This is a genomic window from Pseudomonas sp. NPDC089392 (assembly GCF_044749595.1).
Lineage (GTDB): Bacteria > Pseudomonadota > Gammaproteobacteria > Pseudomonadales > Pseudomonadaceae > Aquipseudomonas.
The window spans coordinates 1-57,671 of the sequence record NZ_JBIVIF010000039.1 but is presented as its reverse complement, the minus strand read 5'-3'; the positions used below and the strand labels follow the sequence as shown (position 1 = coordinate 57,671).

At 65.6% G+C, this 57,671-nt stretch carries 40 protein-coding genes (1 of these 40 running past the window's edge); 33 read left to right on the top strand and 7 right to left on the bottom strand.

What is annotated here, in order from left to right; translation table 11 throughout:
- Both ACIP1G_RS25330 and ACIP1G_RS25325 read right to left on the bottom strand, forming a co-directional pair.
- Positions 1 to 237 carry the start of an Ig-like domain-containing protein gene (locus ACIP1G_RS25330; RefSeq protein WP_400741870.1) on the bottom strand. It extends 2,055 nt beyond the left edge of the window, so the window shows 237 of its 2,292 coding nt (coding positions 1–237); the start codon lies at positions 235 to 237; the stop codon falls past the left edge of the window.
- A 35-nt stretch (positions 238 to 272) separates the two neighbouring features.
- Positions 273 to 1,664, bottom strand: a complete 1,392-nt coding sequence (locus ACIP1G_RS25325; RefSeq protein WP_400741868.1) for a hypothetical protein — start codon at positions 1,662 to 1,664, stop codon at positions 273 to 275.
- A 671-nt stretch (positions 1,665 to 2,335) separates the two neighbouring features.
- Between ACIP1G_RS25325 and mnxG the strand changes: the two genes are divergently transcribed.
- Complete coding sequence (mnxG, locus tag ACIP1G_RS25320) at positions 2,336 to 8,158, top strand: manganese-oxidizing multicopper oxidase MnxG (RefSeq protein ID WP_400741865.1); 5,823 nt, start codon at positions 2,336 to 2,338, stop codon at positions 8,156 to 8,158.
- Here mnxG and ACIP1G_RS25315 read toward each other — a convergent pair.
- The 3 genes from ACIP1G_RS25315 to ACIP1G_RS25305 form a co-directional block, all read right to left on the bottom strand.
- The gene (locus tag ACIP1G_RS25315) at positions 8,124 to 8,954 is read right to left on the bottom strand and encodes a DUF2238 domain-containing protein (RefSeq protein ID WP_400741862.1); all 831 of its coding nucleotides are present in this window, start codon (positions 8,952 to 8,954) and stop codon (positions 8,124 to 8,126) included. The two genes, mnxG and ACIP1G_RS25315, sit on opposite strands and share 35 nt — an antisense overlap.
- A 1,067-nt stretch (positions 8,955 to 10,021) precedes the next feature.
- On the bottom strand, positions 10,022 to 11,356 hold the full coding sequence (locus ACIP1G_RS25310; protein WP_400741859.1) for a spinster family MFS transporter: 1,335 nt from the start codon (positions 11,354 to 11,356) through the stop codon (positions 10,022 to 10,024).
- Positions 11,353 to 12,336 carry a flavin reductase gene (locus ACIP1G_RS25305; protein WP_400741857.1) on the bottom strand — a complete coding sequence of 328 codons (984 nt, stop codon included), beginning with the start codon at positions 12,334 to 12,336 and terminating at the stop codon, positions 11,353 to 11,355. Before ACIP1G_RS25305 ends, ACIP1G_RS25310 begins: the two co-directional genes overlap by 4 nt.
- A 184-nt stretch (positions 12,337 to 12,520) precedes the next feature.
- Between ACIP1G_RS25305 and ACIP1G_RS25300 the strand changes: the two genes are divergently transcribed.
- The 5 genes from ACIP1G_RS25300 (at position 12,521) to ACIP1G_RS25280 (ending at position 19,869) form a co-directional block, all read left to right on the top strand.
- Positions 12,521 to 13,957: a coniferyl aldehyde dehydrogenase gene (locus ACIP1G_RS25300; RefSeq protein WP_400741855.1), complete on the top strand. Its 1,437-nt coding sequence runs from the start codon at positions 12,521 to 12,523 to the stop codon at positions 13,955 to 13,957.
- A gap of 32 nt (positions 13,958 to 13,989) precedes the next feature.
- On the top strand, positions 13,990 to 15,570 hold the full coding sequence (locus ACIP1G_RS25295; protein WP_400741852.1) for an amidase: 1,581 nt from the start codon (positions 13,990 to 13,992) through the stop codon (positions 15,568 to 15,570).
- Between the two features lie 140 nt (positions 15,571 to 15,710).
- A complete protein-coding gene (locus ACIP1G_RS25290) occupies positions 15,711 to 17,432 on the top strand; it encodes an FAD-binding protein (RefSeq protein ID WP_400741849.1) in 1,722 nt (573 codons plus the stop codon).
- Positions 17,429 to 19,105, top strand: coding sequence for an FAD-binding protein (locus tag ACIP1G_RS25285; protein WP_400741847.1), 1,677 nt, complete (start codon positions 17,429 to 17,431; stop codon positions 19,103 to 19,105). The genes ACIP1G_RS25290 and ACIP1G_RS25285 overlap by 4 nt, the downstream gene beginning before the upstream one ends.
- Positions 19,102 to 19,869 carry an SDR family oxidoreductase gene (locus ACIP1G_RS25280; RefSeq protein ID WP_400741845.1) on the top strand — a complete coding sequence of 256 codons (768 nt, stop codon included), beginning with the start codon at positions 19,102 to 19,104 and terminating at the stop codon, positions 19,867 to 19,869. Before ACIP1G_RS25285 ends, ACIP1G_RS25280 begins: the two co-directional genes overlap by 4 nt.
- A 378-nt stretch (positions 19,870 to 20,247) precedes the next feature.
- On the opposite strand, the gene ACIP1G_RS25275 is transcribed toward ACIP1G_RS25280, so the two are convergent.
- Positions 20,248 to 21,033, bottom strand: coding sequence for an enoyl-CoA hydratase (locus ACIP1G_RS25275; protein ID WP_400741843.1), 786 nt, complete (start codon positions 21,031 to 21,033; stop codon positions 20,248 to 20,250).
- A 138-nt stretch (positions 21,034 to 21,171) separates the two neighbouring features.
- Here ACIP1G_RS25275 and ACIP1G_RS25270 point away from each other — a divergent pair, with 138 nt between their 5' ends.
- The 10 genes from ACIP1G_RS25270 to ACIP1G_RS25225 all read left to right on the top strand — a co-directional run bounded on the left by ACIP1G_RS25270 (position 21,172) and on the right by ACIP1G_RS25225 (position 32,502).
- Complete coding sequence (locus tag ACIP1G_RS25270) at positions 21,172 to 21,945, top strand: SDR family oxidoreductase (RefSeq protein WP_400741840.1); 774 nt, start codon at positions 21,172 to 21,174, stop codon at positions 21,943 to 21,945.
- 57 nt (positions 21,946 to 22,002) lie between these two features.
- Positions 22,003 to 22,971, top strand: a complete 969-nt coding sequence (locus tag ACIP1G_RS25265; protein ID WP_400741837.1) for a bifunctional MaoC family dehydratase N-terminal/OB-fold nucleic acid binding domain-containing protein — start codon at positions 22,003 to 22,005, stop codon at positions 22,969 to 22,971.
- A 13-nt stretch (positions 22,972 to 22,984) separates the two neighbouring features.
- Entirely contained in the window at positions 22,985 to 24,118 is a 1,134-nt protein-coding gene (locus tag ACIP1G_RS25260) for an acyl-CoA dehydrogenase family protein (RefSeq protein ID WP_400741835.1), read from the top strand.
- Entirely contained in the window at positions 24,090 to 24,509 is a 420-nt protein-coding gene (locus tag ACIP1G_RS25255; protein ID WP_346643633.1) for a MaoC family dehydratase, read from the top strand. Before ACIP1G_RS25260 ends, ACIP1G_RS25255 begins: the two co-directional genes overlap by 29 nt.
- A gap of 14 nt (positions 24,510 to 24,523) precedes the next feature.
- The gene (locus ACIP1G_RS25250) at positions 24,524 to 25,702 is read left to right on the top strand and encodes a lipid-transfer protein (protein ID WP_400741833.1); all 1,179 of its coding nucleotides are present in this window, start codon (positions 24,524 to 24,526) and stop codon (positions 25,700 to 25,702) included.
- A 10-nt stretch (positions 25,703 to 25,712) separates the two neighbouring features.
- A complete protein-coding gene (locus tag ACIP1G_RS25245) occupies positions 25,713 to 26,882 on the top strand; it encodes an acyl-CoA dehydrogenase family protein (RefSeq protein ID WP_400741830.1) in 1,170 nt (389 codons plus the stop codon).
- An 85-nt stretch (positions 26,883 to 26,967) separates the two neighbouring features.
- Positions 26,968 to 28,173, top strand: coding sequence for an acyl-CoA dehydrogenase family protein (locus tag ACIP1G_RS25240; protein ID WP_400741827.1), 1,206 nt, complete (start codon positions 26,968 to 26,970; stop codon positions 28,171 to 28,173).
- Positions 28,170 to 29,324, top strand: coding sequence for an acyl-CoA dehydrogenase family protein (locus ACIP1G_RS25235; RefSeq protein ID WP_400741825.1), 1,155 nt, complete (start codon positions 28,170 to 28,172; stop codon positions 29,322 to 29,324). The genes ACIP1G_RS25240 and ACIP1G_RS25235 overlap by 4 nt, the downstream gene beginning before the upstream one ends.
- 22 nt (positions 29,325 to 29,346) lie before the next feature.
- On the top strand, positions 29,347 to 31,035 hold the full coding sequence (locus tag ACIP1G_RS25230; RefSeq protein WP_400741823.1) for a class I adenylate-forming enzyme family protein: 1,689 nt from the start codon (positions 29,347 to 29,349) through the stop codon (positions 31,033 to 31,035).
- Positions 31,036 to 31,122: 87 nt separating this feature from the next.
- Positions 31,123 to 32,502: a DUF1329 domain-containing protein gene (locus tag ACIP1G_RS25225; protein ID WP_400741821.1), complete on the top strand. Its 1,380-nt coding sequence runs from the start codon at positions 31,123 to 31,125 to the stop codon at positions 32,500 to 32,502.
- A gap of 1,010 nt (positions 32,503 to 33,512) precedes the next feature.
- On the opposite strand, the gene ACIP1G_RS25220 is transcribed toward ACIP1G_RS25225, so the two are convergent.
- Positions 33,513 to 34,838 (bottom strand): spinster family MFS transporter, encoded by a 1,326-nt coding sequence (locus ACIP1G_RS25220; protein ID WP_400741819.1) that lies wholly within the window; start codon positions 34,836 to 34,838, stop codon positions 33,513 to 33,515.
- A gap of 239 nt (positions 34,839 to 35,077) precedes the next feature.
- Here ACIP1G_RS25220 and ACIP1G_RS25215 point away from each other — a divergent pair, with 239 nt between their 5' ends.
- The 17 genes from ACIP1G_RS25215 to ACIP1G_RS25135 all read left to right on the top strand — a co-directional run bounded on the left by ACIP1G_RS25215 (position 35,078) and on the right by ACIP1G_RS25135 (position 57,499).
- Positions 35,078 to 36,160, top strand: coding sequence for an alkene reductase (locus ACIP1G_RS25215; RefSeq protein WP_400741817.1), 1,083 nt, complete (start codon positions 35,078 to 35,080; stop codon positions 36,158 to 36,160).
- On the top strand, positions 36,157 to 38,010 hold the full coding sequence (locus tag ACIP1G_RS25210) for a long-chain-acyl-CoA synthetase (RefSeq protein ID WP_400741815.1): 1,854 nt from the start codon (positions 36,157 to 36,159) through the stop codon (positions 38,008 to 38,010). Before ACIP1G_RS25215 ends, ACIP1G_RS25210 begins: the two co-directional genes overlap by 4 nt.
- Complete coding sequence (locus ACIP1G_RS25205; RefSeq protein WP_400741813.1) at positions 38,003 to 39,157, top strand: MBL fold metallo-hydrolase; 1,155 nt, start codon at positions 38,003 to 38,005, stop codon at positions 39,155 to 39,157. The genes ACIP1G_RS25210 and ACIP1G_RS25205 overlap by 8 nt, the downstream gene beginning before the upstream one ends.
- Positions 39,135 to 40,802, top strand: a complete 1,668-nt coding sequence (locus ACIP1G_RS25200; RefSeq protein WP_400741811.1) for a DUF1302 domain-containing protein — start codon at positions 39,135 to 39,137, stop codon at positions 40,800 to 40,802. The genes ACIP1G_RS25205 and ACIP1G_RS25200 overlap by 23 nt, the downstream gene beginning before the upstream one ends.
- Before the next feature lie 49 nt (positions 40,803 to 40,851).
- A complete protein-coding gene (locus ACIP1G_RS25195) occupies positions 40,852 to 42,063 on the top strand; it encodes a thiolase family protein (protein WP_400741808.1) in 1,212 nt (403 codons plus the stop codon).
- 5 nt (positions 42,064 to 42,068) lie between these two features.
- Complete coding sequence (locus ACIP1G_RS25190; protein WP_400741805.1) at positions 42,069 to 43,013, top strand: OB-fold domain-containing protein; 945 nt, start codon at positions 42,069 to 42,071, stop codon at positions 43,011 to 43,013.
- 409 nt (positions 43,014 to 43,422) lie between these two features.
- Positions 43,423 to 44,391: a WD40/YVTN/BNR-like repeat-containing protein gene (locus tag ACIP1G_RS25185; RefSeq protein ID WP_400741803.1), complete on the top strand. Its 969-nt coding sequence runs from the start codon at positions 43,423 to 43,425 to the stop codon at positions 44,389 to 44,391.
- A gap of 10 nt (positions 44,392 to 44,401) precedes the next feature.
- Positions 44,402 to 46,804, top strand: coding sequence for an RND family transporter (locus ACIP1G_RS25180; protein ID WP_400741800.1), 2,403 nt, complete (start codon positions 44,402 to 44,404; stop codon positions 46,802 to 46,804).
- Between the two features lie 156 nt (positions 46,805 to 46,960).
- Positions 46,961 to 48,196, top strand: a complete 1,236-nt coding sequence (locus ACIP1G_RS25175) for a helix-turn-helix transcriptional regulator (protein WP_400741798.1) — start codon at positions 46,961 to 46,963, stop codon at positions 48,194 to 48,196.
- A gap of 93 nt (positions 48,197 to 48,289) precedes the next feature.
- On the top strand, positions 48,290 to 49,057 hold the full coding sequence (locus tag ACIP1G_RS25170; RefSeq protein ID WP_400741796.1) for an SDR family oxidoreductase: 768 nt from the start codon (positions 48,290 to 48,292) through the stop codon (positions 49,055 to 49,057).
- 12 nt (positions 49,058 to 49,069) lie between these two features.
- Positions 49,070 to 49,903, top strand: coding sequence for an SDR family NAD(P)-dependent oxidoreductase (locus ACIP1G_RS25165; protein ID WP_400741794.1), 834 nt, complete (start codon positions 49,070 to 49,072; stop codon positions 49,901 to 49,903).
- A gap of 188 nt (positions 49,904 to 50,091) precedes the next feature.
- Entirely contained in the window at positions 50,092 to 51,087 is a 996-nt protein-coding gene (locus tag ACIP1G_RS25160) for a WD40/YVTN/BNR-like repeat-containing protein (protein WP_400741791.1), read from the top strand.
- Positions 51,084 to 53,450 (top strand): RND family transporter, encoded by a 2,367-nt coding sequence (locus ACIP1G_RS25155; protein ID WP_400741788.1) that lies wholly within the window; start codon positions 51,084 to 51,086, stop codon positions 53,448 to 53,450. The genes ACIP1G_RS25160 and ACIP1G_RS25155 overlap by 4 nt, the downstream gene beginning before the upstream one ends.
- On the top strand, positions 53,440 to 54,633 hold the full coding sequence (locus ACIP1G_RS25150) for a helix-turn-helix transcriptional regulator (RefSeq protein ID WP_400741785.1): 1,194 nt from the start codon (positions 53,440 to 53,442) through the stop codon (positions 54,631 to 54,633). The genes ACIP1G_RS25155 and ACIP1G_RS25150 overlap by 11 nt, the downstream gene beginning before the upstream one ends.
- Before the next feature lie 127 nt (positions 54,634 to 54,760).
- Positions 54,761 to 56,089 (top strand): DUF1329 domain-containing protein, encoded by a 1,329-nt coding sequence (locus ACIP1G_RS25145; RefSeq protein ID WP_400741872.1) that lies wholly within the window; start codon positions 54,761 to 54,763, stop codon positions 56,087 to 56,089.
- 139 nt (positions 56,090 to 56,228) lie between these two features.
- A complete protein-coding gene (locus ACIP1G_RS25140; RefSeq protein WP_400741783.1) occupies positions 56,229 to 57,269 on the top strand; it encodes a Rieske 2Fe-2S domain-containing protein in 1,041 nt (346 codons plus the stop codon).
- A 56-nt stretch (positions 57,270 to 57,325) separates the two neighbouring features.
- The gene (locus tag ACIP1G_RS25135) at positions 57,326 to 57,499 is read left to right on the top strand and encodes a hypothetical protein (RefSeq protein WP_400741780.1); all 174 of its coding nucleotides are present in this window, start codon (positions 57,326 to 57,328) and stop codon (positions 57,497 to 57,499) included.
- Positions 57,500 to 57,671 lie beyond the last annotated feature (172 nt).

Here is a 57,671-nt window from a genome sequence, read left to right as displayed (position 1 = left end):
GGGAATGGTGCACATGTAGCCGGGGGCGGCTGCAGTACCCGGCGCGCGGGAGCTGACGGTCTTGGACAGGCAGAGCTCCAGCTTTACATTGTTGAAGTCCTGATACCACATGGGGAACCGGCCGGTGGCGAGGGTGTAGGGCCCCGGGTCGAAACCCTGCAGCGCGGCGTTGGCACCGCCCACCATGGCGATGGACAGGCTCAGTGTATTGAATATGAAGCGTGGCCACTTGTTCATGTTACCTCCTGGCACTTGATCCGAATTCGGATGGGTCACTGGACGATGACCACTTCTTCAGTATCGCTACCGCCGTTTGCCGAAGTCACCCGGATGCTCGCCGGCGGGACGGTGCCGGCGTTAGGCGCCAGGGACTGGTCGGCGCCGCCGGCAAGTTCACCGATCAGTGCGCCGCTCCTCCCGGCGTAGGCGGTCAGTTTTGGCGGCGTAATACGGTCGCTGGTCGAGGCCTCGATGGTCAGTCGACCGGTGCTGCGGCTGTATTCGGCGCGGCGGATGGTGACCAGGTCGGTCAGTTGCACAGGCACGGTGGTTGGCGCATGCAGGGTAGGGATTGCCAGATGGTTGTCGACAGTCACTTGCAGGGTCGCCGGCAGCGACGGGTTGACGATCGACTGGCCATACCAGCTTCCGGTCGAATTGGCTTCGGTCATGGTCACGCCAGTGCCCGCGCTGTCCAGGAAGTTGGCGGTACCGGGCGGCGGAGGGGCCATGGTGAACACATCCTGATGCGCGACCACACCTGCGGCCGTGGTGCCCCGTGAGTAGGAGGCACGCTTGACCAATGCAGGGGCCGGTAGATCCACGGCGCTGAGCTTGCCGGAAACCGAGAATGTATCGCTGCGGACATCGATGCCGTTGGGGCCCTGGATACGCAGGTAGTTGGTATTGAAGGGGCTGCCAGTCACCTGCTCCTGCAAATTCGGGTCGCCGATGTAGCGCTCCTGCTGGCCGGTTTCCGGGTTGGTCTCGGTATAAGGGCCATTGAGGCTGCGCAGGAACGGCCCGATGTCTCCCTTCAGCGCGCCGTAATAATCGCCGGCTGGGCCGATGCCGATATCGCGGGTCATGTTGATTGCCCGGGTGCCGCCGGTGTCGGCGAAGGTTTCCGGCGTGACGTCGAACACGTCGACCCCATAGGGGTGGGTGACGGTGTAGACGCCGGCTACAGGCACATCCACCCGAATGCGAATACGGGCGAAGCTCAGTTGGTGGCCGTCAGCGACCTCGCCGTTGAACGCGGCTTCGATGGCCGCGCCGTAGTCCATGTCGATGCCCCTGGCGGCGTCGGTAATGGCGCCGTCGGCGGCGTACCAGAAGGTTTCGTCTGGATAGTTGGTAGGGAAGACGATGGGTTGGGTGTCATCAAACTCCCCAGGTGCGGGGTTGAGGATGCACATGTATGCCGGCGCGCCGGGCGTGGGGGCCGTGCGCGAACTGACGGCCTTGCTCAGGCACAGGTCAAGGGCCCGGCCATGGGTGTCCTGGTACCACGCGGCATAGCCCGTCTTGTTCCCGCTATCGAGGGGGTATGGGCGCTCTCCCGGGATGCCCGGGTCTACGGCGTAGAGGGCTGCCTGCGCCGTGCCGCCACTCAACGACGCAAGCAGGATCGAACGTGCCAGTAGGGTCAATCTGTTGTGCATGATTCAGTCCTCTGTAAATGACGCACGCTGGATGGTGCAGCTCGGTCAGAAAGGGTCTGAATCGGTATCAGCAACGTTCGTGCCTGTTTAATGCTCGACAAAGTTGTAGGCGCGATATCGCCAGCAAATTATTTGCGTCGAAATTAGTTGGGGTGATCACTGTTTGGGTAATGAATCCCACCGTGTTAGAGCGGCGCAGGTAGTTCAGCGATTACCGAGGTTGGCCAGTATTTCGTGCTGCGGTAGTGCAGTTCGAACCTCCGCTTCTAATTGTTTAAAAGTGTGTCCGGAAGGGGCGCATGGAACCTCATTCTTGTCGAAATGGCTACTAATGGGGGATTACACCCAGTGGTGGGGGGAGGTTATCCCGGACGCGGAGCGCTGCCTTCAAGGCGTGCGACTGTTTCGCCGGTGATACGGTAGGCGATGGCATTCCGATTTTTTGTAACGGATGACAATTCTGTGACAACTATTCGCGCGCGCGTGCATGCCGGTTTTTCATACATAGTTTGAAACAAGTTCGGGGTGGGGCGGGCAGGGGGTATTTATCTTTTCCCCCCATTGTGGGTGGCAACTTTGCAACTGGTTGAAATGCTGCTTATTTATTCTTGGCGCGATATTTGCGAGTTCCGAGGCCAGCCCTGTTTGTGCTGACTTGGAGGCCCGCCCAAATGACCCGCGAACACGCTCAAATCGATCTGAATCGCATACTTTGCTGGTTGAGGAGGCCGCAAGGCTTGGCTTTGCTCGCAGGCGTATGGTTCGCGGGTGGTGAGTTGGCCGAGGCGGCGGTGCAGTGCCAGCGCACCTTGGTGGCCAATGTGGTGGCCATGGACCAGCCGTTGATGTTCAACCGGCTCGGAGCGCATAACCCCAACGGCATGATGTATGCGCTACGCGGGGATGTGGTCGACACAAATGGCGTGTTGATCACCCAAGGCGGTAGCGCCACACCCGGTCAAGTCACCTTGCGCCCGGACAAGCGGCCGCGCCCACTGGTGCTGCGGGTGGCTGCCGGAGACTGTTTGACGGTCAACCTGCAGAACCTGCTGGCGTTCCAGGCCAACCCCAATGGCCAGGGTGGCGACCACGAGAATGCCGCCAACGGTGAGTTGCACGTCGACGCGCAAGTCGCCGACCGCCACGTGGGTTTCCAGGTCAACGGCTTGCAGGCATATGGATCGATCAACGATATTTCCGCCAACAGCGGGCGCGACGACAACACCTTGCTGGCGCCAGGGCAAAGCCGTACCTACACCCTCTACGCCGAGCGCGAAGGCACTTTCGCGGCGACCAGTTACGGCGCCACCTTTGGTAGCGAGGGCTCATCCGGCAACGTCGGCAATGGCCTGTTCGCCCAGGTTGTGGTGCTGCCCAAAGGCGGGCAGGCCTATCAAAACACCGTCAGCGAAGAAGAGATGCGCTTGGCCACGCGCGGGCGAACCCCGGCCGGCCAGCCAGTCATCGATTACCAGGCACGCTACCCGGTGCTTGAACCCTGGATTTCAGAAGGCAAGGCTGGCAAACCGATCCTGAGCATGGTCGACGGCAGCGAGATCATTGCCAGCAATGCAGACGCAGTGATCATGGGGCCCAATGCCGATGGCAGTTTTCCGCCCACAACCTACCCACTTGAAAGCCAGGGCAAGCGTAACCCCAGCCTACCCAATCGCCTGGAGCCATTCCGCGATTTCGCGGCGGTGTTCCATGACCAGTCTGCTGTTGTCCAGGCGTTTCCCGGGTTCTGGGGCGACCCCGTGTTCGGCCAGATGCTCGACCCCACTCGCGACGCCTTCATGGTCAACTACGGTTCCGGTGGCATGGGCGCCGAGGTCATCGCCAACCGAGTGGGTGTCGGGCCCATGCATGATTGCTTGTCCTGCGCCTATGAGGAATTTTTCCTCAGTGCACACACCACCGGTGATATCGCCATGCAGGTGGACGTGCCGGCCAACGTTGGGCTTGAGCAGCTGGCGCCCGGCCAGGTACCCCCCGCCGACAGTGTCGGTGTCAAGGCCAGCATGGCGCTGTATCCAGCCGAGCCTTCCAACGTCGCCCACAGCTACCTGGGCGATGCGGTGAAGTTCCGCAACATCAGCGTGGGTTACGAGCAACACGTTTACCACCTGCATGGTCACCAGTGGCTGTTCAACCCCAACGATGACAACTCCGACTACATGGATGCCCAGGGCGTCGGCCCAGGTTCCGGTTACACCTACGAGATCGCCCATGGTGGCTCCGGCAACCGCAATCGGGTGGTCGGCGATGCGATCTACCACTGCCATTTCTACCCGCATTTCGCCCAAGGCATGTGGGCCATGTGGCGCATTCATGATGTGTTCGAAGAGGGCACGCGCCTGGCGGTCACCCAGGCGGGCAGCAACGACTTTCACGCGCAGCCGTTTGCCCTGCGCAGTGGCTTGCCAGCCTCGGGCGCCCGGGCCTTGCCTGATGGCGAGATCGTCGCCGGCACGCCCATTCCGGCAGTGGTGCCCTTGCCGGGCAAGGCCTTGCCGCCGATGCCGGGCAAGGTGGTGGTGATCCCCAAGATGAGTGGTGCAACACTGGCCGAAGGCCAGGAACCGGGTGACGACAGCGAAACGCCAGCTGCGCAGAGAGCGGTCGGTTCGCTGGCCCTGGTCGATCGCAGTGAAGCCAACCGCAACGCCGATGGCAGCCTGAAAAACCCCGGCTACCCGTTCTGGATCGGCGGCCTGGAAAGCACCGTCGGCCAACGCCCGCCGACGCCACCGCTGGACATGCTCGATGCGCAAACGGCCACGGCCTTGAAGGGCAGCGGCAAGGCACTGTGGGCGGCGCTGGACCCGGCCCAGGCCGGTGGTTGGGATGGCGGCCTGCCTCGCCATGGCCTGGATGGCTGGTCGGCTGGCGGTGAGGCGCAGGTGACCACCAGCCTGCTGGACATGAGCAAGAGCCTGGAACGCGCCAAACCCGTGTATTTCCCCGAGGAGGGCACCGAGGTGGAACAGTCGGCGATGGCCTTCCACGCCAAGCCATCACATGCCAGTTTCGCCGTGCTGCCCAGTGGCCAACTGCTGTCGCGCGACTTTTTGACCAACGGCGGGCCTCCCGTGGCGGGTGCGCCGTTCTTCGAACCGTGCATGGACGACCGGCAAAAACGCCTGACCCGCAGTGCCGGCGCCGGCCATTTCAACAGTGGCGAGCGCCTCGACGCCCAGTCGTTCAGCGGCGCCTCGCCGTTCAGTGCCGACCACCCGCGCGTCTACAAAGGCGCCAATATCCAGTTCGACGCCGTGTTCAACAAGGTCGGCTATCACTTCCCACAAACCCGTATCCTCTCCCTGTGGGAGGATGCGTGGCCGGTGATCAACAAGCAGCGCCCACCTGAACCGTTGGTGATGCGCATGAACACCTTCGACTGCACCATGTACCAGCACACCAACCTGGTGCCTTCAGTCTACGAACTCGACGATTATCAGGTGCGTACGCCAACCGACGTCATCGGCCAGCACATCCACTTGCCCAAGTGGGACCTGACTGCCGCCGATGGCTCGGCCAATGGCTGGAACTACGAGGATGGCGTGCTCTCGCCGTCCACCGTGGTCGAGCGCATCCACGCCATTCGCCGGTTCAACAATTGCCTGGACAGCGACCCACGCGAAGGCACCGGGGATTGCCCCGTGGCCAAACAGCACCCTTACTTCGGGCGCTTCAACCGCGCGGACTGGCTGGGTGCGCGCACCACGCTGCAACGCTGGTTCGCCGACCCCGTGGTGAACGTGCACAACATCGACCGTGGCCTGGGCAATATCTTTACCCATGACCACCTTGGCCCTTCGACCCATCAGCAAGTGGGCATGTACGCCACCGTGCTGGCCGAGCCTGCCGGCTCCAAGTGGTACCACGCCGAAACCGGCGAGGCCTTGTATAACGGGGCTGGGCGCCAGGACGGCGGCCCGACTTCGTGGCAGGCCGTGATCGAGACCGGTGACCTTGACGGTGACAACAAGAACGACAGTTATCGCGAGTTCTTCCTTGAGTTCAGCGACTTCCAGCACGCCTATGAGGCCGGTGTCTACGTGGGCGCTGGCCCCGACGGTATTCCTGATGCGCAAGCCTTCCCGGCCACGGCAGACAGCTTCCGTTACGCCATCAACCCGCCTGCGCGCAAGGCAGCCGCCAACCTGCTGGAGTCGGTCTTGGAAGTTGCCAGTGGCCAACTGCTGACGTGCCCGTCGCGGCCGTGCCCGCAAGCTATCTCGGCTTCGGACCCTGGCATCTTCGTGGTCAACTACCGCCATGAGCCCCTGGGGTTGCGCATCTATGACCCAAACAAAGTGGCGCCAGATGGCAAGCGTGGCATGCAGGCCGATGGTTTGGCCGGTGACCTGGCCTATGCCCTGCAAAACCGTACCGACCGGGCGATCCCGGCGCTCAACCTGGCCCCCAGCGCGATCACCGCGGCAACCGGCCCCACCGGCGGGGTCACGTTATTGCCCAAACACATCAACCGGGGGGACCTGCCGGGCGATCCGTTCACGCCGCTGTTACGCACCTATACCGGCGACAACGTACGCCTGCGGGTGAATGCTGGCGGCCACGAAGAGGAGCACAACCTGACGTTGCACGGCGTGAAATGGCTGCATTCGGGCAGCGGCTTCGGCAACAGCTCCAACACCGGCTGGAAGGCGTCGCAAATGGTGGCGATTTCCGAGCAGCTAGGCTTCATGGCGCCTGTAGCGATGATGTCCAGTGCGGCCAGCGATACCGGCGACTACCTGTATTCCATGGATGCTTCCCTGGAGGGCTACTGGAGTGGCCTGTGGGGCATCATGCGCAACTATTCGCTAAGTCGCAGTGACCTGTTCCCGCTGCCCAACAACCCAAGGCCGGTGGCCGCGCGCAACACGGTCAATTTCAATGGCGTGTGTCCGCGTGTCAGTCCCAATCCAACTGGCGTCGGCAACCGGACGACGGTGCAGCGTAACTATGAGGTGGTTGCAGCGCTGGCCAACGATATCCTCGCCAACCCGTTGGGCCTGGCCATCGGCGACCCGGCAGGTGCCGGGCAGCATGTTGGCGGCCCGCTCAACACGCTCGGTGGCACCCTGGTATACAACCCAAGGCCGGTGACTGTGCCGCAGGTGACGGTATTCGACCCTGAAGATGGCGAGACTTTCACCATTGGCGGGCAGTCCGGCCCGTTGCACGACCCGACGGCCATCCTGTATGTGCGCAAGGCCGACCTGGACCCGGCCACTGGCAAGCTCAAGCCCGGGGTGCCCGTCGAGCCCCTGGTACTGCGCGCCGCCGCTGGCGATTGCATCAATATCACTCTGGAGAACCGCCTGCCGTTGGTGATGCCGGACCTGCCGAACCATGCGGTGATGCAAGGTACGGTCAAGCGTGACCGTGCCGGTGCGCAAGGCGCTACCACCTTCAACAACAACCTGATGCGGCCCTCCAGCCACATTGGCCTGCACGCCCAGTTGCTGACCTACGACGTGAGCAAGTCGGATGGCTTCAACGTCGGCGGCAACCCGCTGCAGACCGTGGCGCCACGGGCAGGCAGCACGGGTGCCTGGCCAAGCCGCACCTATCAGTACTATGCCGGGCACCTGGAGCGTGCCGGTCAGCCGGTGGGGTCTCAACTGGGGCGCAACGTCGACACGATCGAGGCAACCCCCATCGAGTTCGGTGGCCTCAACCTGATGCCGGCCGACCCGATCAAGCAACCGCAAAAAGGCCTGGTGGCGGCCATGTCGGTGATGCCGGCAGGCGCCACCTGGCAGGAGGATGCCGCTTCCCGAGCGTCGGCTACGGTGCAGGCGCCGGGGGCAAGCCCTTATCGCGACTTCATCATGGTCTGGCAGAAGTCCCTGAACATGCGTTGGGCCAACGGCTTGCCAGTGGAGAACATGTCGTCGGAAGGTCCGGGCATTCCCAACGACCCGAAAGACAACTCGGACATGGCCATCAACTACAAGAGCGAGCCCCTGTGGTACCGATTTGCCCGTGCGCCTGACGCACCGTTCGGCCAGGCGGGTGGCAATGGTTTGGGCGCAGTCCCGAACGCCCACATGGCCTACAGCAACACCCTGGTGGGTGGCGACCCGGTAACACCGATACTGCGGGTCAAGCCGGGGCAGCCGTTCCGCACCCATGTGCTAATGCCTTCGGGCGGGAGCCGTGGCGCGACCTTCCAGCTCGACGGGCATGTCTGGGCGTTCAACCCGTTCCAGGCTCAACGCGTCGACTTGTGGGGCTACCCGATGAAAGACGCGGGTATCGGTTCGGTGCGCTTTGGCTACAACCCCATGGCCATGTACATCGGCGCTCAGGAAAGCGTACTGCCGGCAGCGCATTTCAGCTTCATGTTCCCCAGTGCCGGTGGCGCCAACGCGATACCTGGCGACTACCTATATCGGGACTATGCGGCCTTCGGCAATCTGGGAGGCCTGTGGGGGCTGCTGCGGGTCAGCGATGAGCCGGCGCCAGCCACCGCGCAATGACGGGTTTGACCAGCAAGCTGAAGCTTGCGCCCAGCAAGGCGAGGGCCATGTCTTTTTGCGCGTCCCATGGGTCCTTTTGGGTTGCGAGAAAAGCTTCAGCCCGGTCATCGCCCAGGTACTGGCCGCCTATCCATTCCAGGAGTTCATAGAGCGCCGATGTCGCCAGCACCACAGAAATAGTGCACACGGCCAGCCAAAAAGCGCGCATAGGGGTTTGGCGTTGAAGGAGTTCCTTGATCGGCAAGACGAACAGCAAGCCGTAGCTCAGATGCACCAGGCGATCAAACTGGTTGCGCTGCCAGCCCATCCAGTTATTCAGCGAGTGATCGGTGATGATTTGCAGCCAGGCATCATAGGGCACCTTGGCGTAGGTGAAGTGGGCGCCTAGTTCATGTATCGCCAACATCATCACGATTGCCAGATAAGCGCTGCGCGAAAAGCGCCAACCCCGGCAGGTTGTTGCCAAGGTCAGCAGGAGCGCCATCGGCAAGACGTTTTCAACCAGCCAATCTGCTCGGTCAAGCGGAGCGATGCCAGAGACGAGCACGATCAACGTGGCTACTGCCAACAAGGTTGCGGCCTGACTCCGCGTGGCTGACAGAGTGGGGCTGATAGGGCTTTCAGGATACTTGTTCATGGCTTTGCACTCGGGGCTAAGCACGGTTGAGCCTGGCGGTGTGGCTAAAGTTTCCTTGATTGACCGGTTGTAGCCGACAGTTGCATGGGTGGAAGTGTTCGCTTTGACATTTTTGGCGCCTACAAGATCGAGCGCCGCCCGCGCGGCGCTTCGCGGCACAAGGCCGCTCCTACATCTGTTTCGGGCCAGTCAGTCCTGTGAGGTCACCTCTGCCCGCCCTGTTTGTTCCCTTCGACATCGGCATTGCCGCAGCTCTTCATCAATCTCCAGCCATGCACCCAGGGTGCGAGTGCGCAGGTGGCAGGAGTAACTGGCCCGAAACAGATGTGGGAGCGGCCTTGTGCCGCGAAGCGCCGCGGGGGCGGCGCTCGATCGAATAGGCGTTGCTAAAGGCATGGAGAACACCTTGCCTTTTCTTGACTGACCGGCATTAGGGTAAACCCGCTCCTGCGCTGATCGGTGGTGCACACAGCTCGGTGGTTCGGCACAGCCCGTTGTAGGAGCGGGTTCACCCGCGAAGAGGCCGGGCCTGCCGGCCAATATCCCTGGCCATTCACCGTCGCAGCCGCCACCGCATTCGCGGGTGAACCCGCTCCTACATTGACCGGTGGTGCACACACCTCCGTGGTTCGGCGCAGCCCGTTGTAGGAGCGGGTTCACCCGCGAAGAGGCCGGGCCTGCTGGCCAATATCCCTGGCCATTCACCGTCGCAGCCGCCACCGCATTCGCGGGTGAACCCGCTCCTACATTGATCTGTGGTGCACACACACACACATTGGTGGTTCGGCACAGGCCGTTGTAGGAGCGGGTTTACCCGCGAAGAGGCCGGGCCTGCTGGCCAATACTCCTGGCCATTCACCGCCGTAGCCGCCACCGCATTCGCGGGTAAACCCGCTCCTACATTGATCTGTGGTGCACACACACACACATTGGTGGTTCGGCACAGGCCGTTGTAGGAGCGGGTTCACCCGCGAAGAGGCCGGGCCTGCCGGCCAATATCCCCCGGTCATTCACCGCCGCAGCCGCCACCGCATTCGCGGGTAAACCCTAATGCCAGTCAGTTAAGCAATAGGGGCTGACGGGTGCTTGCCTTGGGATTTTGGTTGCCTGTCAGATCGAGCGCCGCCCGCGCGGCGCTTCGCGGCACAAGGCCGCTCATCTACATCTGTTTCGGGCCAGTCAATCCTGTGAGGTCACCTCTGCCCGCCTTAGCGCTGAACGCGCCATCACTCCACAGGCAAGGCCGCTTGCCGGCTTTGCCCGGTGAGGTGCAGCGAAGTGCGCAGCAACAGCAGCACCGCACCCAGTACCGGCAGGCTGACCAGCAGCAGCGCATAACGCAGCGATTGCACGCCGAACAGCGGTTGCAGCAGGTCGCTGAGCAGGCCCGTCAGCAGCGGGCCAACACCCACCCCCAACAGGGTGCTGACGATGGTCTGCAGGGCCATCGCCGTGCCGCGCCGCTGCGGCGCAACCAGTTGTGTCACCAGGTTGTACGACGGCGCCACCCACCACACGGCAAAGAAGCTGTACAGCGCACACCAGAGCATGGCAGCCGGTACCGGCAGGGCGCCGAGGTTGAACAGTAGGTCGCTGGGCCACAGCAGGTAGCTGGCCAGTGCCGAGAGTGCGGTCAGGTGGCCGAGAATGGGCAGTGACAGTTGCCAGTGCGCGGCGCGGCGCACCAGGCGGTCGCTCAGCCAGCCGCTGAACAGCCCGCCAACCCCGGCCGCGCTGCCGCAGACGACGCCCGCGAGAATGCCGGCGTCCTGCAACGACAGGCCGTGGGAGCGCACCAGGAAGCTGGTATTCCACATGGCCACGGCATAGGAGCCGAGCGTGGTCAGCCCGCCGGCGAGAATCAGCCAGCGATACGGCGCCAACGCCCACAGTGCGCGGGCTTCGGCGCCGAGCCCAAGGCGCACTGCAGGGGCAGGGGGGGCGCTCAGGTCCCAGCGGCCCCGTGGTGGTTCGCGCACCAGCAGCCCGAGCGTGGCGGCGAACAGCAGGGCAGGCAGGCCCAAAGCGATGAACGCCGTGCGCCAGCCATAGTGCTCGACCACCCAGGCACCCATGCTCAGGCCGATGATCGACGAGAATGTCGGCGCTGCAGTGAAGCAACTGATGGCGAACGAACGCCGGTGCGGCGGATACAGGTCGGCGATCAGCGACAGTGATGCCGAGGTGGTCGGCGCTTCGCTCACCGCCACCAGCATGCGCGCCAGGGCCAGCACCACAAAGCTGCCAGCCAGCCCGCAGAACATCGTGGCAAGCGCCCACAGCAGGCAGGCCACAGCCAGCAGGCGGACCCGTGGCAGGCGGTCGACCAGGCGCCCGGCTGGCAGGCCGAGCAGTGCATAGACGGCGGCGAAGGCCAGGCCCGAGATCAGCCCCAGCGCGCTGTCGCCAACGCCGAACTCGGCCTTGATCGGCTCGAACATCACCGCCAGGATCTGCCGGCCAACGAAGTTGTCGGCAAACACCGCCGCCAGCAGCAGCAACAGGCCGTGGCTGCGCCAGCCGACCGCAGTCGCCGGCAGGGTAGGCGCGGCGCTGCTCACCGTGGCGCCCACAGGTCTGGCAGGCCGGGGTCGCTGACCACGATCAGGCGCTTGAGCAGCACCTTGAGCATCTGCGCGTCGGCTTCGCCCAGTTTGGCGACGAGCTCTTCCTCCACTACCTTGGCCAGGGCCACCTGCTGCAACGACAGCTCGCGGCCATCGGCCGTCAGCACGAAGCACGGGTGCGCGGCAGCGCCTTCGATGGCCACCAGGCCCTGGCGTTCAAGGAAGCGCATGCCGGCCAGGGTGACCACGTGGCCGGTATAGCTGACGAAGGTGTTGAGTTCTTCAAGGCTCAGGTTGTCACGGATCGACAGCACAGCCAGCACGAAGAAGGCCTGTTCATCCAGCTGCCGGTTGCTGAGCAGGTGGCGCAACTGGTTGAGCACCTGGTAATGGCTACGGCCCAGCAGATAGCCGAGCAGGTCTTCGGTGTAGCTGCATTCCGGCGGCGGTGGCGTGGTAGCCAGGCGCAGCTCGCTGCGCGGTTTGCGCGTGGCCAGGGCGTACTGGCCACTCTGGAAGGCCAGTGGCGCGCGGTCGCTGTGATCGAAGGCCAGCACCTCGCCGACGAAGATCACATGGTCGCCGCCTTCGTACTGGAAGGCCGTGCGGCACTGGAAGCGGGCGGTGCAATCCTGCAGCAGCGGGGCATCGCTGATGCCGTTATCCAGTTCGACCTCGGCGAACTTGTCCTCGCCCTGGGTGGCGAAGCGGCCAGACAGCTTTTCCTGTTCGATCGACAGCACATGCACGTTCCAGTGCTTGCCGTTGCTGAACGCCGGCAGGCTGCGGGCCTGCTTGGACAGGCTCCACAGCACCAGCGGCGGGTTCAGCGACACCGAGTTGAAGCTGTTGGCGGTAATGCCGACCGGCGAGCCGTCATCGGCCTGGGAGGTGATGATGGTGACACCGGTGGTGAAGGTGCCGAGTGCGGCACGGAAGGCCTGAGGGTCGAAACCGATCTGTTGTGTTGCCATGGCTGGCCTCTTGCGGGTGGCTTTTTCGTGGTCCCAGTATTGGCCGCCAGGCCTTGCCAGGCATCGTCTCAACGGACTAACGCTTTTGCTCGGTTCTGGTCCGATTGGACGAGGCGCCAACCCCGGCGCCATGGCTAGTGTGGCGCCGTGCGCATCGGGCGCAACACAGCCAGAGGAGACACCTATGCAACCCGCTCCGTCATCGGTCCAGGCGCTCGGCGCCCTGTTAATGCGGCAGAAAAGCGCCTTCGCTGCCGAGGGCGCGGTCAGTGCCGAGTGCCGTCGCCAGCGCCTGCAGCAGGTGATCGACCTGCTGGTACGCCACCATCAAAGCCTGGCCCAGGCCATTGACGAAGACTTCGGTGGCCGCCCAGCCGGCTTCACCCTGATGAACGACGTGATCGGTGCCCTGGCCAGCCTCAAGCACGCCAGGGACCACCTGCAGCAGTGGATGGCGGATGACCAACGCCCGCCATTCGCGCCCTACGATCAGTTGGGCGCCAAGGCCTGGGTGCGTTACCAGCCCAAGGGTTCGGTGGGCATCATTGGCACCTGGAACGCGCCGCTGTACACCTTGTTCAGCCCGCTGGCATCGGCCCTGGCCGCTGGCAACCGGGCCATCCTCAAGCCTTCGGAAGTGCTGCCGCGCACGGCGGCGCTGGTTGCCGAGCTGTGCGCCGCGCACCTCGACCCGCTGCTGGTGGCGGTGGTGACCGGCGGGCCTGACCTTGCCGAGGCCTTGACCGCGCAGCCATTCGACCACCTGGTGTTCACCGGCAGCACCGCCGTGGGCCGCCTGGTGATGAGCAATGCCGCGAAAAACCTGGTGCCGGTGACCCTGGAGCTGGGTGGCAAGTCGCCGGTGATCGTGTCGCCCACGGCCGACGTGGCCAAGGCGGCGTTCAGCGTTGCCGTGGCCAAGGCCACCAACGCCGGGCAGATCTGCATCAACCCGGATCTGGTCTACGTACCCCGTGCCGCGCTGGAAGGCTTTGTTGCCGAGCTGCGCAGCGCCTACTGTGCGCTCAACCCGACAGTGGCGGGCAACCCGGATGTGGTCGCCGTGGTCAATGCCCGGCACCTGGCGCGGGTCGAGGCGCTGGTGCAGGACGCGCGGGCGCTCGGCGCACGTATCGAATCGATGCCGGAAACCGCCCCCGAGGCAGCGGACGAGCGCCGCCGGCCGTTGCAGGTGGTGGTCAACCCCCCGGAGCAGGCGCAGATCATGCACGAGGAGATTTTCGGCCCGGCACTGGTGCTGCTGGCCTATGACGCCTTGGACGAGGTCATTGCCCAGATCAACAGCCGGCCCAGGCCGCTGGCGCTTTACTACTTCGGCGAGGACCTGCAGGAGCAGCAGCACGTCCTCGACCACACCCTGTCTGGCGGCGTCACACTCAACGACGTGATGATGCATGCTGCGCTGCACGACGCACCATTCGGGGGTGTCGGCGCCTCGGGCATGGGGCATTATCATGGCCGCGAGGGCTTCCTTGAATTCAGCCACCTGCGCAGCGTGTTCCAGGCGCCGGGCTACGACCCACGCCGCGAGTGGGGGCTGTTGCCGCCGTATGGCGAGCACTACCTCGCCGCCATGCTGGCCCAGGTCACTGCCGACTGATGCGTAACCACAACAATAAAGAACAGGACGCCATGAGTACCCAGACCCAAGACCCACAAACAACCCCTTGCGACACCACGGCCAGCTGGTCGCGGCGCAGCGTGCTCAAGGCCGGCGCAGTCGGCGTGGGCGTCGGCCTGCTGGGCCGTTTTGCCGACGCTGCCAGCACCGGCCTGTCATCCGCCGACTATCAAAGCCTCGATGCCTGGGCGATGGCCCAGGCCGTGCGCGCCGGAAGCCTCAGAGGCGAGGAGCTGCTGGCCGCCGCGCTGGCCCGGCATGCCGCCGTCAACCCCCGGGTGGGCGCGGTGAACATGCTGCACGAGGAATATGCACGGGCCTTGCTGGCCCGCCGGCGCAGTGCCGGCGACAGCGCCAAGGGCGCGCTGGCCGGGGTGCCGCTGCTGCTCAAGGACCTCAACACCTACCTGCAAGGTACGCCCACCAGCAACGGTTGCCGGCTGTTCCGCGATGCACCGCCGGCCAGCGTCACCAGCACCCTGATCGCCCGCTACGAGCAGGCCGGCGCGGTGCCGTTCGGCAAGACCACCTGCCCGGAGTTCGGCCTGACCACCACCACCGAATCGTTGCTCTGGGGGCAGACCCGCAACCCGTGGAACCTGGCCATGAGCGCCGGTGGTTCATCGGGCGGTGCGGCCGCAGCGGTGGCAGCCGGGATCGTACCGGTGGCACATGCCACCGACGGCGGCGGCTCGATCCGTATCCCGGCATCGTACTGCGGCCTGGTAGGGCTCAAGCCCAGCCGTTATCGCACCCCCAGTGGCCCGCTGCACTACGAGGGCTGGTTCGGTGCCAGCGTCGGCAACGTGGTGTCGCGCACCCTGCGTGACACCGCCTTGTTCCTCGATGCCGGGCAGGGGCACGAGGCCGGCAGCGCCTACTGGAGTGCACCGCTGGAACGCCCCTATGTGGACGAACTGCAGCGTGCCCCCGGCAAGCTGCGGGTGGCCGTGGTGCGCCAGTCGCTGACCGGGGCGCCACTCGATGCGGCGGTGGCTGCCACCCTCGAACAGACGATCAAGCAGTTGCTCGGCCTTGGGCACGAGCTTGAAGAGCTGCAACTGAACGTGGACCCGCGCGAACTGTTCGGCGCCCACGGCATGGTGATTGGCACGGCGCTGTCGAGCCTGGTCCACGAGCGCGAGCAGGTGCTGGGGCGCGCAGCAGGCCCGGCCGACCTGGAGCAGATCACCCAGGTGGTGCTGGAGCGCGCCCGCGCCACCAATGGCGAGGCGATGTACCGCGCCCGGCAGAGTTTCGAGCGCATTGGCGCGGCCATGGAGCAACCATTCGCTCGCTTCGATGTGATCCTGTCGCCGGTCACGGCCAACCTAACCCCGGCACTGGGCCAGCTTAGCCTCGACCAGCCGTGGGCCAGCTACGCTCAGCGGGCGATGGGCAGCGCAGGTTTCACCGTGCTGGCCAACGTCAGCGGCCAGCCGGCGATTTCCCTGCCTTTGGGGCACAGCGACACCGGCCTGCCGGTGGGCATGTTGTTCACCGGCAGGCTGGGCGGCGAAGACGTACTGCTGCGCCTGGCCAGCCAGCTGGAGCAGGACCGCCCGTGGGCCGGGCGCAGGGCTGTGCTGTAGCACCAGGAGGGAGACGGGCACCTAGTCCGCTTTGACGATGAGAGCCCGTCGGCCAGCGCCGATCATGGGATGTACGCCGCCAGCAGCACCACCAGGGGGCTGGCGGCTTCTCCCTGACCTTAGCGAATGGCACAACAACAATGACGGCTCAAGATCAGTCTCAAACCCAGTACGACGTGATAGTGGTCGGCTCGGGGGCCGGTGCGATGACCTCGGCGGTGTTCCTTGCCGACCAGGGTTTCAGCGTGCTGGTCCTGGAAAAGAGCGACAAGTTCGGCGGCACCTCGGCAATCTCCGGGGGCGGCATCTGGATCCCCAACAATCACTACTTCGCACGCCAGGGCGGCAACGACAGTATCGAGCAGGCGCGGCGCTACCTTGACGCTGCCGCGGGCGATCAGGTTGACCCGGCTCGCCTGCAGGCTTACCTGGACAACGCACCGAAGATGATCGAAGCGCTGACCCGCTGCAGCCGGGTGCGTTATGCCGTCGCGGCGAAGTACCCGGACTACTACCCGCACCTGCCAGGTGCCTTGCCCGGCGGGCGCACCCTCGACCCGGAGCTGTTCGACAGCAGCCTGCTCGGCGCGGAGCTGGATAACCTGCGCAAGCCGTCGCCATCGACCCTGCTGATGGGGCGCATCGCCTGGACTGCGCGCGATGCGCACAAGGCCATGGCCCGTGGCTTCGGCTGGCGCCTGCTGATCCTGCGCCTGATGCTGCGCTACAAGCTCGATTTCAAATGGCGGCGCAAAAGCCGCTTCGACCGCCGCGCCGCGCTGGGCAGTTCGCTGGTGTGCTCGCTGCGCCGCTCGCTGATGGACCGCAACATACCGCTGTGGCTGAACAGCGACTTCCGCGAGCTGATCGTGGCGCATGGCCGGGTCAGTGGCGTTCGGATTTGCCGCGATGGCCGCGACATCGACCTGCAGGCTCGCCATGGGGTGATCCTGGCCTCTGGCGGCTTCGAACAGAACCAGGCCTTGCGCGAGCAATACCTGCCCAAGCCGACGCGCATGGCCTGGAGTGCCACGCCACCGGGCAACAACACCGGCGCCGCGCTGCAGGCCGGCCTGGCCCAGGGCGCGGCCACCGCCTTGATGGACTGGGCCTGGTGGGCGCCGACCATCGCCGTGCCTGGTGAAGACAAACCGCGCGGCATCTTCGCCGAGCGCGCTTTCCCCGGCGCCATCGTGGTCAATGGCCAGGGCCAGCGCTTCGTCAACGAAGCCGCACCGTACCTGGAATTCGTCGATGCCATGCACCGTGACAATGCGCGCAGTGGAGGGCGCTCGGTGCCGGCCTGGGTGATTTTCGACGCAAACTTCCGCTTCAACTACGCCATGGGCCCGCTGATGCCGGCGCAGGTCATGCCCGACAGCCGCCTGCGCAAGGAGTGGCACGAAACCCTGTACTGGAAGGCCGACACCCTGGAGGCGCTGGCCGGCAAGATCGGCATCGATGCACAGGGCCTGGCCAGTACCGTGGACAAGGTCAACGACTATGCGCGCAGCGGTGTCGACCTGGACTTCGGCCGCGGCGGCAATGTGTTCGACCGTTACTACGGCGACTGCAACATCAAGCCCAACCCGTGCCTGGCACCGCTACGCAAGGGGCCGTACTACGCCATGCGCCTGGATGCGGGTGACATCGGCACCAAGGGTGGCCTGCTGACCAATGCCCAGGCCCAGGTGTTGCGTGAAGACGGCTCGGCCATCGCCGGCCTGTATGCCATCGGCAACTGTTCCGCCTCGGTGATGGGCACCAGCTACCCCGGTGCCGGCGGCACCCTGGGCCCGGCCATGACCTTTGCCTATGTGGCCGCCAACCACCTCGCTGCACAGCGCCGGGAGGTGGCATGAACACACCTGTCACGCCGATTCTCGAACCCTTGCAGGTGGATGACGCGGCAGCGTTGCACTGGCACGGGCGATGCGAGGTGCTGGTGATCGGCTGGGGCGCCGCCGGGGCCTGCGCGGCGCTGCAAGCCCGCGCCGAGGGTGCCGATGTGCTGGTTGCCGACCGCTTCAATGGCGGGGGTGCCAGCGCCCGCAGTGGTGGCGTGGTGTACGCCGGTGGCGGTACGCGCCACCAGCAGGTTGCCGGCTTCGCGGATACCCCCGAGGCGATGTTCGACTACCTGCGCCACGAAACCCAGGGCGTGGTCAGCGACGACACGCTGCGGCGCTTCTGCGCCGAGAGTGTCGCCAACCTGCAATGGCTGGAAAGCCATGGCGCGCCATTCGCCCACCAGATGCCACCCGGCGGCAAGACCTCATACCCACCTGATGGTGCCTTCCTGTACTACTCGGGTAACGAACTGGTGCCGGCCTACGGCGGTGCACAGGCACCGGCGCCGCGCGGCCATCGTACGGTCGGCAACGGCCAGTGCGGCGCGGTGCTGTACGGCCACCTGCAGGCGGCCTGCCTGCGTGCTGGTGTGCGGCCGTTGCCACAGTCGGCGGCCAGGCGCCTGGTACTCGACGGTGCGGGGCGGGTGATCGGCGCCGAGTTGTGGCGCCTGCCGCCGGGCAGCAAGGTGGCGCGCGAGCATGCGCGACTGGCGGCGCGCGCCGAGCGGCTGCAGAACTTCGCGCCGGGCTACTGCGACCGCTTGCGCCAGCGGCTGAGCGCGCTTGAGCACAAGCATGCCAAACCCTGGTTGGTGCGGGCACTGAATGGGGTAATTCTCAGCACCGGCGGCTTCATCTTCAACCGCGAACTGATCAAGGCCCATGCGCCAGCCTTTCGGCGCAACTTCAAGGTCGGCACCACCGGCTGTGACGGCAGCGGCCTGCGCCTGGGCCACAGCGTCGGCGCTGCCAGCGACCGCCTGCAGCGGGTGTCGGCCTGGCGCTTCATCAACCCACCGTACAGTTGGCACAAGGGCATCGTGGTCAATCGTGCCGGTGAACGCTTCTGCAACGAAGAAGTGTATGGCGCCACCCTCGGCCAGCCATTGATGGAAGAGCAGGGCGGGCAAGCCTGGCTGGTGCTCGATGCGCCGCTGCGCAAGCGCGCCCTGCACGAGGCGCTGCTCGGCGGTTATTGGTGGTTCCAGGCCTTGCCGGCGTTGGTGTTGATGCTGTTTGGCGCACGCAAGGGCAAGTCCGTGCCGCAGCTGGCGCAAAGTACCGGCATGCAGGCCGAGAACCTGCGTCAGGCGTTGCTGGCCAACAATGCCGCCGCCCGTGGCCAGGCAGCGGACCCGTTCGGCAAGTCACCGGGTGGGCGCCAGGTGCTGGAGCAGGGACCGTTCTATGCCTGTGACATTTCCGTGGGCAATCCGATCTTCCCGCTGGGGGCCTTGACCCTGGGCGGCCTGCGCGTGTGCGAGCAAAGCGGCGCAGTGCTGGACCACGCTGGCCAGGCTATCGCCGGGCTGTTCGCGGCCGGGCGCACGGCGCTTGGTATTCCTTCACATCTTTACATCAGTGGCCTGTCCCTGGCCGACTGCGTGTTCTCCGGGCGCCGTGCCGGAGCAGCCGTGGTGGCCGGGGCACGCTTGAACACTGACTGCGAGGTGGCGTCATGAGTGAACGAAACGGGCGGGTGCAGGGCAAGGTTGCCCTGGTCACAGGGGGCGCCAAGGGCATTGGTGCGGCCAGTGCACGGCTGCTGGTGGAGCAGGGTGCCCAGGTGCTGATCAGCGATATCGACGAGCAGGCCGGGCTGGCCCTGGCTGAAGCGCTCGGCCCGGCGGCCAGCTTCATCGTCCATGATGCGAGTGATGAAGCGCAGTGGCAGCGGGTGATGGAGGTCATTGCCAAGCGCCATGGCCGCCTGGATATCCTGCTCAACAATGCCGGCATGCTGCAGCCCGGCAACATCGAGGACACCGAACTGCGCGACTGGGACCGGCTGATGCGGGTCAATGCCGCCAGCGTGTTCCTTGGCTGCCGTGCGGGCATCACGCTGATGAAGCAGCACGGTGGCTCGATCATCAACCTGTCGTCGGTGGCGGCCCTGGCCGGGCGTGACGATTACCTGGCCTACAGTGCCTCGAAAGGCGCGGTGGCGGCGTTGACCCGCTCGGTGGCGGCGTTCTGCCGGCGGCGGCGCTATCGCATCCGCTGCAACTCGCTGAACCCGGATGGCGTGCTGACCGACATGACCCGGGGTGGCTTTCCCGAGGGTGTCGACCCGGCGCGCCTGACCATCGACAGCGACCCGATGAACCGCATGTGCCTGCCCGAGGATGTGGCGGCCAGTGTGTTGTACCTGGCCAGTGACGAGGCGCGGGCGGTGAATGGGGTGGAGTTGCGGATTGATAGTGGGCAGATGGTGATGTCGATTTGAGGGACCTGGCTTGGGATTTTCAGCGCTTGGGATTTTCCTGGTTTGGGATTTTCAGCGCCTGTGAGATCGAGCGCCGCCCGCGCGGCGCTTCGCGGGTGAACCCGCTCCTACGTTTGTTTCGGGCCAGTATCGCCTGTGCCAGCGCGCGCGACCGCCTTGTTTGTTCCACACAATATCGAGGTGAACGCCAAAAGGGCCGCGCGCCTCTGCCTCAGGAATAACTGGCCCGAAACAAACGTAGGAGCGGGTTCACCCGCGAAGCGCCGCGCGGGCGGCGCTCGATCTCACAGGCGCTGAAAATCCCAAGCCAGGAAAACCACAGGCGCTGAAATTGTCAAGCCAGGCACATGGTGGCCCCAACCCAACCCCCAAAAAACCTCACCAGCCCTCAAACCGCGCCGGCCGTTTCTCGATAAACGCCTGCATCCCTTCCTTCTGGTCTCTTGAGGCAAACAACAACGCATTGGCCTTGCGCTCCAGCGCCAAGGCCGCATCCAGCGGCGCATCCATCCCCGCCAGAATCACCTCCTTGATCTGCTCGGCCGCCAGCGCCGGCATGGCCGCGATCACCCGCGCCAGCTCCAGCGCATGGGCCTGCACCTGGTCATCGTCGACCAGGTCGCTGACCAGCCCTGCCACCCAGGCTTCCTCGGCACTGATCGGCTGCCCGGTCAGGGCCATGCGCATGGCCTTGACCTTGCCCACCGCCCGCAGCAGGCGCTGGGTGCCGCCGATGCCGGGCATGATGCCAATGCGGATTTCCGGCTGGCAGAAGCGCGCGCCGCGCCCGGCGACGATCAGGTCGGCCAGCATCGCCAGCTCGCAGCCCCCGCCGTAGGCATAGCCGCACACGGCGGCGATCACCGGTTTCGGGCAGTGCTGGATCGGCGCCCAGACCCGTTCGGTGTGCCGTTGGTAGATATCGATCGGGCCCACCCCGGCCATGCTGCCGATGTCGCCCCCGGCGGCGAACACCTTGTCGCCGCCGGTCAGCAGGATGCAGCGCACCTGCGGGTCTGCGCCCAGTTCGGCGAAGTGCCGCGACAGCAGGGCTTGCAGCTCCAGGCTCAGGGCATTGGTGGCGTGTGGGCGGTTCAGTCGCAACAGGGCCACCCCGGGTAGCGGGCGTTCGAGCAGGACCGGTGGTGCGGCGGTATCAGGCATGGTTTTCCTCATGTGCAGGGGCGCGCGATAGCCGCCAGTGTTGCCCTTGGCCTTGGCCCATTCATCGTCCGTTCAGACGAAGTACAGCCGGCAGCGAGCCTCTAGAGTCGGTTTGCACAGCAGAACGAGGAGCATGCAATGAGGCTTGATTTCAGTGGCAAGGTGGTGCTCGTCACCGGCGGCAGCAAGGGCATTGGTGCCGGTATCGCCGAGGGGTTTCTCGCGGCCGGGGCGCAGGTGATCGTCTGCGCCCGCAGCCAGCCCGGGCAACTGCCGAGCGCCGATGGGCGCAGCGCGGTGTTCATCGCCGCCGACGTACGCGAGGGTGATTCGCTGCAGGCATTGTTCGACACCATTGAACGTGACTTCGGCCGCCTCGACGTGCTGGTCAACAACGCCGGTGGCAGCCCGTCGGCGGTCGCCGCCACGGCCTCGCCACGCTTTCACGAGAGCGTCCTGCGGCTGAACCTGATCGCGCCGCTCAACGCGGCCCAGCATGCCAACCGCCTGATGCAGGGCCAGGCCGAGGGTGGCTGCATCGTCTTCATCGGCAGCATCAGCGCCTTGCGCGCATCGCCCGGTACCGCCGCCTATGGCGCGGCCAAGGCCGGGGTCCTGGCGCTGGTGCAATCGCTGGCCGTGGAGTGGGCGCCCAAGGTGCGCGTGGTCGCGGTCAGCCCCGGCCTGGTGCTGACCGACCAGGCCCACCTGCACTACGGCAACGAACATGGCATTGCCGCCGTCAGCGCCGGCATACCCGCCGGGCGCATGGCCTCTGCCTGCGACATCGCCAACGCCTGCCTGTACATCGCCTCACCGCTAGCCAGCTATGCCAGTGGTTGCAACCTGCTGCTGCACGGCGGTGGCGAGCGCCCGGCGTTTCTCGGCGCGGCACAAACCTTACCCACTTGATCGACCACCTGGCGGTGGCCGCATCGGCTTGCCGCCCTCACGTTGCAGGAGACGACTTTGGCTGATCCACAATTGCTATCCAGCGTGCGCGCCCTCGTGGGCCGCGAATATGGCCGGGTGTATGCCTGGGATGCGGTGAATGCGCCGATGATCCGCCAGTGGTGCGAGATCATGGGCATCGACAACCCGCTCTACAGCGACAGCGACTTTGCCCAAAGCAGCCCGCACCAGGCCATCGTCGCGCCGCCGGCCATGCTCCAGGTGTGGACCATGGAGGGGCTGCACGCCAACAACTACCCGCCGGGCTCCACCGAGCAGAACCCGTATGAAGTGCTCAAGCTGATCGAGGAATACGGCTACGCCTCGGTGGTGGCGGTGAACTCCGAGCTGAGCTTCACCCGCCCTGTGCACCTGGGCGAACGGCTGTACTACACCACCCGCCTGGACGCGGTGGGCGACGAGAAGACCACCGCCTTGGGCACCGGCTTCTTCGTCACCCTGGTGATGAGCCATTTCGTCGAAAAGCCCGAGGGCGACGAGCCGGTAGGCGAGCTGCTGTTCCGGGTGTTCAAGTTCCGCCCGGCCAACCCGCAGCCTGCGGCCAAGCCCGAGGCCACAGTGGCCAAGGCCAAGCGCCCGTTGCCGGGGGTAAGCGACGACACCCGGTTCTTCTGGGAGGGCTGCGCCGAGGGCCGGTTGTTGATCCAGCGCTGCAGCGCCTGCGCCACCTTGCGCCACCCACCGGCACCAGTGTGCATGCAGTGCCACAGCTTCGAATGGGACAGCGTCCAGGCCAGCGGGCGCGGCAGCTTGTATTCGTTCGTGGTCATGCACTACCCGGAAGTACCGCCGTTCGACCACCCCAACCCGATCGGCCTGATCGAGCTGGACGAAGGCGTGCGCCTGGTCGCCGGGCTTACCGGTGTGCAGCGCGAGCAGCTGCAGATCGGCCAGCGCCTGCAGGTCGAGTTCCACACCTTCGACGAGCAGCAGACCTTGCCGTTGTTCCGGCCCGTGGCCGAGTAGGGGGGGCGCACGCATGGATTTTCAACTGAGTGAAGACCAGCGCGCCATCGAGCAGATGGCCGATAGCCTGTTCAGCGACCACTGCCATGACGACTACCTGCGCCAATGGGACAGCAGCGGCGAGCCGTTGATGGTGCCGTTGTGGGCGCTGTGCCAGGAAACCGGCCTGCACGCCCTGGCGATCCCTGAAGCCCAGGGCGGCAGCGGCCTGGGCATGACCGAGCTGATGCTGGTACTGCAGGCGCAGGGGCGTAGCCTGGGCCAGGTGCCGCTGTGGCGCCACCAGCTGGCCGCCGCGACCCTGGCCACCTTCGGCCTGGGCGACGCGCTGCAACTGGCCGCCAAGGCCGCGTCTGGCGAGCTGTTGCTGAGCCTGTCGCTGGACGGCTTGCATGCCGCAGGTGGCATCGCCTTGACCGCCACTGCCTGCGCCGAGGGCTGGCAGGTGTCGGGCCAGGTGCCGGCACTGGCCCTGGGTGGGCAAGCCCAGGCGGCGCTGCTGCCGGTACTGGCCAATGACCAGCCACGGCTGTTGCTGCTCGACCTGGCCAACCCGGCCGTGCGCCGCGTACCGGGCGTGCTGACCCATGGCGAAGCCATCACCGACCTGCAGGTCGAGGGCTTGCGGGTCAGCGCCGACCGCGTGCTGCCAGCCGCCGCGCTGGCCTGGCTTGAACCACGCGCGATTGCCGCCCTGTCGGCCCTGCAGCTGGGCGTCAGCGCCGAACATATCCAGCGCACCGTGGCTTATGTGGCTGAGCGCCAGCAGTTCGACCGACGCATTGGCAGCTTCCAGGCCGTGCAGATGAGCATGGCCGATGCCCATATCGCCCTGGAGGCCTTGCGCAGCGCCCTGTGGCAATTGTGCTACCGCCTCGACGCCGGCCTGCCAGCACCCTCCGAGGCGCAGGCCACCGCCTACCTGGCCTGCGAGGCGGGCCACCGCATCGGCCATGTCGCCCAGCACGTGCACGGCGGCATTGGCGTCGACCTGACCTACCCGATTCATCGCTTTCTCTACTGGAGCCGCGCCCTCGGGATTGCCCTGGGCGGTTCGGCGGCATGCCTGGAACGGCTCGGCGACTGGCTGAGCGACAACGACAAGCTGGGATGGAAATATGACCTCGAAGAACACCAAGCGCTTTGACGATGTGCACCCCGGCGAAACCTTGCCGCCCCTGGAGGTGCCGATCACCGTGGCGCTGATCGCTGGCGGGGCAATTGCCACGCGTGACTACTTCCCCGGCCACCACGACCTGGATGCCGCCCGTGAACTGGGCTCGCCCCATGTGTTCATGAACATCCTCACCACCAACGGCCTGGTGCAGCGCTTTGTCGAGGCCTGGGCAGGGCCGCTGGCGCGCTTCACGTCGCTGAAGATCAAGCTGGGCGTGCCCAACTACCCCGGCGACTGCATGACCTTCAGCGGCAGCGTGACCCGCCAGGACCCCGAGACCCGCACGGTGGAAGTGACCCTGAGCGGCAAGAATTCAATGGGCAACCACGTGACCGGCACGGTCGCGCTGGTGCTGCCATGACCAGCGGAGGCAGCATGAACAACCTTTCGATTTCCGGGCGCGCCGCGATTGTCGGGCTGGGCGCCACCGAGTTTTCCAAGTACTCCGGGCGCACCGAGCTGCGCCTGGCTCTGGAAGCCACCCTGGAGGCTCTGCGCGACGCCGGCATCGACCCGTCGGAAGTGGAGGGCTTCAGCTCCTATTCGGTGGACAAGGTCCCCGAGTACGAAATCGCCCGCCTGCTGGGCTGCAAGGACGTCAAGTTCTTCTCCCAGATCCCCCACGGCGGCGGCGCCGCCTGCGCCCCGATCATGCATGCGGCAATGGCCGTGGCCACCGGCGTGGCCAAAGTAGTGGTGGTGTACCGGGCGATGAACGAACGCTCCTGGTACCGCTTTGGCAGCGGTAGCTACGGTTTTGCCGCCACGCCGATCTTCGACAACGTCAACTATGGCTGGTACATGCCGCACGGCTTCCATACCCCGGCCGCCTGGGTCGGCATGTTCGCCCAGCGCTACATGCACACCTATGGCGCCACCTCCGAGGACTTCGGTCGGGTGGCGGTGGCCGCGCGTGACTTTGCCGCCAGCAACCCGAAGGCGTTCTTCCATGGCAAGCCGATTACCCTGGAAGAGCATCAGGCCTCGCGTTGGATCTGCGAGCCGCTGCACCTGCTCGACTGCTGCCAGGAGTCTGATGGCGCGGTGGCCATGGTCATCACCTCGGCCGAACGTGCCCGCGACCTGCGGCAGAAGCCGGTAACCATCAAGGCCGGCTCACAGGGCATCACCCAGGGCCAGCAGAGCATGACCTCGTTCTACCGCGACGACATCACCGGCCTGCCGGAAATGGGTGTGGTCGCCAAAGAGCTGTATCGCCAGTCCGGGCTCGGCCCCGAGGCGTTGCAAACGGCGGTTATCTACGACCACTTCACCCCGTTCGTGTTGCCGCAGCTGGAGGAGTTCGGCTTTGCCCGCCGTGGCGAGGCCAAGGAGTTCATCCGCGCCGGGCACCATGCCCGCGGCGGCAAGCTGCCGATCAACACCCACGGCGGGCAGTTGGGCGAGGCCTACATCCACGGCATGAACGGTGTGGCCGAGGCGGTGCGCCAGGTGCGTGGCACGGCGGTCAACCAGGTGGCGGATGTGCAGAACGTGCTGGTCACCGCCGGTACTGGCGTGCCCACCAGCGGCCTGATTCTTGGCGCGGCCTGAGGAGCGCAGCATGTTCGTCGATCTCACCCCCGAGCAACATGCGCTGCGCCGCCAGGTGCGCGACTACTTCCAGGCACTGATGACCCCCGAGCTGCGCGAGCGCCTGCGCGGCCAGGAAGGCGGCGAGCTGTACCGCCAGACCGTGCGCCAGATGGGCCGCGACGGCTGGCTGGCGGTGGGCTGGCCCAAGGCCCATGGCGGCCAGGGCTACGCCGCCACCGAGCAATTGATCTTTTTCGAGGAGGCCAACATCGCCGGGGCACCATTGCCGTTCGTGACCATCAGCACGGTGGGCCCGGCATTGATGGAGCACGGCAGCGCGGTGCAGAAAGAACGTTTTCTGCCGGGCATCGCCGCCGGCGAAATCATGTTCGCCATCGGCTACTCCGAACCCGATGCCGGCAGCGACCTGGCCGTGCTGAGGACCAGCGCACGCCTGGATGGCGAGCACTTCGTGGTCAACGGCAACAAGCTGTGGACCTCGGGCGCCGAATCGGCGGATTTCATCTGGCTGGCCGCGCGCACCGACCCGAGCCAGGCGCGGCACAAAGGTGTGTCGATCCTGATCCTCGATACCCGCCTGCCGGGGTTCGCCAGTACGGTGATCCCGACCACCAGCAACCCGACCGCCGCCACTTACTACGACAACGTGCGGGTGCCCAAGGACATGCTGGTCGGCGAGCTGCACGGTGGCTGGAAGCTGATCACCGCACAGCTCAACCACGAGCGCCTGGGCCTGGGCTCCTGGTCGGATAAGGTCGCCGGGCTGTTCCGCCGCGTCTACTTGTGGGCCAAGGCGCGTGACGAGCAGGGCCGCCGGGCGATGGACAAGGCCTGGGTGCGCAGCTCGCTGGCCGAGTGCTATGCCCGCCTGGAGGCGATGCGCCTGATCAACCTGCGCATTGCCGCCAACCTGGAGCGCGAGCACATGGACGTGGCGTTGAGTTCCACCACCAAGGTCTACGGCTCGGAGTCGGCCATCGAGATCCTGCGCCGGCTATCGGCCGTCGTCGGCGCCAATGGCGTGGTTCGCGGCGGTTCTGCCGCAGCGGCGCTGCACGGTGACCTGGAGTACGAGCTGCGCGCCTCGGTCACCGTGACCTTCGGCGGCGGCACCAATGAAATCCAGCGCGAGCTGATCGCCCAGTTCGGCCTGGGCATGCCGCGCACCCAGCGCTGAGCCGGTAGCGCTCGGTTCACCCACAACAACGACAACGAAAGGCCCGCCCCGGTGCAGACCGGGGCCAGGCCGAGGGTTGCATCCGATGAGCACGATAGAGCAATTCCGGCACGACACCCGTGCCTGGCTGGAGGCCAACTGCCCGCAATCGATGCGCACCGCCATGGGCGAGGGCGATGTGGTCTGGGGCGCCAGCCAGCCGCAGTTCCCCAATGACGATGCGCGCCTGTGGTTCGAGCGCATGCGCGACAAGCGCTGGTTCTGCCCCGAATGGCCTGAAGCCTACGGCGGTGCCGGCCTGGATGCCGAGCACGTGGCGGTGCTGGAAAGCGAAATGCGCCGCCTCAAGTGCCGTCCACCGCAGATCAACCTGGGCATCTGGATGCTCGGGCCGGTGCTTCTGGCCTACGGCAGCGAGGAGCAGAAATGCAGCCTGCTGCCGCCCATGGCGCGCGGTGAAGTGCGCTGGTGCCAGGGCTTTTCCGAGCCCAACGCCGGCTCCGACCTCGCCAGCCTGAAGATGGCCGCGCGTGACGCAGGCGACCACTTCGTGGTCGATGGCAGCAAGATCTGGACGTCCTACGGCGACAAGTCCGACTGGATGTATGCGCTGGTGCGCACCGACAACCAGGCGCCCAAGCACGAGGGCATCAGCCTGATCGTGCTGGACATGCGCAGCCCCGGGGTCAAGCCGGTGCCAATCGACCTGATCAGTGGCAAGTCGGCGTTCTGCCAAGTGTTCTTCGACGCGGTGAAAGTGCCCAAGAGCCAGCTGATCGGCCCGCTCAATGGCGGCTGGAACCTCGGCAAATACCTGCTGCAGCACGAACGCAAGGCCATGTCCAAGTTCGGCGAGTTCAGCCTGCCTTCGCACTTCGACCTGCTGGCGCTGCTGCGCGAATACCTGCCACGGCCCGCCAGCCAGGGCGAACTGGCCTTGCAGGCGCGGGCGGTGGCCTGCGCGATGGACGAGCACGCCTATGGCCTGACGGTGCAGCGCATGGCCGAGGAGGGGCGTAGTGGCGATGACATCAGTGGCCTGATGGCGATCATGAAACTGCTGCACACCGAGCAGGAGCGCGACAAGTTCGAGGTGCTGCTCGATGCCATGGGCGGCCATGGCCTTGGCTGGCAGCAGCCGGGCTTCAGCGAGCGCGAACTGGCGGTGACCCGCGCCTGGCTCAACAGCTATGCCCTGACCATTTCCGGTGGGGCCTCGGAGGTGCAGCTCAATGTCATCGCCAAGCGCGTGCTGGGCCTGCCCGACGGCAAGAAAGGAGTATCGGCATGAACCTGCGTTACAACGATGAACAACGCCTGCTGGCCGACAGTGCCCGCGACTTCCTGGGCGCGCGCAGCCCGGTCGCGGCACAGCGGCGCCTGCGTGACCAGGGCGTGGCGCAAGGCTTCGACAGCCAGCTGTGGCGCGAGGCGGTGGAGCTGGGCTGGAGCGCGATCCCGTTTGCCGAGCACCTCGGTGGGTTGGACTTCGGCTGTATGGGCCTGGGGCCGATCTTCGAGGCCAAGGGCCAGCACCTGGCGGCGACGCCACTGTTGTCCAGCGTGGTTCTGGCCGGCTCATTGCTGGCCTTGGCTGGCTCGGCGCAGCAGCACAACGACTGGCTGCAGGCAGCGATCCTTGGTGAGCGGCGCCTGGCCCTGGCGCTAGAGGAGGGTGCCCGTCACCGCCCCAGCGACGTGGCCATGGCGGCGGTCGCCGAGGGCGACGGTTATCGCCTGAGCGGGGAAAAGTTTTGGGTCATCGATGGCGTCGGTGCCGATGCCTACGTGGTGGCGGCGCGGACCGCCGGCCAAGCTGGCGAAGAGTCCGGTATCAGCCTGTTCCTGGTCCCGGCCGACAGCCAGGGCGTGCAGTGCACGGCGCTGCCACTGATCGACTCGCGCAACAGCGGGCGCCTGCGCCTGGAGCAGGTGCGGGTCGGCCGCGAGTCGCTGCTGGGTGAGGCCGGCGGTGCCTGGGCAGTGCTGGACGCTGTGCTCGACCGCGGCCGGGCGTGCCTGGCGGCGGAACTGCTGGGCGCCGCGCAGCAACTGTTCGAAACCACCGTGGAGTACCTCAAGACCCGCGTGCAGTTCGACGTGCCGATCGGCTCGTTCCAGGCCCTGCAGCACCGCGCCGCAAAGCTGTACACCGACCTGGCCTTGGCGCGCAGTGCGGTGATGGCCGGGTTGGCAGCGCTTGACGATGCGCAACTGCAGCCGGCCCAGCGCGGGCGGCTGGTCAGCCTGGCCAAGTGGAAGGCCGGCGATACCGCGCTGAAAGTTGCCAACGAAGCGGTGCAGATGCATGGCGGCATTGGCGTGACCGACGAGCTGGACGTCGGCCTGTACCTGAAGCGGGTGCGGGTGGCCCAGGCCTGCCTGGGTGATCGTGATTTCCATTGCGAACGTTATGCGGCCCTTGACGAGGCCTGCGCCTGAGCGCAGCGGCTGGAGAACCCTGATGAGCATTGACCTTTGGCGACAAGCCTGGGAGCAGCTGCTGGCCCCTGGCTCGCCTTTCGAAATGATGACCCCGGCCGGTGGTGGCCCGCGTTACTTCCGCCAGGCGCCGCGCAACCTGTTGCAGGTGATCGACGCGGCGCGGGTGCATGGCGACAAGGAATTTGTCGTCTGGCAACAGCAGCGCCTGAGCTTCGCTGACTATTTCGATGCTGTCGACCGGCTGGCCGGGCAGTTGGCTGGCCCACTGGGCCTGCGCCCCGGCGAGCGGGTGGCGATAGCCATGCGCAACCAGCCGGCCTGGCTGGTGGCCTTTGCCGCCATCCAGCGTTGCGGGGCAGTGTGCGTGCCGCTCAACAGCTGGGGCCTGCATGATGAACTGCTGCATGGCGTGGAAGACAGCGGTGCGCGCCTGTTGATCGGCGATGAGCCGCGCCTGGCTTTGCTGCAAGGCGACCTGGCGGCGAGTGGGCGCACCTTTATCGTGGTCGGACGTGCCGCCGACGCCGAGCTGCCCGCGCATTGCCTGCGCTACGAGGACCTGCTGGCGGCCCAGCCGCTGCCGGTGCCGGCCTTGGACATCGAGCCGCAGGCGCCCGCGCTGATCCTCTACACCTCCGGCACCACCAGCCGGGCCAAGGGCGTGTTGTCCAGCCACCGGGCGATTTGCCAGGCGCTGACCGCACTGGAGTTCCAGGGCGCATTCTGCGCGCTGACGTCGCCTGAGCGGATCGCCAGCATGCTTGGCAGTGGCTTCGCCTCGACCAGCTTGATGGCGGTGCCGCTGTTCCATGTCAGTGGCCTGCACGCGCAGTTCCTCTCGGCCTTGCGCGGGGGCCGGCGCCTGTTGCTGATGTACAAGTGGGATGCCGAGCAGGCGCTGGACCTGGTCCGTGACGAGCGCTGCACCCAATTCAATGGTGCGCCGCTGATGATGCAGCAGCTGCTGGCATCGCCACGTTATGGCGGCAGCGACACCGCCAGCCTGTTCGGTCTCGGCCTGGGCGGTGGTGCCTCCTCGGCCGGCCTGCTGGACGAGATGCTCGGGCGCAAGCCACAGGTGATCGCCGGCAGTGGCTACGGCCTGACCGAAAGCAATGGCATCGGCGCGGCGATTGGCGGCGATCTGTTCGCCTACCGGCCGGCGTCCGCGGGCTGGCCGTTGCCGATCGTTGACGTGTGTATCGGCGACGACCCGTCGCAACCACTGCCTGCCGGCCGCGAAGGGCTGATCTGGCTGCGCTCGCCAACCTTGATGGAGGGCTACTGGAACCTCACCGAGGCCAGCCAGCAGACCCTGCGCGACGGGTGGCTGGACACCGGCGACCTCGGCTACCTCGACGAACAGGGCTTCCTGTGCATCAGCGGGCGGGTCAAGGACCTGATCAACCGCGGCGGCGAGAAAATCTCGGCGGAGGAGATCGAGACCTGCGTCAGTGACATGCCCGGGGTGCTGGAAGCGGCAGCGTTCGCTGTTGACCACCCGTTGTTCGGTGAAGTGGTAGCGCTGGCGATCCATGGCGCGGCGGCCAGCCTGCCGGCGGACGAGCAGGTGCTTACGTTCATCGGCGAACGCCTGGCGGCCTACAAGGTGCCGGCCCAGATCTACCGCGTCGACCAGCCATTGCCCCGCAACGCCACCGGCAAGGTGCTCAAGGCCGAACTCAAGGCACGCCTGGGCAACGCGTGATTGCTAGTCCCTCCGGACGATGCCGTGCCGGCTGGAACCGGAACAATGAAGCCATACCACAAGCTTTATCAGCGAAGGAGGCAGTACATGAAAACAACAACAGGTGTGATACTCGCAGCCGCTCTGTCCCTCAACACCGGCCTGATGGCCGGTGCCTACGCCGCCGTCTCGCCAGAAGAAGCCGCCCGGCTTGGCAAGGACCTGACCTGTGTCGGTGCCGAGCAGGCCGGCAATGCGGCGGGCACCATCCCGCCGTACACCGGCAAGTACCTGGGCCAGGTGCCGGGGTGGAACCACGTCAAGTTCTCCGGTGACCAGCCGGTGGACCCGTATGCTGACGAAAAGCCGATCCTGGTGATCACCGCGCAGAACATGGCCCAGTACGCCGAGCACCTGACCGAAGGGCAGAAGGCGCTGCTGAAGAAATACCCGACCAGCTACAAGATGAACATCTACCCGGGGCACCGTGACTTCCGTTACCCCGACTACGTGTGCCGCCGGGTGGCGGACAATGCCCTGCATGCGCAGCTGGTGAACGACGGGCTGGGTGTCGAGGGCCTGGGCCAGGTGCCGTTCCCGATCCCCAAGAACGGCATGGAAGTGCTGTGGAACCACCAGCTGCCGGCACGCGCCTACACCGAGGAGAAGATCTCCGACCTCGCCTCGGTACTGCCCAACGGCAGCATCGGCTGGGGGCGCGCCCATGCGCGCAACTTGTCGCAGGCCAACTCGCCGACCGTGGAGCCGAAAACCTCCGACATGGTCCAGGCGATGAGCTACAACACCACGCTCAAGCCGGCCCGTGACAACGGTGTGATCAGCATTGCCCACGAGCCCTACAACTTCGTCACTTCTGCGCGCCAGGCCTGGGCCTACAGCCCGTCGACCCGACGCGTGCGGCAGATGCCAGGGTATGGCTACGACCAACCGATGATCGGCACCAACGGCACCATGACCGTGGATGAAGACCGCCTGTTCAACGGCGCGCCAGAGCGTTACACCTGGAAGCTGCTGGGCAAGCGCGAGATCTACAGCCCGGCCAACGCCTTCAAGGCCAACGCCGGTACCGTCAAGTATGCCGAGCTGCTGACGCCCAACCATCCCAATCCCGAGTTCATGCGTTATGAGCTGCGCCGGGTGTGGGTGGTGGAGGCCGACCTGAAGGAAGGTTACCGCCATGTGTACGGCAAACGCGTGCTGTTCATTGACGAAGACACCTGGAACGCGGTGATGGCCGACAACTACGATGCCCGTGGGCAGCTGTGGAAGCACGCGATGATCAACTACTACTACCACCCGGACATGAGTGGCTGGCAGGCGGGTTCGCAGTTTTTCATGGACCTGAACTCGGGGCAGTACACCGGCTACGGGATGACCAACGAGGCGAAGAAGGGGCCGATACTCAACGAGAGCAAGTTTACGCCGGATATGTACACCGCCGATGCTGCGCGGGCGATTGGGCGTTGATGGGTTGATACCCTGAGAGTGATCGAGGCCTGGCAGGGGTGACCCTGGCAGGCCTTTTTTTGTTGAGCTGTTGGGAAGATTGATCGGTGGTGCACACTGACATCGCGGGTTCCACAGCCTGTTGTAGGAGCGGGTTTACCCGCGAATAGGCCGGGCCTGCGGGCCAATATCTTTGGCTGTTCGCTGTTGCAGGCGCCACCGTATTCGCGGGTGAACCCGCTCCTACATTGGTCGGTGGTGCATGCCGCTATTGCGGGTTCCACAGCCCGTCGTAGGAGCGGGTTTACCCGCGAATAGGCCGGGCCTGCGGGCCAATATCCTTGGCCGTTCGCTGTTGCAGACGCCACCGCATTCGCGGGTGAACCCGCTCCTGCATTGGTCGGTGGTGCATGCCGCTATTGCGGGTTCCACAGCCCGTCGTAGGAGCGGGTTCACCCGCGAATGGGCCGGGCCTGCGGGCCAATATCCCAGGCCGTACGCTGTTGCAGACGCCACCGCATTCGCGGGTGAACCCGCTCCTGCATTGGTCGGTGGTGCACGCCGACATCGCGGGTTCCACAGCCCGTTGTAGGAGCGGGTTTACCCGCGAAGAGGCCGGGCCTGCGGGCCAATATCCCTGGCCGTACTCTGTTGCAGGCGCCACCGTATTCGCGGGTGAACCCGCTCCTGCATTGGTCGTTGGTGCACGCCGAAATCGCGGGTTCCACAGCCCGTCGTAGGAGCGGGTTCACCCGCGAATAGGCCGGGCCTGCGGGCCAATATCCCTGGCCGTACGCTGTTGCAGACGCCACCGCATTCGCGGGTGAACCCGCTCCTGCATTGGTCGGTGGTGCATGCCGGTATTGCGGGTTCCACAGCCCGTTGTAGGAGCGGGTTCACCCGCGAATAGGCCGGGCCTGCGGGCCAATATCCCTGGCCGTACGCTGTTGCAGGCGCCACCGCATTCGCGGGTGAACCCGCTCCTACATTGGTCGGTGGTGCACACCGGTATTGAGGCAGGCACCCCACCCCTACACAGCCACCGCGCCAGCCACCTTGCCACCCGCCAACCCCTTGATCTGCGCCCGATACCGCGGCAACGCCACCGCCAGAAACACCGCCGCCAACCCTAGCAACACCACCGAAGCCGCCAGCGCATACCGCAACGACTCCCCCTGCAACCTCGGCAGGAACAAATCACTGAGCATGCCAATCAGCAACGGCCCCAGGCCAACCCCCAGCAAGGTCATGGCCATTACAAAGATTGCCGTGGCCTGGGCCAGGCGGTTGGCCGGGAACAGGTGGGTGATCGCCCCCAGGCATGGTGTTGCCCACCACACGCCAAAGAAGCCGAACGCGCTGTAGAACAGAAACGCCTGCGGCACCGGCGTATCGCCGATGTAGAAGGCGAGGCCCTGTGGCCACAGGAAGTAAGCCAGGGCAAACGGAATGCTGAGCAGGGTACCCAGCAACGGCACGCCGATCTGCCAGCCAACATCACGCCGGGCCAGGCGGTCGGTGAGCATGCCGCACACCAGGGTGCCGATGGTCGACCCGGTACCGCCGATCACCCCCACCAGAAATCCCGCTTGCTGCATGTTGAGGCCGTGGGAGCGGATCAGGAAACTCGGGCTCCAGGTGCCGATAGCGTAGCCAGCAATCGCCGCCGAGCCGCCGGTCAGCACCAGCCACGGGAACGATGGCATGCGCAGCAGCTCGGCCAGGGTCTGCAGCCAGCCCTCGCTCGCCACGGTGCTGGTCTGCTGCAACCTGACGGGTGCCGGTGTGCGCACGGTCAGCAACAGCAACAAGCCAAGGAATATGCCTGGCGCGCCGATCAGCAGAAACGCATAACGCCAGCCGTGGTGCTGGGCAATCCAGCCACCCAGGCCCAGGCCGACGATGGCGCCCAGGCTTGAGCCCAGCATCAATACCGCCAGGGCCGTGGAGCGGCGCTGCGGCGGGTACAGGTCGGAGACCATCGCCACCGACGGCGCGGTGCCGCCAGCCTCGCCGATGGCCACGCCGATGCGCGCCAGGACCAGGGTGAAGAAGTTGCCGGCCATGCCGCAGAGCATGGTCATCAGGCTCCAGGCCATGCAACTGAAGGCGATCACCGGCTTGCGCCCGATGCGGTCCGACAGCCGCCCCAAAGGTAGGCCGAACACGGTGTAGAACACGGCGAAGGTCACGCCCGAGAGCAGGCCGATGCCTGTGTCGGAAATGCCGAACTCGAGTTTTACCGGTTCGATCAGGATCGCCATCAGCTGGCGGTCGATGTAGTTGAACACGTAGATGCTGGCCAGCACCAGCAAGGCGTAGTGGGTACGCCAGGTCACGGGAGGGGATGGGTTCACTGTACGGCTCCGCTTCTTGTTTTAGGTGCGCACGATGCTCGACGCATCCTGGCGCGATTTCATCGTCTGTTCAGACCAGTTTCGCCGCGCCGGCGTGCGCCTCGCCGGGCGTTGGCCAGGCAGCGCAAGACTAGTCTCGACGGACGATGTTTCGCACCTGCCCAGGGTGAATCATTCAGCCCATGCCCGGTGTTTCGCGCCCCTTGCACACCGGTAACAAGAAGAGTGAAGGAGCTGAAATGAGCATCTTGTTCGAGCCTGTGCGGCTGGGCGAATTGCAGTTGGCCAACCGCATCGTCATGGCCCCGATGACCCGCAGCCGTGCCGACAGCCAAGGCGTACCGGGCAGCGACATGGTTGCCTACTACCGCCAGCGTGCCAGTGCCGGGCTGATCGTGGCCGAGGGCACCGCGCCTTCGGCCAGTGGCCTGGGCTATTGCCGCACCCCGGCGATCTACTCTGCCGAACAGATTGCCGCCTGGCGCCAGGTAACCCGCGCCGTGCACGCCGAGGGCGGGCGCATGGTACTGCAACTGATGCATGTGGGGCGTGCCGCCAGCCGTCATAACAAGCCGCAGGGCGCAGCGACGGTGGCGCCCTCGGCGATTCGCGCGCGGACCCAGCTGTTCAGTGACGCCGCCGGCATGGTCGACACCGAGCTGCCCGAGGCGCTGACCGTAGAAGCTATCGCTGGCGTGATCGACGACTACCGCCAGGCCGCGCTGAATGCCCGCGAAGCCGGCTTCGATGGCGTCGAGCTGCATTGCACCAGCGGCTATTTGCCCATGCAGTTCATGGCTGCCAGCAGCAACCAGCGCAGCGATGACTACGGCGGCGATGCCCACAACCGGGTGCGCTTTGCCAAGGAAGTGATAGAGGCCATGGCCGCAGCCATTGGCGCCGGGCGAGTGGGCCTGCGCCTGTGCCCCGGCAACCCTTACAACGACATCGACGACAGCGAGCCAGCCGTGACCAGTGCGGCACTGTGCGCGGCGGTAGCGCCATTGAACCTGGCCTACCTGCACGTCATGCGTTCGCCCCTGGCCGACCTCGATGCATTCGCCCTGGCGCGCCAGCACAGCCGCCAGGCACTGATCCTCAACGATGGCTTCGACGGTGCTTCGGCGTGTGCAGCGCTGCAGGCGGGCGAGGGCGCGGCGGTGTCCTTTGGCCGGCACTTCATCGGCAACCCGGACCTGGTCGAGCGGCTGCGCCACGGTCGGCCGCTGGCCGGCTTTGACCGCAAGACCCTCTACACCTCAGGGGCACGGGGCTACAGCGATTACCCCAGCTGGCAGGCCAGCGCGGAGGTGACGCCATGAACCTGCCGCAAACGCTCACTGCCGTGGCCCAGCAGCCGGTCAGCCGCGAGCAGACCCAGGCCTTGCTCGACCTGCGCAGCGCTGCCAGTGCGCTGATCAAACCTCGCGACCTGTATACCTTGGCCGATCGCCTGGAGGCGCAGGCCGATGCCCACGCCGAGCGGCCGTTCCTGATCTATGGCGAACAGGTACTGAGCTACGCCGAAGTCGACAGCCTGGCCGACCAGATGGCCCATGCCTGCCAGGCCCGGGGCCTGCGCCCCGGTGATGTATGCGCCTTGATGATGGAAAACCGCCCGGCGTTCTTTGCCTGCTGGTTCGGCCTGGTCAAGCTCGGGGTCGTGGTGGCCTTCATCAACACCCAGGTATCTGGCAAACCCTTGCTGCACGCTTTGCAAACCACCGGCGCCAAGGCCTTGGTGGTGGGCGAAGAGTGCATGGGCAGCCTGCAGGCCACCGCGAGCCTACCGCAACTGCCCGTGTGGCTGGTCAACGACGCCGAGCAGCCGTGGTCCGGCCCGCTGCCAAACGGTATCGACACGGCCTTTGCCGCCGACCTGGCTGTTGCCCCGCGCAGCCGTTTCCCGCGTGAGCTGCGCGCGAACATCGAGGCGCAGGCACCGACGCTGCTGATTTTCACCTCGGGCACCACCGGCCTGCCCAAGGCCGCGCGCTACAGCCACATGCGCTGGATGTCGTCGGGTGATGTGATGGAAGTGACCTTGCAGGCCACGGCCGATGACGTCTTCTATTGCTGCCTGCCGCTGTATCACGGCGCCGCTGCCACGTCGGTCACTTCCACCGCCCTGCGCGTCGGTGCAAGCATCGTGGTGCGGCGCAAGTTCAGCGTGCGCGAGTTCTGGAGCGATGTTACCCGCCATCGCATCAGCGTATTCCAGTACATCGGCGAAATCTGCCGCTACCTGCTCAACCGCCCGGCGCAGCCCGGCGAACGTGAGCACAGCCTGCGCTGCATGCTCGGTGCCGGCCTGTCGGGCGACGCCTGGCAGCGTTGGGTCGAGCGTTTCGGGCCGATCCAGGTGTTCGAAGGTTGGGGGGCCACCGAGGCCAATACCAACCTGATCAACGTCGACAACTACCTCGGCTCGTGCGGTCGGGTACCAGACTGGAGCCGCACCAACCTGCGCCTGGTGCGCTACGACGTAGAGAACGATTGCCACCCGCGTGACGAAAACGGCCTCTACCAGCTGTGCGAGGTTGGCGAAGTGGGCGAGGCGATGGGCTTTATCGTCGACCACCCGGACATTGGCGGCGGTCGCTTCGAGGGCTACACCTGCGCTGCCGCCACCGAAAGCAAGATCCGCCGTGATGTGCTGCAGGCAGGCGATGCCTGGTGGAGTTCGGGCGACCTGCTGCGCCAGGATGCCGACGGCTACTGCTACTTTGTCGACCGCATCGGCGATACCTTCCGCTGGAAAAGCGAGAACGTCTCCACCCAGGAGGTGGCCGACGCCCTCAGCGACCTGCCGGGCCTTGAACTGATCAACGTCTACGGCGTGCAGGTGCCGGAGCACGAGGGCAGGGCGGGCATGGCCGCAGTGCTGATGCAGCCAGGCCAGGTGTTCGACCCGCAGGCGTTGTACCAGCTGACCGAGGCACGCCTGCCGCGCTATGCCGCGCCAATGTTCGTGCGGGTGAGTGCGGCGGCGGACCTGACCAGCACCTTCAAGTTGCGCAAGGTCGACTTGCAGCGCCAAGGCTATTGCCCGCAGGCCTGCGCCGACCCGCTGTTCATCCGCGATGAAAACAGCCGCAGCTACCAGCCCTATTCCGTGGAGGTGCTGGCGCAGGTGGGCCTGCCAGCATTCATCGGTGGCCAGCATGGTTGAACTCGACGGCAACGGCCACGCGCTGGAGGGTGGCCTGCGCTACCCCTGGCCGCAGGCGCAAGGCAGCGGCGAGTGGCGGGAGGTGCTGGACGGGGTGTGGTGGCTGCGCATGCCGCTGCCGTTCCGCCTCGACCACATCAACCTGTACCTGCTGCGCCATGGCGACGGCTGGGTGGTGGTGGACAGCGGTATGAATACCGCGCAAACCCATGATGTGTGGGAACAGGTTTTTACCGGGCTGTTCGCCGGCCAGCCGGTGCTGGCGGTGATCTGCACCCACTACCACTCCGACCATGCCGGGGTGGCAGCCTGGCTCGCCGAGCGCTATCGCTGCCCAGTGTACATGACCGCCAGCGAGTACCGCTCGCTGTACGTGACGGTGCCAGCGGGGCAGGCACCGGCTTGGGATTTCCACGACTTCCATGCCAAGGCGGGCTTCAGCGACGAGCAGATCGACGAGCTGTACCGGTTGATCCAGAACGGCCACTTCCGCCCGTTGCATTTCAACAGCTACCGGCGCTTGCGCGACGGCGACCGCTTGCCCATCGGCAACCGCCAGTGGCGCGTGGTGATCGGCCGTGGCCATTCCCCCGAGCACGCTTGCCTGTATGCCGAGGATGGCAGCGTGCTGATCGCCGGCGACCAGGTGTTGCCACGCATTACCCCGACCGTGGGCGTGCATGCCACCGAGCCCGAAGCCGACCCGCTGCGTGACTGGCTGGCCTCGCTCGACCACCTGCGCGGCTTGCCGGACAGCGTACTGGTGCTGCCCGCCCACGAGCGACCGTTCTACAACCTGCACGCGCGCCTGGACCAGTTGCATGCGCATCACCAGGCCCAGTTGTCGCGGATGTTGGCCAGCTGTGACGAGCCACGTAGCGCGCTCGAACTGATGGCCGTGCTGTTCCCCAGGCTGTCAGGGCGTTTCGACGAACTGATGGCGCTTGGCGAAACGTTGGCCCATGCCAACTACCTCATGGCCGAAGGGCTGCTGGTGCGCGAACTCCATCAGGCGCATTACCGCTACCGCCGTGGCCCGCAGGGGAAAATTGCGGCCGCGCCCGGCTCGACGGCAACGTTGAACATTCCTGGCAGCCAGCTGGTTGCCCATCAGGAGAGTCCGTGTGATCGACAAGAACAACAATAACGGTACTGGCCTTGCTTGCCGCGGTTTGCCGCTGGCCAGCCTGACGGCGGCAATTGCCCTGGCCTCGGCATCGGCCTGGGCGGGGGAGACCATCGAGTTCGACAATGGCGCCACCATCGACTGGTCGGTGACCACCAGCTACGGCATCGGCGTGCGCCTGGCCAAGCCCAGCGACCGCCTGATGGGGGTGAACGCCGACGACGGTGACCGCAACTTCAACCAGGGCAGCCTGACCACCAACCGCCTGGGTGCCCTGGGCGAGATGATCATGCGCATGGACAACTACGGCGCCGTGGTGCGCGCCAGTACCTTCTACGACGACGTCTACCACCGCAAGAACGACAACAACTCGCCGGCCACGGTCAACAAGGCCGGCGACAACGACGAATTCACCAGCGACGCGAAATACTACAGCGGTGGCCGCTCCCGCCTGCTGGATGCCTATGTGTTTGGTGGCTGGCGCTTCGACAACGACTCGATGCTCGACGTCAAGGCCGGGCGCCATATCGAATCGTGGGGCGAAAGCCTGTACTACCCCGGGGTCAACGGGGTGCAGAACCCTTCGGATGCGGTCAAGGCGGCGCAGCCCGGCGTCGAAGTCAAGGAAGTGCTGCTGCCGGTCGGCCAGGTGTCGGCTTCGTACCGCTTCAACCCGCAGTTCACCCTGGGCGGTTACGTGCAGTACGAATGGAAGGGCACCGAGCTGGCCCCGGTAGGTAGCTACCTGTCGGGCACCGACGTGATCGGCCCAGGCCGTGAATTCCTCATCACGCCGACCGGCAATGTGCCCTACCGTGGCACCGACGAGCCGCGCGACAGTGGCCAATGGGGCGTGCAGTTGCGCTACCGGCCGGTACCGGCGCTGGAGCTGTCGCTGTTCCACGTCAACTACCACGACAAAAACCCGGCCACCGCCCTGGTCGGCTACAGCCCGGTTCCGGTAGGCGGTGGCCTGTTCGCCTTCGCCGCCAACGGCTATCGGGTGAAGTACTTCGAAGACATAAAGCTCACCGGCATCAGCGCGTCGACCAAGCTCGGCGACACCCAGATCGGCGCTGAATGGTCGTACCGCGACGGTGCGCCGGTAATGGTCAGCACCGGCCTGGGGCCTACCCCGGCGCGCGGCAAGGGCCAGCAGTTCCAGGTCTCGGCCATGCGCGTGCTGGGCGACCGCCCCTGGGCCAGCCAGACCACCCTTACCGGGGAGATCATTCACGTACGCGTCGACAGCGTCGACGCCACTTCGGCAGCCGGCAACCTGCAGGGCGTGGCGCTGCTGCCGAGCCTGCGACCTTTGGTTGGAGCTTCCGATGACTTCACCTACAAAACCGCGACGGGCTGGCGCTCCCGCGATGCCAGTGCCTACACCGTCGGCGCATCGTTCAGTTATCCGGGCGTTTTCCAAGGCTGGGATCTGGAAGTGCCGGTGCGCTTCTCCAACGTGTTCAGTGGCTCGACGCCCATGTCCGGGAGCATCTCCGGGGTACAGGGCGACCGCCGCATCAGCGTAGGCACCACCTTCAAGTACCTGGGCAACCTGGAAGCCGCGCTGACCTATGTCGGTTACCTCGGCTCGCCGGATGCGATCAAGCGCCCGTATGCCGACCGTGACTACGCCACCTTCTCGCTGAAATACACCTTCTGACCAATCACCTGACAACGCTGGCGCCTGTAGGCGCCGGCTCGGAGGCACCATGGGGCTCAAAGGCCACGCAGCAATTGTCGGTACCGCGCAGTACAAGCCGGAAAAGTACGCCACGGCACCGAAGATGTTCCACCTTGAGCAGGTCGCCGACCTGGCCGCCCAGGCCCTGCGCGATGCCGGCCTGCAAGCCTCGGACCTGGACGGCTTGGTAATCAACGGGCCGCAGTTCCATGAAGCGTCGGTGTTCGTCCCGGCCATGGCCGCCGAATACCTGGGGCTGCGGCTGAACTTCGCCGAAGTGGTCGACCTGGGTGGTTGCACCTCGGTCGGCATGGTCTGGCGCGCCGCCGCGGCTATCGAGTTGGGCCTGTGCCAGGCGGTGCTGTGCGTACTGCCGGCGCGCATGGCACCCTTGGGGCCGGACGAGGACCCAGGCTGGATGGCCCGGGCCATGCGCTTTGGCGGCCACAGCACGGCATTCGGTGCGCCAGAGGCGGAGTTCGACCTGCCCTATGGGCACATGGGCCAGAACACCGGCTACGCAATGATCGCCCAGCGCTACGCTGCCCAGTACGGCTACGACCCGCGCGCGCTGGCGAAAATTGCCGTGGACCAGCGCAGCAACGCCCAGGCCAACCCGCAGGCGATGTTCTACGGCCAGCCGCTGACCGTGGAGCAGGTGCTGGCCAGCCGCATGGTCGCCGACCCGCTGCATGTACTGGAGATCGTCATGCCGGTGGCCGGTGGCGCGGCACTGATCATCACCAATAAAGAGCTGGCGGCCCGCGCCCGCAAACGCCCGGCGTTCATTACCGGTTTTGGCGAACACCTGGCGTTCAAGTCGCCGACCTACGCCCAGGACATGGTGCATACGCCAATCGGCCCGGCCTCGCGCCGCGCCTTCGCCATGGCCGGGCTGAAACCCAGCGATGTCGATGCCGCACAGATCTACGACTGCTACACCATCACCGCCTTGCTGACCCTGGAAGACGCCGGCTTCTGCGGCAAGGGCGAGGGCATGGCATTCGTCCGTGAGCATGACCTGACCTGGCGCGGCGATTTCCCCATGAACACCCACGGCGGCCAGCTCAGCTTCGGCCAGGCCGGTTCGGCCGGCGGCATGTCGCAGGTCATCGAGGCGGTCACGCAGATTGCCGGTGCCGCCGGCGAGCGCCAGTTGCAGCGCTGCGACAGCGTCTATGTCTCCGGTACCGGCGGCGTGATGAGCGAGCAGGGCGCATTGATCCTCCAGGGAGCATAACCATTATGTCGAACAACAAACCGATGCCTGTCGCCACCGAGATCTCGGCGCCGTTCTGGGAAGGGCTCAAGGCCCGCCGCCTGCTGGTGCAGCAGTGTGGTGCCTGTGAACAATGGCTGTTCTACCCTCGTCGGCACTGCCCGGCCTGCCTGGCGCCAGAGCCGGCGTGGCGTGAGGTGAGCGGCCAGGCGACGCTGTACAGCTTCACCGTGGCGCGCATTCCGACCCTGCCTGACTTCATCGATGAAATGCCGCAGAAACTGGCGGTGGTGGAGCTGGCCGAAGGGGTGCGGGTCAACACCACCCTGGTGGGCCTGGAGGAAGACCAGATCCGTATCGGCATGCCGTTGCAGCCGGTGTTTGCCCAGATCGATGGCAAGGGCACCCGGCTATTGCGCTTCACCGGCCTGGAGCAGGACGCCGAAGCGCTGGAAGTACCGCAGGTGGTCGACGCGGTGGCGCCTGCCGAGGCGCCCGATAATTGCCTGCAGGTCGACTGCCAGGACCAGGCCGCGCTGCAGGCCCTGGTCAGCGAACAGTACAGCGGCTGGAGCAACAGCCTGCTGGTGGACCAGGCGCTGATCGATGCCTTCGCCCAGCTGTCGGGTGACGACTATTGGATTCACACCGACCCTGAGCGGGCCCGGCGCAGCAGCCCGTTTGGCGGCACCATCGCCCACGGCGCGCTGGTGCAGGTGCTGCAATCGCGGATGAAGCTGGCGTTGGGCTTCGAGATCACCGGCTTTACCACGCAGATCAACTACGGCTCCGACCGTTTGCGCTTCCCGGCGCCGGTGCCGGCCGGCTCGCGCATTCATGCCCGGGCCAGGGTCAAGGCGGTGGAGCTGAACCAGCGTGGTACTCAGCTGACCCTGGAGATCAATACCCATGTGGTGGGCCAGGAGCGGCCGTCGGTGATCAATGACCTGGTGATTCTCTACCAGCGTTGAGGGCGTAGCTGTGGGATCGGGTTGACCCGCGAAGCATTCAACGCGGTGTATGGCACCGGCTGCGCCGGTGTTCGCGGCTAAAGCCGCTCCCACAGGTTCATCGCAGTCTTCAAGGCAGATGCAGTACCTGTGGGAGCGGGTTCACCCGCGAAGAATCCAACACTGTGTATGGCACCGGCTGCGCCGGTGTTCGCGGCTGAAGCCGCTCCCACAGGGGTTGCACAAGGCTTGGGGACTGCACCAATTCTGTGGGAGGGGGCGACAGGCCTATTCAGACAAACCTTAAGCCATTTGGACGATGTTTCCGCAACGCCCCCGACTGACTATCCCCCATGCCCCCGCCTGACAAGAACAAGAGGAATGGCTCCATGGCTGCGTTGTACGTGCACCTCGATCAGGAGCGACGCCCATGCGCTCGGTGATCGGCTACCTGGTCTGCCTGATCGTCGGGCTGACCATCGTCTTTACCTTCCTGCCTCGCCCTGAGGCCGCACCCGCCGATAAACCGCTGCGTGTCGACCGGGTGCAGGTCAACGCCTTGCTCGACCTTGGCCCGCGCGTGCTGGCGGTAGGCGAGCGCGGCAGCATTCTGTTCAGCGATGACCAAGGCGTCAGCTGGCAACAGGCGGTGGTCGAACCGCAACGCCAGGTGGCCCTGACCGCCGTGGTGGCGCTCGACGCACAGCGCCTGCTGGCGGTCGGCCATGACGGTTGGATCCTGCGCTCCGACGATGGCGGCCGGCTTTGGCGTGAGGTGCGCCACGACAACAAGCTTGGCGAACCGCTGCTGGGCGTGTGGGCGGCCGGCGCTGAGCGCGTCCTGGCCTACGGCAGCTTTGGCAAGTTCTACCAGTCCATTGATGCCGGGGCGACCTGGCAGGCCTTGACGCTAGATATCGACAGCGCCCACCTCAACAGCATGGACGGTGGCGCCGATGGCCGGCGCATGCTGGTCGGCGAGCAGGGCCTGGTGCTGCGCAGCCATGACGGCGGCGTGCAATGGCAGACGCTGCCGGCGTTCTACAGCGGTTCGCTGTTCGGCATCGTGCGCCTGAGCCAAGACGACTGGGTGGCCTACGGCATGCGCGGGCATGTGTTCGTCAGCCATGACTTTGGCGAGCACTGGCGCCAGGTCGAAGTCGGCAACGCGCTGCCGCTTTATGGGCACACCCGCTTGCCAGGCGGTGGGCTGGTGATCGTCGGTGCGGGCGGCTCGTTGGTGCGCCTGGGCCCGCGCGGTCAGTTGCAGAGCGCTACGCGCCTGGTCGGGCACGGCACCCTGACCTCGGCGGCAATGGTGGGTTCACGGCTGTTGTTGGGCGGTGAACAAGGGGTTTTCGATGCCAGTGCGGGCAGCCTTGCCGCGCTGAGCCAATGAGAGGCAAACCATGAAAAAACCAGACACTCGCGCCGCGCGCTGCGTCCAGGCCACTGCCAGCGCCTTGATGAAAGGGCGCAAAGGCCTGCTGTTGCTGTTCGTGCTGCTGACCTTGGGCCTGGGCTACAGCGCCACCCATACCCAGCTGGACCCAGGTTTCAACAAGCAGATCCCGGTGCGCCATGACTACATGGTGAACTTCCTGCGCTTCAGCCAATACTTCACCGGTGCCAACCGCTTCCTCGTCAGCGTGCGCTGGAAAGGCGAGGGCGACCTGTACAACCCGGAATTCCTCGACACCCTGCGCAAAGTCACCGACGACGTGTTCTTCATTTCCGGTGTCAACCGCGCCAGTGTCACGTCGCTGTTCACCGCCAACGTGCGCTACATCGAAATCACCGAGGAAGGCTTTTACGGCGACGTGGTGGTGCCACCACGCTTCAACGGCAGTGCTGCCGACCTGGCCCAGGTGCGCAGCAACGCCGCGGCCTCCGGGCAGATCGGCCGGCTGATCGCCAACGACCTGAAGTCGGCGATGGTGCGTGCCGACCTGCAGGATACCGACCCGCAAACGGGCAAACCGGTGGACTATGTCGAAGTCGCCAAGCGCCTGGAGGCGCTGCGCGACAAGTACGCCAGCGCCGACATCGAAATCAGCATCGTCGGTTTCGCCAAGCTGGTGGGCGATGTGGTCGAGGGGCTGAACACGGTGATCGGCTTCTTCGTGATCGCCTTCGTCATCACCGCGCTGCTGCTGTGGCTGTATGCACGCTCCTGGCGCCTGACCCTGGTCGCCCTGGTGGTGGCGCTGCTGCCGGTGGTGTGGCTGCTGGGCCTGTTGCCGCTGCTGGGGCTGGGCATCGACCCGATGTCGATCCTGGTACCGTTCCTGATCTTCTCGATTGGCGTGTCCCACGCGGTGCAGATGACCAATGCCTGGAAGCAGGACGTGGTGGCCGGGGCCAGCGCCCAGCAGGCGGCGCGTTCGGCCTTCTGCAAGATCTTCATTCCCGGCTCGCTGGCGTTGCTGATGAATGCCCTGGGTTTTGCCGTGATCATGCTGATCGACATCCCGATCGTACATGAGCTGGGGGTGACCGCCTGCATCGGTGTGATGCTGATGATCATCACCAACAAGCTGATGCTGCCGATCATCCTCTCCTGGCTGCGCCTGGAGCCCGCCACGTTGCAGCGGGCCCAAGCCCGCGAGGCCGGGCGCCACCGCCTGTGGTGGCGGTTGTCGGCGCTGGCCGAGCCGGGCCCGGCGCTGGCGGTGTTCGCCGTGAGCCTGGCGCTGCTGGTGGCCGGTGCCTGGAAAGCACGCGAGCTGGCAGTGGGCGATATCGGCGCCGGGGCACCGGAGCTGCGCAGCGATTCGCGCTACAACCAGGACAATGCACGGATCATCGGCAGCTACTCGATCGGCCTCGACGTGCTGTCGGTGTTCGTCGAGGTCAAGGGGATCGAAGAGGGGTGCCTGTCGCCCGAGGTCATGCGCGCGGTCGAGGCCTTTGACTTCCGCATGCGTGCAGTCAGTGGCGTGCAGTCGGTGCAGAGCGTGGCCGGCATGGGCAAGCGGGTGATCGCGGGCAACAACGAAGGCAACCCGCGCTGGGCGGCCATCCCCGGCTCGGCCCGCGGCCTGAGCCAGGGCGCACGGGCCTACATGCCGGACGACGGCCTGGTCACCGAGGGCTGCCAGCAGATGCAGATCCTGGTGTTCCTTGCCGACCACGAAGGCGCCACCATCAGCCATGCCATCGGCGAGGCACGGCGCATCATCGCCGACGTACGCGGCCCGAAGGTCGACTTCCTGCTCGCCGGCGGCAACGTCGGCGTCATGGCCGCCTCCAACGAAGCGGTCAAGCGCGCCGAGGTGACCATGCTGGCGGCACTGTTCGGCTCGGTGGCGCTGTTCTGCTGGCTGACCTTCATGTCGCTGCGTGCGGTGCTGTGCATCCTGGTGCCGCTGGCCATCGTCGCGATCCTGTGCAATGCGTTGATGGCCATGCTCGGCATCGGCCTGAAGGTCGCCACCTTGCCAGTCATGGCCTTGGGGGTGGGGGTCGGCGTGGACTACGGCATTTACCTGTACGAGCGCATTCAACACGAGATGGCCGCCGGTGCCACGCTGCGCGAGGCATTCTACCTGGCCATGTGCCAGCGCGGCACCGCCGCCGTGTTCACCGCCTTGACCATGTCCATCGGCGTTTGCACCTGGGCATTCGCGCCGCTCAAGTTCCAGGCCAACATGGGCGTACTGCTGTCGTTCATGTTCCTGGTCAACGTGCTGGGGGCGATTTTCCTGCTGCCGGCACTGGCAGCCTGGTTCAACCGCGGGCGCCCATTGGTGGCCCGACAAACGGCGCAGCACGCGGTGCTGGTGGGCGGCGCTGGAGGACATAACCGGTAATACAAAATAAACCCTGGCGCCCCTATTGTCGGCGCCAGGGCGGGGCGGCGAGACTGTGCCGCGAGCATCGACAGCTGCACGGGGCCAAGGCCCCGGCGCCGAAATTATAAAAATAACAAGGGAAGGCCCACGCCTTACCCGAGCGAGGAGAAGACTGTGGAAAAAGCTGTCTTGACCCATGATGCACTGGCCAGACTCGGCTGTGACCTGGCGACCTTCGATCGCCTGGTTGGGGAAGTCTACGAAGGTGCGCTCGACCCCAAGCTGATGGCCGCCGCGCTGACCAGCTTCCGCACCCTCTATGCCGCCAACTACGTGACCTTGATCTTGCGCGTGCCAGACCAGCCGGACATGGGCGTGATGATCATTTCCGGCGACATTGAAGGGGCTGGTGATGTTACCTACATGACCTACCCGCAAACCAATACCCCCTTCGCCAACCAGCCGCCGGACCAGGTGTTCGCGGTCGACGACGTAATGACCTACCCCGAATGGGAGCGCAGCGCCTACTTCAAGATGTTCTGCAGCCAGCAGGACGTGTACCACGTAATGGGGGCCGACATTTCCACGCCCGATGGCGGCAAGCTGCGTTTTCGCGTCACCCGGCCCAAGCGCGAGCCGAACTTCTCGGCCGATGAGCGCGCCCTGTGCGGCATGTTCCTGCCGCACTTGCGCCGGGCCTTGCAGATGCACAACCTGCTCGACCGCAGCGAGTCGCTAAGCGAGCTCTACTCTCAGGCCATCAGCCGCCTGTCGGTGGCCACGCTGGTGCTGGATGAAAGCGGCAGCGTGCTGCAGGTCAACCCGGTGGCCCAGGAGATCCTGGCCAGTGCCGACGGGCTGAAGCTGGTGGGCGGGCGCCTGGAGGCAACTTACCCGAGCGATAACCGCGAACTGCAGCGCCTGATCAAAGCGGCGTTTGCCGCGGACGCGCCAAAAGGCGCCGAAGCCATGTCGGTGACCCGCCCGTCGGGGTTGGTCAACCTGGGCCTGGTGGTGGAGTCGATCCCGTCGCTGGACTGGGCCGATGAGCGTGGCAAGCCGGCAGCGCTGGTGTACATCCGCGATGCCGCAAGCAAGTCGCTGGCCAGCGAGGTGGTGACCAAGCAGCTGTTCAACCTGACCCGCGCCGAAACCGCGCTGGCCATGGAACTGGCCAACGGCTTGTCGCTGGAAGAGGCCGCCGAAGAACTGAATATTCGCCGCAACACGGCGCGTGCGCATTTGCGCTCGATTTTCTCCAAGACCGGGGTGCGCCGGCAGACCGAACTGGTGCGCATCCTGCTCAACAGCGTGGTCGCCCTGGGCAAGCCCAAGGTTGCACTGAAGGCGGTCGAACGCCTCAAGGTACCGCCACCGAAGCTGGCCGTGGCCACTGCTCGCAGCGCCTGAGGCGCGGCCGTGGCGCCGGTGTTAGTCCGCAAGGACGATGCCGGCGCGTTTTGCTTCTGCCGATACTGGGCAGACCTACCCTGGAGATCGATTATGTCTGTTACAGCTATCAGTGGCAGTGCCTCGGGCATTGGCGCGGCGGTTGCTGCCGCGCTGCGTGCAGCAGGTCATGAAGTCATCGGCATCGACCGCGCCAATGCCGAGGTGGTGGCCGACCTGTCTACCGCGCAAGGGCGTGCGGCGGCCATTGCCGAGGTGCTTGAGCGCAGCGGCGGGGTGCTCGATGGCCTGGTGTGCTGCGCTGGAATCGGCGTTACTGCACCGTCCTGCGGCTTGATCCTGGCAGTCAACTATTTTGGCGTGAGCCAGTTGCTCGACGGCTTGCAAGGTGCCCTGGCGCAGGGGCGCAACCCGGCTGCGCTGGTGATCGGCTCGGTGGCAGCTACCCAGCCCGGGGCTGACCAGCAGGCAATGACCGCGGCAATGCTCGAAGGCGCCGAGGCCCGCGCGCTCGACCTGGCCAACGGCCTGGGCCAACCGCATGTGGCTTATGCCTGTTCCAAATACGCCATTGCTCATCACGCCCGGCGCCTGGCGCCGACCTGGGGCCAGCAGGGCATCCGCTTGAATGTGGTGGCGCCAGGTGCGGTGCAGACGCCGTTGCACCAGGCATCGCTGAACGATGCCCGCTTTGGCAAGGCCGTACGTGAGTTTGTCGCGCCGCTGGGGCGTGCCGGGCGCCCGGAGGAAATTGCTGCACTGGTGGCGTTCCTGCAGTCCGAGCAGGCATCGTTCATCCATGGCAGCGTGGTTTTCATCGATGGCGGTATGGACGCGAAGGTGCGTGCGCCGCGTTTCTGACAAGGATCGAGCATGAATAAAGTGGCCTTCATTACCGGTGCCAGCCGTGGCATCGGCCGGGCGGCGGCGCTGGCGTTTGCCCGTGCCGGTTACGACCTGGCGATCAGCGCGCGCACGCTCGAAGAGGGTGAGCAGCACCCGCATGCCTTGCGCGACGCTGCGGGTACGCCGTTGTCGGGCAGCTTGAACGGCACCGCCGAGGCAATTCGCGCGCTGGGTGGGCGGGTGCTGGTGGTGCCGATGGACCTGCTGGACAGCAGCTCGGCCGAGCACGCCTGCGCGACGGTGCTGGCCGAGTACGGGCGTATCGATGTGCTGGTGAACAACGCCATCTACCAGGGCAGCGACCTTAATGCGACCTTCCTGGCGCTGCAGCCGCAAACCCTCGAACGGATGTTCACGGGGTATATCCTTACGCCGTTCCTGCTGACCCAGGCCGTGGTGCAGCGGATGCTGGGGCAGGGCAGTGGCGTGGTGATCAACGTCACTTCAGGTGCCGGCGAGAGCGACCCGCCGGTGGCGGCGGACAAAGGCGGCTGGGGTTATGCCTACGGTGCCGGCAAGGCGGCGGTATCGCGGCTGTCGGGGATTCTGTCGACGGAGCTGGGCGAGCGGGGGATCCGTGCCTACACCTTGAACCCGGGGGTGGTGACCACCGAGGCATTGAAGGTGACCATTGGCGAACGGGGTGTCATTGCCTTGCGAGCTGGCAGTGCGCCGCCCGAGGTGCCGGCGGCGGTGATGTTGTGGCTGGCCACTGACCCCCGGGCCGAGCAGTATCAGCGGCGCACCCTGGCGGCGCAGGCGTTGGCCTTGGAGTATGGGATTGTCGCTGACTGGCGCTGATCTTCGGTATATGGCGCGGGTGCTTGCCTTGGGATTTTGGTTGCCTGTCAGATCGAGCGCCGCCCGCGCGGCGCTCGATTTCTGCACCACTGCAAATCCCAAGTAGGCGCGGTTTAGGCCATTTGGACGATGTAGCCCGGGGCAGGGCGGCTGGATCATTCCGGCACAATTCCAAGAGGGTCATCCCAATGCAGCCTGCCCCGCGCCAACTGACCGGTTACCTGATGAGCGCTATCGTCATCGCCGCCGTCGCCTTTGCCTTCGCTCCGCGCCAACCCGCCCCCCTCGCGGTCACCGAGGTGCTGGTCGACCGGGTCCAGGTCAATGCTTTGGTAAGCGCCGGGGACCGCCTGGTCGCCGTCGGTGAGCGCGGCACGCTGCTCACCAGCCTCGACAGCGGCCGCAGTTGGCAAGCCGGCCAACTCGGCGCCGGGCGTGACGCTACGCTGACCGGCGTGGTCGCCCTCAATGCCCAGGTGCTGGTTGCTGTAGGCCATGACGGGTTAATCCTGCGCTCCAGCGACGCTGGCCAGACCTGGCAGGCAAAACACCACGACGCCGAGCTCGGCGAACCGCTGCTCGGGGTGTGGAGTGGCAACGGCCAGCAGGTAGTGGCCTACGGCAGCTATGGCAAGTTCCTGGTCTCGGAGGATGCTGGTGAACACTGGGCCGCCCGCGAGATGCCAGGTGACGGCGCCCACTTCAACGGCCTCGACGGCGGTGCCGATGGCCGCCAGATGCTGGTTGGCGAGCAAGGCCTGGTGCTGCGCTCCAGCGATGGCGGCCAGCACTGGCAGCTCATGCCGCCGTTCTACAACGGCTCGCTATTCGGTGTGGTGCGCCTCTCGGCCTCGTCTTGGCTGGCCTATGGCATGCGTGGCCATGTGTTTCGCAGCACAGACTTCGGCGACAGCTGGCAGCGCATCGATGTTGGCAGCAACCAGCCAATCTACGGCCACGCCCGTTTGCCGGGGCAGGGCGGATTGGTGCTGGTAGGCGGCGCCAGCCGGCTGATCCGCCTGGATGCCGAGGGCAACCTGCTGGGCATCGATCAGCGCAGCGGCCTGGGCACCTTGACGTCGGCGCTGGGCCTCAGCGGCCGCCACCTGCTGGTGGCCGGTGAGCGTGGCGTGTTCCAGGGCGTGCAACCCACCGTTGCGGTCAGCCAGGAGGCCCGGCCATGAGCCGCAGCCGGAGCGAGCGATGGGTACTCGGTTGCGCGGATCTGCTGCTTGACGCCAGGCGTGCCTGGCTCGGGCTGTTCTTGCTGGTGACCGTGGCGCTGGGTTACAGCGCCACCCAGGTGCGCCTGGACCCCGGGTTCAACAAGCAGATCCCGGTGCGCCACGCGTACATGCTCAACTTCCTTGATTTCAGCCGGGTGTTCACCGGGGCCAACCGCCTGCTGGTGAGCGTGCGCTGGAAGGGCGAGGGCGATATCTACCGCCCTGAATTCCTCAAGGTATTGCAACAGGTCACCGACGACGTGTTTTTCATTCCCGGCGTCAGCCGGCCAAGCGTGACCTCGCTGTTCACGCCCAACGTACGTTATGTGGAGGTGACCGAAGAGGGTTTCGTCGGCGACCTGGTGGTGCCGCCCCAGTACGCCGGCACCGCCGAGGACCTGCAGAAGGTGCGCAGCAATGCCGCGCGCGCCGGGCAGGTAGGCCGCCTGCTGGCCAACGACCAGCGCGCGGCGCTGGTGCGCGCCGACTTGCAGGACAGCGACCCGCGTACCGGCCAGCCGGTGTCGTATGTGGAGGTGGCCAAACGCCTGGAAGACATACGCGCGCGCTACGCCAGCGCCGATATCGAGATCAACGTGGTGGGCTTCGCCAAGCTGGTGGGCGATGTGGTCGAGGGGCTGAACACCGTGCTGCTGTTCTTCGTCGTCGCCTTTCTGATTACCGCCGCGCTGCTGTGGCTGTACTCGCGCTCGTTGCGCCTGACCCTGGTGGCTTTGCTGGTGGCGCTGTTGCCGGTGGTGTGGCTGCTGGGGTTGCTGCCGCTGCTGGGCCTGGGGATCGACCCGATGTCGGTGCTGGTGCCCTTTCTGATCTTCTCCATTGGCGTGTCGCATGCGGTGCAGATGACCAATGCCTGGCGGCAGGTCGTAATGGCCGGGGCGACGGCCGCGCAAGCGGCGCATTCGGCCTTCTGCAAGATCTTCATCCCCGGCTCGCTGGCGCTGCTGATGAATGCCCTGGGTTTTGCCGTGATCATGCTGATCGACATCCCGATCGTGCACGAGCTGGGGGTGACGGCGTGCCTTGGGGTGATGCTGATGATCGTCACCAACAAGATGCTGTTGCCGTTGGTGCTGTCATACCTCAAGGTCAAGGTGGCTGCAGCACCGCAGACGAATGCGCGGCAACACCCCCTTTGGTGGCGCCTGTCGGCACTGGCGCAGCCAGGGCCTGCGCTGCTGGTGTTTGGCATCAGCCTGGTGCTGCTGGGCGTGGGCGTGTTCAAGGCGCGGCAGCTGGCGGTAGGTGACATCGGCCCTGGGGCGCCGGAGCTGCGTGCCGATTCGCGCTATAACCAGGATAACCAGCGCATCGTCAGCAGTTACGCCGTCGGCCTCGATGTGCTGGCGGTATTCGTCCAGACCCGTGGCATCGACGAAGCCTGCCTGGCGCCGGCGGTAATGCGCGCGGTCGAGTCGTTCGACTTGCAGATGCGCAACGTCGCCGGGGTGCAGTCGGTGCAGAGCGTGGCTGGCATGGGCAAGGAGATGATCGCCGGCAACAACGAAGGCAACCCACGCTGGGCGGCCATCCCCGGATCCTCGCGTGGCCTGCAACAAGGCTCGATGGCCTATACGCCGGATTCGGGCCTGGTCACCGAGGGTTGCCAGCGTATGCAGGTGCTGGTGTTCCTCAATGACCACGAGGGCGCGACCGTGGCCCATGTGGTCAGCGAGGCCCGGCGCATCATCGCCACGCTGCAGGTGCCGCAGGCCACGTTCTACCTGGCCGGGGGTAATGTCGGGGTGATGGCGGCGGCCAACGAGGCGGTCAAGCAGGCCGAGGTCTGGATGCTGGCAGCGCTGTTCTGTTCGGTTGGCCTGTTCTGCCTGCTGACCTTCCGTTCGTTGCGCGCGGTGCTGTGCATCGTGGTGCCGCTGGGCATTGTGGCGATCCTGTGCAACGCGCTGATGGCGTGGCTGGGCATTGGCCTGAAGGTCGCGACATTGCCGGTGATGGCGCTGGGGGTTGGGGTGGGGGTGGACTACGGCATCTACCTGTACGAGCGCATCCAGCATGAAATGGCTGACGGCCAGGACCTGCGCAACGCCTTCTACCGCGCCATGTGCCAGCGCGGCACGGCGGCAGTGTTCACGGCCCTGACCATGTCGATCGGGGTAGGTACCTGGGCCTTCGCGCCGCTCAAGCTGCAGGCCGACATGGGCATTCTGCTGGCGTTCATGTTCCTGGTGAACGTGTTCGGCGCGATCTTCCTTTTGCCGGCACTGGCGGCCTGGTTCGACCGCGACCGGCCGCTGGTGGCCCGCACCCCTGATCTGGAGCCTGCCCATGCTGCCTAACGCTCAGGTGCTGGCCCAGCTGGGCATCGAGCTTGGCGAATACGAGCGCCTGATCGGCAACATGTACGATGCGGCACTTGATACCCAGCGGCTCAACGATGCCCTGCGCCAGCTGCGCGGGCTGTTTGCGGCCAGCTACGTGACGCTGATCCTGCGGGTGCTCGACGAGCCGTTGCTGTCGCCGATGATGGTCGCCGGCGATGTCGAGCCGGGGGAGGGTGGCGTCAACCATTTCGCCTACTGCGAGAAGGCTTCGCTGTTCGACAGGCTGCCGGTGGACACCGTGTTCACCATCGACGAGCTGATGAGCGATGCCGAGTGGGCCTGTTCGTCGTTCTACCTGCTGTACTGCGCGCCCTACGGCTGTTTTCACATGCTCGGCGTCGACATCAGCATGCCTGACGGTGGCACCCTGCGCCTGCGCATCAACCGCCCGCGTGGGCAGCCGCGCTTCGGCGAGCTGGAGCGGGCGCTGTGCGCGATGCTGGTGCCGCACCTGCGCCGGGCCCTGCACATGCACGCACTACTCGACCGCAGCGCCTCGCTGGGTACGCTGTATTCGCAGACCATCAACCGCCTGGCCGTCGCCACCATCATGCTCGATGAGACTGGCAGTGTGCTGCAGCTGAACCCGGTGGCCCGCGAGATCGTCGACAGCAACGACGGGCTGAAACTGGTAGGTGGCCGCCTGGAGGCCACCTACCCGAGCGACAACCGCGAGCTGGGCCGGCTGGTGCGCAGCGCCTTCCTGCGCAGCCGGCAAGGCAACCTGGCCGCCCAGGGCGCCGAGGCGATGTCGGTGTCACGCCCGTCCGGGCAGGTCAACCTGGGGGTGGTGGTCGAGCTGGTGCCGTCCCAGGAGCTGGTCGAGGGCAAGGGCAAGCCGACAGTGGTGGTGTACGTGCGCGACGCGGTGGGCAAGTCGCTGGCGAGCAACACGGTGACCGCCCAGCTGTACAATCTCACGCCGGCAGAAACCGGCCTGGCCCTGGAACTGGCCAACGGCTTGTCCCTGGAAGAGGCGTCCGAGCGGCTCAACATCCGCCGCAACACGGCGCGCGCGCACTTGCGCTCGATCTTCTCGAAGACCGGGGTGCGGCGCCAGACCGAGCTGGTGCGGATCATGCTCAACAGCGTGGTCGCACTGGGCGAGCCCGGCAGCCTGGCGCCGCAAATGCGTTAGTCCGAGCGGACGATGCTGCTGCCGTGAGGGCCTGCCGATACTGGGCCACCGCTATCGGTAACCAAGGAGAACAACAATGACCGAGAGTATTCTGGCGCGCCGCGGCCTGGCCCTGAGCCTGCTGCTGATGGCTACGGCGCCGGGTGTGGCGCTGGCTGCGCCCGAGGATGTCGAGCGCCTGGGCAAGGACCTCACCTGCGTGGGGGCAGACCCGACCGGCAACACCGATGGCAGCATCCCGCCGTTCTCTGGCAAGTGGCTGGGTGTGCCGCCCAATGTCTCGTTCAAGGGCACTGGCCAGCACCCTGTGGACCCGTACCCGGACGAAAAGCCGCTGTTCGTGATTACCGCCGACAACCTGGCCCAGTACGGCGATGCGCTGTCTGACGGGCAAAAGGCGCTGTTCAAGCTGTACCCGGCCACCTTCAAGATGCCGATCTACCCTAGCCACCGAGACTTCCGCTTTGACGACGCGGTATGCCAGGCGACCCGCGAGAACGCCAAGGTGGCCAAGCTGGTCGACGATGGCGAAGGCGTGGTCGGCAAGACTGGCGGCACGCCATTCCCGGTGCCGCGCAGTGGCCTGGAGCTGCTGAAGAATGCCTCGACCTTTACCTTGCGTGCCTGGACCGAGGAATACACCTCCGACAACGCCTACGTGCTCAAGGACGGCAACATCAACTGGGGCCGCGTGCATTCGCGCAACCTGGCGCCGGCACTGGAGCCGGGCAAAGTGGGAGAAACGGTGGGCAACTCGTCGTTCTACCTCAACGAAACCCTGTTGCCGCAGCGCGACAAAGGCGAGATCAACACCGGTACCGAGTTCTGGAACGACAAGACCGAACCGCGCCAGGCCTGGCGCTACGACCCGGGCACGCGGCGGGTGCGGCAATCGCCAGGGTATGGCTTTGACATGTCGTTCCCGGGCAGTGGTGGTTCGATCACTGTCGACGAGGTGCGCCTGTTCAACGGCTCGGGCCAGCGCTATGACTGGAAGATCGTCGGCAAGCGGGAAATGTTCATCCCCTACAACGCCTTCCGCGTGCATGCCCCGGACCTCAAGTACGCCGACCTGCTGACCCCTGGGCACCTCAACCCGCAGGCCATGCGCTACGAGCGCCATCGGGTGTGGGAGCTTGAAGGCAACCTCAAGCCCGGCTATCGGCACCTGTATGGCAAGCGCAAGTTGTACATCGACGAGGACACTTGGTTCCCGATGCTGGCCGACAACTATGACAACCGGGGCGAGCTGTGGCGCACCTCGATGGTCAACTACTTCTATGCCTACGAGTCGCAGCGGCCACAGGCCGGCGTGGGGCTTTACCACGACCTCAATGCCGGCAGTTACCTGGCGTTCAACCTGATCAACCAGCAGCGTAACGGCTACCTGCTCAACCGCACCGGCTTCAGCCCCCGGGATTTCGGCCCGGAGGCGGCGCGGCGTTTCGGCCAATGATGCGCGCCCGGGCCCGACCTAGTCCGATTGAAGGATGAGGGCCCGACACGCCTGCTCAAAGATAGCCACCAGGTATTCCCCCTGGGACCGCAGGGGTATTGCCGGTGACTGGCGTATCCAATACAGGAATAACAAGAACATGACCAAACTCGCCGAACTTTCCATCGAAAGCGCCCAGCGCGCCCACCGTTACGCCAGGGGCTGGCACTGCCTGGGCGTGGCCGATGACTACCGTGATGGCAAGCTGCATACCCTGAATGTGTTTGGCACGCGCCTGGTGGCCTTCGCCAACAGTGCCGGGACCATCAGCATTCTCGATGCGTTCTGCCCGCACATGGGCGCCGACCTGTCCCAGGGCACCATCGAGAACGACACCGTGGTGTGCCCGTTCCACCACTGGAAGTACGACACCAGAGGCAAATGCGTGGAGATTCCCTACTGCAAGCGCATACCGCCCAAGGCCAAGACGCGCAGCTGGCTGACCTGCGAGGAAAACAACCTGCTGTTCGTCTGGAACAACCCGGAAGGGCGCCCGCCCAAGGACGGCGTGGTCATTCCGCACCTGCCGGAGATGGACGACCCCGACTGGATCCATGACTGGAACATCGACACCATGCTGATCGAGACCAACCCGCGCGAGCTGGTCGACAACCTGGTCGACGCCCAGCACTTCGGGCCGGTGCACGGCACCCCGACCAAGTATTTTGCCAACGTGTTCGAAGGGCATATCGGCCGGCAGATCTTCCACGGCGACTCCGAGCGCCTGGGCGGCGACCTGATCGCGCCTTCGGCGTACTACGGGCCGGCCACGCACTTCACCGAACTGAGCTCGATGTTCGGCGAGGTACGGGTGCACGCGATCCTGCTCAACAGCCACGTACCGGTGACGGCGGACAGCTTCGTGCTGCGCTTTGGTTGCATGGTCAAGCGCGTGCCAGGCCTTACCGATGAGCAGAATGGCGAGATCGCCAAGGCCTACGTCAAGAGCAACCGTGAGTCGTTCTACCAGGACGTGGATATCTGGAAGCACAAGGTGCGCATCGACAAACCGGTGCTGGCCGAGAACGACGGCCCGGTGTACCAGCTGCGCGAGTGGTACCAACAGTTCTTCACCGACGAGGACCAGGTGCCGGCGAGCATGGCCGAGCGCCGCGAGATCGTTACGGTGGATGAACGCTGAGTGCCACAGCGCCTCGCCAGCCTGGTGTTGGCGAGGCGCATAGCGAGGGGGTGGTGATGAAGATACAGAGCTTGCTGGCGTACAGCGTGCCGCTGTTGGTGGTGTTGATCATCGGGCTGACGCTGGTCGCCTCGGCAGTGCCCGAATCGGCTGCGGCCAAGGCGTGCCGGCAGATTCCCGGTTGCATGAATATCTTGCCGAGTTTCCAAGGGTTGCCTGGGGTGCGTTGACGCTTGGGGCACCGGTTGACCAAAAATTGGGGGAGAGCGGCTGCGATTTGTTTGTCGGGGAGATGGCGTTAGGGCTGCCAGGTGCATGGCTGGGGATTTGAGGTGATGCACAGATCGAGCGCCGCCCGCGCGGCGCTTCGCAGCACAAGGCTGCTCCTACATCTGTTTCGGG

Excerpts from the sequence above, each read along its gene's own strand:
- ACIP1G_RS25325 (WP_400741868.1), bottom strand. The coding sequence starts at position 1,664 with ATGCACAACAGATTGACCCTACTGGCACGTTCGATCCTGCTTGCGTCG.
- mnxG (WP_400741865.1), top strand. The coding sequence starts at position 2,336 with ATGACCCGCGAACACGCTCAAATCGATCTGAATCGCATACTTTGCTGG.
- ACIP1G_RS25305 (WP_400741857.1), bottom strand. The coding sequence starts at position 12,336 with ATGGCAACACAACAGATCGGTTTCGACCCTCAGGCCTTCCGTGCCGCA.
- ACIP1G_RS25300 (WP_400741855.1), top strand. The coding sequence starts at position 12,521 with ATGCAACCCGCTCCGTCATCGGTCCAGGCGCTCGGCGCCCTGTTAATG.
- ACIP1G_RS25295 (WP_400741852.1), top strand. The coding sequence starts at position 13,990 with ATGAGTACCCAGACCCAAGACCCACAAACAACCCCTTGCGACACCACG.
- ACIP1G_RS25290 (WP_400741849.1), top strand. The coding sequence starts at position 15,711 with ATGACGGCTCAAGATCAGTCTCAAACCCAGTACGACGTGATAGTGGTC.
- ACIP1G_RS25285 (WP_400741847.1), top strand. The coding sequence starts at position 17,429 with ATGAACACACCTGTCACGCCGATTCTCGAACCCTTGCAGGTGGATGAC.
- ACIP1G_RS25280 (WP_400741845.1), top strand. The coding sequence starts at position 19,102 with ATGAGTGAACGAAACGGGCGGGTGCAGGGCAAGGTTGCCCTGGTCACA.
- ACIP1G_RS25275 (WP_400741843.1), bottom strand. The coding sequence starts at position 21,033 with ATGCCTGATACCGCCGCACCACCGGTCCTGCTCGAACGCCCGCTACCC.
- ACIP1G_RS25270 (WP_400741840.1), top strand. The coding sequence starts at position 21,172 with ATGAGGCTTGATTTCAGTGGCAAGGTGGTGCTCGTCACCGGCGGCAGC.
- ACIP1G_RS25260 (WP_400741835.1), top strand. The coding sequence starts at position 22,985 with ATGGATTTTCAACTGAGTGAAGACCAGCGCGCCATCGAGCAGATGGCC.
- ACIP1G_RS25255 (WP_346643633.1), top strand. The coding sequence starts at position 24,090 with ATGACCTCGAAGAACACCAAGCGCTTTGACGATGTGCACCCCGGCGAA.
- ACIP1G_RS25250 (WP_400741833.1), top strand. The coding sequence starts at position 24,524 with ATGAACAACCTTTCGATTTCCGGGCGCGCCGCGATTGTCGGGCTGGGC.
- ACIP1G_RS25245 (WP_400741830.1), top strand. The coding sequence starts at position 25,713 with ATGTTCGTCGATCTCACCCCCGAGCAACATGCGCTGCGCCGCCAGGTG.
- ACIP1G_RS25240 (WP_400741827.1), top strand. The coding sequence starts at position 26,968 with ATGAGCACGATAGAGCAATTCCGGCACGACACCCGTGCCTGGCTGGAG.
- ACIP1G_RS25235 (WP_400741825.1), top strand. The coding sequence starts at position 28,170 with ATGAACCTGCGTTACAACGATGAACAACGCCTGCTGGCCGACAGTGCC.
- ACIP1G_RS25230 (WP_400741823.1), top strand. The coding sequence starts at position 29,347 with ATGAGCATTGACCTTTGGCGACAAGCCTGGGAGCAGCTGCTGGCCCCT.
- ACIP1G_RS25225 (WP_400741821.1), top strand. The coding sequence starts at position 31,123 with ATGAAAACAACAACAGGTGTGATACTCGCAGCCGCTCTGTCCCTCAAC.
- ACIP1G_RS25215 (WP_400741817.1), top strand. The coding sequence starts at position 35,078 with ATGAGCATCTTGTTCGAGCCTGTGCGGCTGGGCGAATTGCAGTTGGCC.
- ACIP1G_RS25210 (WP_400741815.1), top strand. The coding sequence starts at position 36,157 with ATGAACCTGCCGCAAACGCTCACTGCCGTGGCCCAGCAGCCGGTCAGC.
- ACIP1G_RS25205 (WP_400741813.1), top strand. The coding sequence starts at position 38,003 with ATGGTTGAACTCGACGGCAACGGCCACGCGCTGGAGGGTGGCCTGCGC.
- ACIP1G_RS25195 (WP_400741808.1), top strand. The coding sequence starts at position 40,852 with ATGGGGCTCAAAGGCCACGCAGCAATTGTCGGTACCGCGCAGTACAAG.
- ACIP1G_RS25190 (WP_400741805.1), top strand. The coding sequence starts at position 42,069 with ATGTCGAACAACAAACCGATGCCTGTCGCCACCGAGATCTCGGCGCCG.
- ACIP1G_RS25185 (WP_400741803.1), top strand. The coding sequence starts at position 43,423 with ATGCGCTCGGTGATCGGCTACCTGGTCTGCCTGATCGTCGGGCTGACC.
- ACIP1G_RS25180 (WP_400741800.1), top strand. The coding sequence starts at position 44,402 with ATGAAAAAACCAGACACTCGCGCCGCGCGCTGCGTCCAGGCCACTGCC.
- ACIP1G_RS25170 (WP_400741796.1), top strand. The coding sequence starts at position 48,290 with ATGTCTGTTACAGCTATCAGTGGCAGTGCCTCGGGCATTGGCGCGGCG.
- ACIP1G_RS25165 (WP_400741794.1), top strand. The coding sequence starts at position 49,070 with ATGAATAAAGTGGCCTTCATTACCGGTGCCAGCCGTGGCATCGGCCGG.
- ACIP1G_RS25160 (WP_400741791.1), top strand. The coding sequence starts at position 50,092 with ATGCAGCCTGCCCCGCGCCAACTGACCGGTTACCTGATGAGCGCTATC.
- ACIP1G_RS25155 (WP_400741788.1), top strand. The coding sequence starts at position 51,084 with ATGAGCCGCAGCCGGAGCGAGCGATGGGTACTCGGTTGCGCGGATCTG.
- ACIP1G_RS25150 (WP_400741785.1), top strand. The coding sequence starts at position 53,440 with ATGCTGCCTAACGCTCAGGTGCTGGCCCAGCTGGGCATCGAGCTTGGC.
- ACIP1G_RS25145 (WP_400741872.1), top strand. The coding sequence starts at position 54,761 with ATGGCTACGGCGCCGGGTGTGGCGCTGGCTGCGCCCGAGGATGTCGAG.
- ACIP1G_RS25140 (WP_400741783.1), top strand. The coding sequence starts at position 56,229 with ATGACCAAACTCGCCGAACTTTCCATCGAAAGCGCCCAGCGCGCCCAC.
- ACIP1G_RS25135 (WP_400741780.1), top strand. The coding sequence starts at position 57,326 with ATGAAGATACAGAGCTTGCTGGCGTACAGCGTGCCGCTGTTGGTGGTG.